Origin of the sequence: Aeromonas sp. 61P (assembly GCF_051919545.1) — a bacterium.
Lineage (GTDB): Bacteria > Pseudomonadota > Gammaproteobacteria > Enterobacterales > Aeromonadaceae > Aeromonas > Aeromonas veronii.
This window is the reverse complement of the sequence record NZ_JBQBEL010000001.1, coordinates 4,650,205-4,706,663: the sequence shown is the minus strand read 5'-3', so window position 1 is coordinate 4,706,663 and position 56,459 is coordinate 4,650,205. Positions and strand designations below refer to the sequence as shown.

The 56,459-nt window shown below is 58.9% G+C and carries 49 protein-coding genes and 3 pseudogenes (2 of these 52 only partly in view); 27 read left to right on the top strand and 25 right to left on the bottom strand.

All coding sequences use genetic code 11. From position 1 onward, the window contains the following. From leuC to leuA, 3 genes are all read right to left on the bottom strand, one after another. Positions 1 to 1,113: the 5' portion of a 3-isopropylmalate dehydratase large subunit gene (gene leuC / locus ACTG2O_RS21795; protein WP_201983859.1), read on the bottom strand. Its footprint begins 285 nt before the window's first position; only the first 1,113 of its 1,398 coding nucleotides appear in the window; its start codon is at positions 1,111 to 1,113; the stop codon falls past the left edge of the window. Positions 1,114 to 1,146: 33 nt separating this feature from the next. After that, positions 1,147 to 2,232 (bottom strand): 3-isopropylmalate dehydrogenase, encoded by a 1,086-nt coding sequence (gene leuB / locus ACTG2O_RS21790; RefSeq protein ID WP_019445009.1) that lies wholly within the window; start codon positions 2,230 to 2,232, stop codon positions 1,147 to 1,149. Between the two features lie 132 nt (positions 2,233 to 2,364). After that, positions 2,365 to 3,927, bottom strand: a complete 1,563-nt coding sequence (gene leuA, locus ACTG2O_RS21785) for a 2-isopropylmalate synthase (RefSeq protein ID WP_439976634.1) — start codon at positions 3,925 to 3,927, stop codon at positions 2,365 to 2,367. Positions 3,928 to 4,335: 408 nt separating this feature from the next. On the opposite strand from leuA, the gene ACTG2O_RS21780 reads away from it, so the two are divergent. The 7 genes from ACTG2O_RS21780 (at position 4,336) to ACTG2O_RS21750 (ending at position 10,222) form a co-directional block, all read left to right on the top strand. After that, the gene (locus ACTG2O_RS21780) at positions 4,336 to 4,956 is read left to right on the top strand and encodes a TetR/AcrR family transcriptional regulator (protein WP_005349170.1); all 621 of its coding nucleotides are present in this window, start codon (positions 4,336 to 4,338) and stop codon (positions 4,954 to 4,956) included. A 126-nt stretch (positions 4,957 to 5,082) separates the two neighbouring features. After that, complete coding sequence (locus ACTG2O_RS21775; RefSeq protein WP_005358196.1) at positions 5,083 to 5,586, top strand: phosphatase PAP2 family protein; 504 nt, start codon at positions 5,083 to 5,085, stop codon at positions 5,584 to 5,586. Next, positions 5,583 to 6,692, top strand: a complete 1,110-nt coding sequence (locus ACTG2O_RS21770; RefSeq protein ID WP_439976633.1) for an MJ1255/VC2487 family glycosyltransferase — start codon at positions 5,583 to 5,585, stop codon at positions 6,690 to 6,692. Before ACTG2O_RS21775 ends, ACTG2O_RS21770 begins: the two co-directional genes overlap by 4 nt. Before the next feature lie 37 nt (positions 6,693 to 6,729). Then, complete coding sequence (locus tag ACTG2O_RS21765; RefSeq protein ID WP_005339147.1) at positions 6,730 to 6,882, top strand: hypothetical protein; 153 nt, start codon at positions 6,730 to 6,732, stop codon at positions 6,880 to 6,882. A gap of 390 nt (positions 6,883 to 7,272) precedes the next feature. Next, positions 7,273 to 8,991 carry an acetolactate synthase 3 large subunit gene (locus ACTG2O_RS21760; protein WP_005339146.1) on the top strand — a complete coding sequence of 573 codons (1,719 nt, stop codon included), beginning with the start codon at positions 7,273 to 7,275 and terminating at the stop codon, positions 8,989 to 8,991. Beyond that, positions 8,991 to 9,485 carry an acetolactate synthase small subunit gene (gene ilvN, locus ACTG2O_RS21755; protein WP_005311605.1) on the top strand — a complete coding sequence of 165 codons (495 nt, stop codon included), beginning with the start codon at positions 8,991 to 8,993 and terminating at the stop codon, positions 9,483 to 9,485. The genes ACTG2O_RS21760 and ilvN overlap by 1 nt, the downstream gene beginning before the upstream one ends. A gap of 104 nt (positions 9,486 to 9,589) precedes the next feature. Beyond that, the gene (locus ACTG2O_RS21750) at positions 9,590 to 10,222 is read left to right on the top strand and encodes a LysE family translocator (RefSeq protein ID WP_439976632.1); all 633 of its coding nucleotides are present in this window, start codon (positions 9,590 to 9,592) and stop codon (positions 10,220 to 10,222) included. Positions 10,223 to 10,382: 160 nt separating this feature from the next. On the opposite strand, the gene ACTG2O_RS21745 is transcribed toward ACTG2O_RS21750, so the two are convergent. From ACTG2O_RS21745 to dusB, 3 genes and pseudogenes are all read right to left on the bottom strand, one after another. Continuing rightward, positions 10,383 to 11,264, bottom strand: coding sequence for a DMT family transporter (locus tag ACTG2O_RS21745; protein WP_439976631.1), 882 nt, complete (start codon positions 11,262 to 11,264; stop codon positions 10,383 to 10,385). A gap of 112 nt (positions 11,265 to 11,376) precedes the next feature. Further along, positions 11,377 to 11,673, bottom strand: a complete 297-nt coding sequence (fis, locus tag ACTG2O_RS21740; RefSeq protein WP_005309538.1) for a DNA-binding transcriptional regulator Fis — start codon at positions 11,671 to 11,673, stop codon at positions 11,377 to 11,379. A gap of 26 nt (positions 11,674 to 11,699) precedes the next feature. Next, positions 11,700 to 12,661: pseudogene (gene dusB / locus ACTG2O_RS21735) on the bottom strand (tRNA dihydrouridine synthase DusB). A gap of 292 nt (positions 12,662 to 12,953) precedes the next feature. Between dusB and ACTG2O_RS21730 the strand changes: the two are divergent. The 4 genes and pseudogenes from ACTG2O_RS21730 (at position 12,954) to ACTG2O_RS21715 (ending at position 17,778) form a co-directional block, all read left to right on the top strand. Further along, a complete protein-coding gene (locus ACTG2O_RS21730; protein ID WP_042656819.1) occupies positions 12,954 to 14,351 on the top strand; it encodes a TolC family protein in 1,398 nt (465 codons plus the stop codon). A 73-nt stretch (positions 14,352 to 14,424) separates the two neighbouring features. Further along, positions 14,425 to 15,429 carry an HlyD family secretion protein gene (locus tag ACTG2O_RS21725; protein WP_439976630.1) on the top strand — a complete coding sequence of 335 codons (1,005 nt, stop codon included), beginning with the start codon at positions 14,425 to 14,427 and terminating at the stop codon, positions 15,427 to 15,429. Next, complete coding sequence (locus ACTG2O_RS21720) at positions 15,429 to 16,583, top strand: ABC transporter permease (RefSeq protein WP_236382433.1); 1,155 nt, start codon at positions 15,429 to 15,431, stop codon at positions 16,581 to 16,583. The genes ACTG2O_RS21725 and ACTG2O_RS21720 overlap by 1 nt, the downstream gene beginning before the upstream one ends. Next, positions 16,583 to 17,778 (top strand): annotated as a pseudogene (locus tag ACTG2O_RS21715) (ABC transporter permease). Before ACTG2O_RS21720 ends, ACTG2O_RS21715 begins: the two are co-directional and overlap by 1 nt. A 109-nt stretch (positions 17,779 to 17,887) precedes the next feature. Here the strand turns inward: ACTG2O_RS21715 and ACTG2O_RS21710 are convergent. The 3 genes from ACTG2O_RS21710 to ACTG2O_RS21700 form a co-directional block, all read right to left on the bottom strand. Continuing rightward, a complete protein-coding gene (locus ACTG2O_RS21710) occupies positions 17,888 to 18,523 on the bottom strand; it encodes an SDR family oxidoreductase (protein WP_439976629.1) in 636 nt (211 codons plus the stop codon). 133 nt (positions 18,524 to 18,656) lie between these two features. Then, entirely contained in the window at positions 18,657 to 19,511 is an 855-nt protein-coding gene (locus ACTG2O_RS21705) for a DnaA ATPase domain-containing protein (protein ID WP_005341142.1), read from the bottom strand. A 71-nt stretch (positions 19,512 to 19,582) separates the two neighbouring features. Further along, positions 19,583 to 20,281: a DnaT-like ssDNA-binding domain-containing protein gene (locus ACTG2O_RS21700; RefSeq protein ID WP_439976628.1), complete on the bottom strand. Its 699-nt coding sequence runs from the start codon at positions 20,279 to 20,281 to the stop codon at positions 19,583 to 19,585. A 239-nt stretch (positions 20,282 to 20,520) separates the two neighbouring features. On the opposite strand from ACTG2O_RS21700, the gene ACTG2O_RS21695 reads away from it, so the two are divergent. Next, positions 20,521 to 21,492 (top strand): response regulator, encoded by a 972-nt coding sequence (locus ACTG2O_RS21695; RefSeq protein WP_026034889.1) that lies wholly within the window; start codon positions 20,521 to 20,523, stop codon positions 21,490 to 21,492. Positions 21,493 to 21,566: 74 nt separating this feature from the next. Here the strand turns inward: ACTG2O_RS21695 and ACTG2O_RS21690 are convergent, their stop codons facing one another. The 5 genes from ACTG2O_RS21690 to ACTG2O_RS21670 all read right to left on the bottom strand — a co-directional run bounded on the left by ACTG2O_RS21690 (position 21,567) and on the right by ACTG2O_RS21670 (position 28,319). Then, a complete protein-coding gene (locus tag ACTG2O_RS21690) occupies positions 21,567 to 22,964 on the bottom strand; it encodes a peptide MFS transporter (RefSeq protein ID WP_019445025.1) in 1,398 nt (465 codons plus the stop codon). A 213-nt stretch (positions 22,965 to 23,177) separates the two neighbouring features. After that, on the bottom strand, positions 23,178 to 24,089 hold the full coding sequence (gene galU / locus ACTG2O_RS21685; RefSeq protein ID WP_005339121.1) for a UTP--glucose-1-phosphate uridylyltransferase GalU: 912 nt from the start codon (positions 24,087 to 24,089) through the stop codon (positions 23,178 to 23,180). Positions 24,090 to 24,185: 96 nt separating this feature from the next. Continuing rightward, entirely contained in the window at positions 24,186 to 24,506 is a 321-nt protein-coding gene (locus tag ACTG2O_RS21680) for a ComEA family DNA-binding protein (protein ID WP_019445026.1), read from the bottom strand. A gap of 375 nt (positions 24,507 to 24,881) precedes the next feature. Next, positions 24,882 to 27,062 (bottom strand): phosphate acetyltransferase, encoded by a 2,181-nt coding sequence (gene pta, locus ACTG2O_RS21675; RefSeq protein WP_019445027.1) that lies wholly within the window; start codon positions 27,060 to 27,062, stop codon positions 24,882 to 24,884. A gap of 54 nt (positions 27,063 to 27,116) precedes the next feature. Then, positions 27,117 to 28,319 (bottom strand): acetate kinase, encoded by a 1,203-nt coding sequence (locus ACTG2O_RS21670; protein WP_005349210.1) that lies wholly within the window; start codon positions 28,317 to 28,319, stop codon positions 27,117 to 27,119. Between the two features lie 304 nt (positions 28,320 to 28,623). Here ACTG2O_RS21670 and yfbV point away from each other — a divergent pair, with 304 nt between their 5' ends. Beyond that, a complete protein-coding gene (gene yfbV, locus ACTG2O_RS21665; protein WP_005339116.1) occupies positions 28,624 to 29,064 on the top strand; it encodes a terminus macrodomain insulation protein YfbV in 441 nt (146 codons plus the stop codon). 59 nt (positions 29,065 to 29,123) lie between these two features. Here yfbV and ACTG2O_RS21660 read toward each other — a convergent pair whose 3' ends face one another. The 3 genes from ACTG2O_RS21660 to ACTG2O_RS21650 form a co-directional block, all read right to left on the bottom strand. Beyond that, a complete protein-coding gene (locus tag ACTG2O_RS21660; RefSeq protein WP_019446223.1) occupies positions 29,124 to 29,624 on the bottom strand; it encodes a YfbU family protein in 501 nt (166 codons plus the stop codon). 163 nt (positions 29,625 to 29,787) lie between these two features. Then, complete coding sequence (bcp, locus tag ACTG2O_RS21655; RefSeq protein ID WP_005358255.1) at positions 29,788 to 30,252, bottom strand: thioredoxin-dependent thiol peroxidase; 465 nt, start codon at positions 30,250 to 30,252, stop codon at positions 29,788 to 29,790. 24 nt (positions 30,253 to 30,276) lie between these two features. Beyond that, positions 30,277 to 30,810 (bottom strand): glycine cleavage system protein R, encoded by a 534-nt coding sequence (locus tag ACTG2O_RS21650; protein WP_005349229.1) that lies wholly within the window; start codon positions 30,808 to 30,810, stop codon positions 30,277 to 30,279. A 205-nt stretch (positions 30,811 to 31,015) separates the two neighbouring features. On the opposite strand from ACTG2O_RS21650, the gene dapA reads away from it, so the two are divergent. From dapA to ACTG2O_RS21635, 3 genes are all read left to right on the top strand, one after another. Next, the gene (dapA, locus tag ACTG2O_RS21645; protein WP_113740504.1) at positions 31,016 to 31,903 is read left to right on the top strand and encodes a 4-hydroxy-tetrahydrodipicolinate synthase; all 888 of its coding nucleotides are present in this window, start codon (positions 31,016 to 31,018) and stop codon (positions 31,901 to 31,903) included. Beyond that, a complete protein-coding gene (bamC, locus tag ACTG2O_RS21640; protein WP_031227977.1) occupies positions 31,896 to 33,023 on the top strand; it encodes an outer membrane protein assembly factor BamC in 1,128 nt (375 codons plus the stop codon). The genes dapA and bamC overlap by 8 nt, the downstream gene beginning before the upstream one ends. Positions 33,024 to 33,190: 167 nt before the next feature. Further along, the gene (locus ACTG2O_RS21635; protein WP_040065098.1) at positions 33,191 to 34,294 is read left to right on the top strand and encodes a phosphoribosylaminoimidazolesuccinocarboxamide synthase; all 1,104 of its coding nucleotides are present in this window, start codon (positions 33,191 to 33,193) and stop codon (positions 34,292 to 34,294) included. Positions 34,295 to 34,422: 128 nt separating this feature from the next. Here ACTG2O_RS21635 and ACTG2O_RS21630 read toward each other — a convergent pair whose 3' ends face one another. Next, entirely contained in the window at positions 34,423 to 35,025 is a 603-nt protein-coding gene (locus ACTG2O_RS21630; protein WP_021231956.1) for a short chain dehydrogenase, read from the bottom strand. 97 nt (positions 35,026 to 35,122) lie between these two features. Between ACTG2O_RS21630 and ACTG2O_RS21625 the strand changes: the two genes are divergently transcribed. From ACTG2O_RS21625 to ACTG2O_RS21610, 4 genes are all read left to right on the top strand, one after another. Continuing rightward, entirely contained in the window at positions 35,123 to 36,022 is a 900-nt protein-coding gene (locus tag ACTG2O_RS21625; protein ID WP_439976627.1) for a LysR family transcriptional regulator, read from the top strand. Between the two features lie 71 nt (positions 36,023 to 36,093). Further along, positions 36,094 to 36,735, top strand: coding sequence for a DUF2057 domain-containing protein (locus ACTG2O_RS21620; RefSeq protein WP_439976626.1), 642 nt, complete (start codon positions 36,094 to 36,096; stop codon positions 36,733 to 36,735). A 73-nt stretch (positions 36,736 to 36,808) separates the two neighbouring features. After that, the gene (locus tag ACTG2O_RS21615) at positions 36,809 to 37,255 is read left to right on the top strand and encodes an HIT domain-containing protein (protein WP_439976625.1); all 447 of its coding nucleotides are present in this window, start codon (positions 36,809 to 36,811) and stop codon (positions 37,253 to 37,255) included. An 89-nt stretch (positions 37,256 to 37,344) separates the two neighbouring features. Then, positions 37,345 to 38,043, top strand: a complete 699-nt coding sequence (locus ACTG2O_RS21610; RefSeq protein WP_005339098.1) for a DUF3334 family protein — start codon at positions 37,345 to 37,347, stop codon at positions 38,041 to 38,043. Between the two features lie 67 nt (positions 38,044 to 38,110). Here ACTG2O_RS21610 and ACTG2O_RS21605 read toward each other — a convergent pair whose 3' ends face one another. Next, the gene (locus ACTG2O_RS21605; RefSeq protein WP_439976624.1) at positions 38,111 to 39,109 is read right to left on the bottom strand and encodes a DUF2860 family protein; all 999 of its coding nucleotides are present in this window, start codon (positions 39,107 to 39,109) and stop codon (positions 38,111 to 38,113) included. Positions 39,110 to 39,315: 206 nt separating this feature from the next. Between ACTG2O_RS21605 and arcB the strand changes: the two genes are divergently transcribed. The 6 genes from arcB to ACTG2O_RS21575 all read left to right on the top strand — a co-directional run bounded on the left by arcB (position 39,316) and on the right by ACTG2O_RS21575 (position 51,236). Beyond that, positions 39,316 to 41,628 (top strand): aerobic respiration two-component sensor histidine kinase ArcB, encoded by a 2,313-nt coding sequence (arcB, locus tag ACTG2O_RS21600; RefSeq protein WP_439976623.1) that lies wholly within the window; start codon positions 39,316 to 39,318, stop codon positions 41,626 to 41,628. A 51-nt stretch (positions 41,629 to 41,679) separates the two neighbouring features. Continuing rightward, positions 41,680 to 43,044, top strand: a complete 1,365-nt coding sequence (dgt, locus tag ACTG2O_RS21595; protein WP_429187986.1) for a dGTPase — start codon at positions 41,680 to 41,682, stop codon at positions 43,042 to 43,044. Between the two features lie 315 nt (positions 43,045 to 43,359). Next, entirely contained in the window at positions 43,360 to 43,563 is a 204-nt protein-coding gene (locus ACTG2O_RS21590) for a hypothetical protein (RefSeq protein ID WP_005349248.1), read from the top strand. Between the two features lie 223 nt (positions 43,564 to 43,786). After that, a complete protein-coding gene (locus tag ACTG2O_RS21585) occupies positions 43,787 to 48,028 on the top strand; it encodes an ATP-binding protein (protein ID WP_439976622.1) in 4,242 nt (1,413 codons plus the stop codon). Then, a complete protein-coding gene (locus ACTG2O_RS21580) occupies positions 48,009 to 49,220 on the top strand; it encodes an EAL domain-containing response regulator (protein ID WP_439976621.1) in 1,212 nt (403 codons plus the stop codon). Before ACTG2O_RS21585 ends, ACTG2O_RS21580 begins: the two co-directional genes overlap by 20 nt. A gap of 39 nt (positions 49,221 to 49,259) precedes the next feature. Beyond that, positions 49,260 to 51,236 carry a HAMP domain-containing methyl-accepting chemotaxis protein gene (locus tag ACTG2O_RS21575; protein WP_236284822.1) on the top strand — a complete coding sequence of 659 codons (1,977 nt, stop codon included), beginning with the start codon at positions 49,260 to 49,262 and terminating at the stop codon, positions 51,234 to 51,236. Between the two features lie 59 nt (positions 51,237 to 51,295). On the opposite strand, the gene rfaH is transcribed toward ACTG2O_RS21575, so the two are convergent. The 4 genes from rfaH to metN all read right to left on the bottom strand — a co-directional run bounded on the left by rfaH (position 51,296) and on the right by metN (position 54,396). Continuing rightward, a complete protein-coding gene (gene rfaH, locus ACTG2O_RS21570) occupies positions 51,296 to 51,796 on the bottom strand; it encodes a transcription/translation regulatory transformer protein RfaH (RefSeq protein ID WP_236284824.1) in 501 nt (166 codons plus the stop codon). Between the two features lie 96 nt (positions 51,797 to 51,892). Next, complete coding sequence (gene metQ / locus ACTG2O_RS21565; RefSeq protein ID WP_439976620.1) at positions 51,893 to 52,693, bottom strand: methionine ABC transporter substrate-binding lipoprotein MetQ; 801 nt, start codon at positions 52,691 to 52,693, stop codon at positions 51,893 to 51,895. A gap of 25 nt (positions 52,694 to 52,718) precedes the next feature. Then, complete coding sequence (locus tag ACTG2O_RS21560) at positions 52,719 to 53,372, bottom strand: methionine ABC transporter permease (protein WP_005339070.1); 654 nt, start codon at positions 53,370 to 53,372, stop codon at positions 52,719 to 52,721. Further along, the gene (gene metN / locus ACTG2O_RS21555) at positions 53,353 to 54,396 is read right to left on the bottom strand and encodes a methionine ABC transporter ATP-binding protein MetN (protein WP_204419570.1); all 1,044 of its coding nucleotides are present in this window, start codon (positions 54,394 to 54,396) and stop codon (positions 53,353 to 53,355) included. The genes ACTG2O_RS21560 and metN overlap by 20 nt, the downstream gene beginning before the upstream one ends. 505 nt (positions 54,397 to 54,901) lie before the next feature. Between metN and ACTG2O_RS21550 the strand changes: the two genes are divergently transcribed. Beyond that, positions 54,902 to 55,357 (top strand): hypothetical protein, encoded by a 456-nt coding sequence (locus tag ACTG2O_RS21550; protein WP_439976619.1) that lies wholly within the window; start codon positions 54,902 to 54,904, stop codon positions 55,355 to 55,357. A gap of 104 nt (positions 55,358 to 55,461) precedes the next feature. Here the strand turns inward: ACTG2O_RS21550 and ppgK are convergent, their stop codons facing one another. Beyond that, positions 55,462 to 56,202, bottom strand: coding sequence for a polyphosphate--glucose phosphotransferase (gene ppgK / locus ACTG2O_RS21545; protein ID WP_005349265.1), 741 nt, complete (start codon positions 56,200 to 56,202; stop codon positions 55,462 to 55,464). Positions 56,203 to 56,313: 111 nt separating this feature from the next. Beyond that, positions 56,314 to 56,459 (bottom strand): annotated as a pseudogene (gene queG, locus ACTG2O_RS21540) (tRNA epoxyqueuosine(34) reductase QueG); it runs 1,007 nt beyond the window's last position.

Sequence of the window (56,459 nt, the reverse complement as noted above, 5' to 3'; positions counted from 1 at the left end):
CACGCCAGCGGCTACCTTGCGACCGCGAGCGATGGCGGCGGCAGCGCGCAGATCCTCGATGCGGCTGTTGGTGCATGAACCGATGAATACCTTGTCGATGGCAACGTCGGAGAGCTTCTGGCCTGGCTGCAAATCCATGTAGGCGAGCGCCTTGCGGGCGGACTGCTGCTCCATCAGATCGCTGAAGGATTCCGGTGCCGGAATCGGCTCATTGACGGCAATCACCTGGCCCGGGTTGGTACCCCAGGTGACCTGCGGGGCGATATCGGCGGCATCCAGCACTACTTCGGCATCGAAACGGGCACCTTCATCGCTCTTGAGGCTCTGCCAGTAGGCGATGGCCTGCTCCAGTACCTCGCCCTTGGGGGCAAACTCCTTGCCACGAATGTAGTCGATGGTGGTCTGGTCGGGAGCGATCATACCCGCCTTGGCGCCCAGCTCGATGGCCATGTTGCACACCGTCATCCGCCCTTCCATGGAGAGGCTCGCAATGGCATCGCCAGCGAACTCCACCACGTAGCCGGTACCACCGGCGTGGCCGACCTTGCCGATAATGGCCAGTACCACGTCCTTGGCACTGATGCCCTCGGCCAGCTTGCCGTTGACCGAAATGCGCATGGTCTTGGCGCGGCCCTGTTTCAGGGTCTGGGTCGCCATCACATGTTCCACTTCGGAAGTGCCGATGCCAAACGCCAGCGAGCCGAAGGCGCCGTGAGTGGCGGTGTGGGAGTCGCCGCAGACGATGGTGGTGCCGGGCAAGGTGATGCCGAGCTCGGGGCCCATCACATGGACGATCCCCTGATATTTGTGGTTGAGATCGTAGAGGCGAACCCCGAACTCCTTGCAGTTGTCGGCCAACGTCTCCATCTGGATGCGGGCCATCTCGCCGGAGGCGGCGATGTCCTTGGTGGTGGTGGAGACGTTGTGATCCATGGTGGCCCAGGTCAGGTCCGGGCGGCGCAGCTGGCGATTCATGGCGCGCAGGCCGTCGAATGCCTGCGGGCTGGTCACTTCATGCACCAGATGGCGGTCGATGTAGATGAGGGGGGTCTCCCCTTCCACTTCCCGTACCACGTGGGCGTCGAATACTTTCTGATAGAGGGTCTTGGCCATTGCTTCTCTCTTCCTTGTTCTCTGTTATGCGGCTCAGATCCGGGCGGCGATCTGGCTACCCATCTCGGACGTGCTCTGCACCGGGTGGCGGGCGCTGGCCTGATGCAGGTCGGCGGTGAAGTAACCCTCGGCCAGGGTCTGGGCCACGGCCTGCTCGATGGCCTGGGCGGCAGCCTCCATCCCTAAGCTGTAACGCAGCATCAGGGCGGCGGAGAGGACCTGGGCAATGGGATTCGCAATACCCTTGCCGGCGATATCCGGGGCCGAACCACCGGCCGGTTCGAACAGGCCGAAACCCGATTCGTTGAGGCTGGCAGAGGGGAGCAGGCCCATGGAGCCGGTGATCATGGCGCACTCGTCGGAGAGGATGTCACCGAACAGGTTGGAGCAAAGCAGCACGTCGAACTGGGAGGGATCCTTGATGAGCTGCATGGTGGCGTTGTCGATATACATATGGTTGAGGGTTACGTCCGGATAGGACTTGGCGACTTGCGTCACCACCTCGCGCCACAGAATGGAGGAGGCGAGCACGTTGGCCTTGTCGATGGAGGTGACCTTGCCACGGCGCACACGAGCCGACTCAAAGGCAATCTTGGCGATGCGCTCAATCTCGAAGCGATGGTATACCTCGGTATCGAACGCCTTCTCGTTCGCCCCTTCTCCCTCGCGCCCCTTGGGTTGGCCGAAGTAGATGCCACCGGTCAGCTCGCGCACGCAGGCGATGTCAAAACCGCGATCCGAGATGTCGGCACGCAGGGGCGAGAACTGCTCGAGGCCGGTGTAGATACGGGCCGGACGCAGGTTGCAGAACAGCTTGAAGTGGGCGCGCAGGGGCAGCAGGGCACCGCGCTCCGGCTGATCGTTGGGGGGCAGATGTTCCCATTTCGGGCCGCCTACCGAGCCAAACAGCACGGCATCGGCCGCTTCACAACCTTTGATCGTGCTTTGCGGCAGCGGGGTGCCGTGGTTGTCGATGGCGATGCCGCCCACGTCATGGTGATCATACTCGAAGGCGAGGCCGAACCTGGCCTGCACCTTCTCCAGCACCTTGACGGCCTCGGCCATCACTTCCGGGCCAATGCCGTCACCCGGCAATACTGCGATCCGATAACTGCTCATACACTCTCCATCCTGATATTGTCTTTGAGATCCCTCTGCCCGGTTTTACCAACGCCGCGCGCGGTTGCCGGTTCAGACGTTCCCCGTCCTGATGTTGTCATTCCATGCCGTCTGTGTGGCTGCGAGTCCTGCTCAGACGGTTTCTGATTTGATGCTGTTATTGCGTTCCATCTGCTCGGCCACCTGATCGGCGCGCCAGATGCTGTTGATCACATGGAGCAGGGCGTGGGCCGAGGATTCGATGATGTCGGTGGCCAGCCCCATGCCGTGGAATTTGCGCCCTTTGTACTCGGCGACGATATCGACCTGACCGAGGGCATCTTCCCCTTCGCCCTTGCTCTTGAGGGCATATTTATCGATGCGGATCTCATAGCCGGTGATGCGGTTGATGCACTGGTAGACAGCATCCACCGGGCCATTGCCGGTGGCCGCTTCGCAGATCAGCTCCTGCCCCACCTTCAATTTGACCGAGGCGGTGGCCAGCACCGAGCTGCCGCTCTGGACCCCGAGGTACTCCAGCTTGAAGTGCTCCGGCTCTTCGTGGATCTGGCTGAAGAAGGCCAGCGCTTCGAGGTCGTAGTCGAACACCTGCCCTTTCTTGTCGGCCAGGGTCAGGAACTTGCCGTAGAGGTGGTCGAGGTCGTAGCTACTCTCGGCATAGCCCATGGACTCCATCCGGTGCTTGATGACGTGGCGGCCGGAGCGGGAGGTCATGTTGAGGTTGTTCTGGGTCAGGCCGATGCTCTCGGGAGTGATGATTTCGTAGGTATTTTTCGCCTTGAGCACCCCATCCTGATGAATGCCGGAGCTGTGGGAGAAAGCGTTGGCACCGACGATCGCCTTGTTGGGTTGCACCGGCATGTTGCAGAGCTGGCTGACGAGGGTGCTGGTGCGATGAATTTCGCTGTGGCGGATATTGGTTTGCACTCCGAGCAGGTCGGCGCGGGTTTTGAGGATCATCGCCACCTCTTCCAGCGAGCAGTTGCCCGCCCGTTCGCCGATGCCGTTGATGGTGCACTCAATCTGGCGTGCCCCCATCTGCACCGCGCCGATGGAGTTGGCCACCGAGAGCCCCAGATCGTCGTGGCAGTGGACCGAGATGATCGCCTTGTCGATATTAGGGACCCGGTTGAACAGGGTGTGGATGATGCCGGAGAACTCGGTCGGTACCGTGTAGCCCACGGTATCAGGGATATTGATGGTGCGGGCCCCCGCCTTGATGGCGGCCTCCACCATGCGGCAGAGATTATCGATCGGCGTGCGGCCCGCATCCTCGCAGGAGAACTCCACGTCATCGGTGTAGCGCAAGGCGTGCTTGATGGCGCCGACTCCCATCTCCAGCACGTCTTCGAAGCTCTTTTTCAGCTTGCTCTCCACGTGGATGGAGGAGGTGGAGATGAAGGTATGGATGCGAAACGCCTCGGCGACCCGCAAGGCTTCGCCGGCGGCGTCGATATCCTTGGGCAGGGCGCGGGCGAGGGCGCAGACCCGGCTGCTTTTGATGTGGCGGGCGATGGTCTGCACCGATTGAAAATCGCCGGGAGAAGAGACCGGGAAGCCCACCTCCATGACGTCGACACCGAGCCGCTCCAGCGCCTGGGCGATCTGCAGCTTCTCCTTGACTGTCAAACTGGCCGCCAGGGCCTGCTCACCATCACGCAAGGTGGTGTCGAATATGATGACCCGATCTGACATGTGACTTCCCTCTTCCTAAGTTCGGTAACGTGCATCCTGCGGCGGCATAAAAAAACCCGTGCAGGGTGCACGGGTTTTTGTAAATTCCGGCTATGCCTTAGCCCGGCTACAAGGATCCCGCGCGAGTTAACGCGATTAGGGAGATTAGTAGTAGCGGGGTGGCGATACGCATGACGTTGTTATTCCTTCCAGTCGATAACGCTTTTACCAATATCGAGATTTTTATGCTGTGTCAACACGGAAGGTCAGGGGCAATCTGCTGGCGTATTTAATCGGATTGTAAAGGATTGCAAATTTCCTTGTCCCATATTCGGCCCATGACCGATTATCTGGTCATTCCTGCTGTGCTCTATTCTCTGCACAACCAGATCGACTTATCAGCATTGGCTGAATTATCTGAGGTGTTAAATGGAAAAACGTAGACCTGGTCGTCCGGTCGGACGTTCTGACATTCGTGACAAGTTGCTTGCTGCCGCCCGTGAGCGTTTTCTCAATACTCCCTATAGCAAGGTGACTACACGCGAAATCGCGGAGCTTGCTGGCTCCAATCTGGCAATGATCCACTACTACTTCGGCAGTAAAGAGGGTCTTTACAAAGCGGTGCTGGGCGATGTCGCCGAGCCCCTCGACCATGCCTGGCAAGATGAACACAGCAATCACAGCCTCAACGAGCTGCTCAACACCTACTATCAGGTGATGGCGCCCAACAGCGAGCTGACCTCTGCCATCTCCAGCGCATTGTCGACCGAGAAGAGCCCGGGCCGGGATTTTGTGCTGAACCGCCTGCTGGAACGTCAGCTGCCGCAGTTCGATGCCCTGCTGGAAACCATGAAGTCCAACGGTGAGCTGGGTGACAACCTGGATCCCGACATGCTGAAGATCTCCTTCCTCAGCATGATGTGGCAGCCGTTCGTGATGAAAGATCTCTACGAGCAGGTGTTTGGCCTGAAAGTGGATGAGCACTTCATGGCCCGTCTGGCGGACCACAATTGCCGTCTGATGGAGACCGGCCTGCGCGGCAGCCACTGATTTTGCCGCAACATCGAGATTAAAAAGGGCCATTCGGCCCTTTTTTCATAAATCTGTTATCCCTTGTTCAACGTAACGTCATCCCGCTTTCTTACTCTGCAAGCAGAATTCAGGGAAGGAGGGGATATGAACAAGATCCAGCAATGGGACCTGCAGGTGTGCCGGGTCTGCCTGCTTCACGGCTACAACCGGCAGCAGGCGAGGGTGAGTCGTCTCATTTCCCGCACCGGCGATGGCCCGCTTTACGCCGTGCTGGCCGCCCTGCTCTGGTGGCAGGGGGAGGCAGAGCGGGAGCTGGTGCGACTGGCGCTGCTAGCCTTCGCCATCGAACTGCCCCTCTATCTGCTGCTGAAAAACAGCCTGAAACGGCAACGGCCGGTCGGCTTGCCGGTCTTCATCACTCCTTCCGATCGTTACAGCCTCCCCTCCGGCCACACCGCCGCCGCTTTTCTGATGGCCACCATACTGGCCACCGGCTTTCCGCTCTGGGCGCCCCTGTTGTTTGGCTGGGCGGCGCTGGTGGGGGCATCCCGGTTGCTGCTCGGGGTACACTACCTGAGCGATCTGGTTGCCGGTGCCCTGCTGGGGGGCGGTTGCGCCGTGCTGGCGCTCAGCTGGAGCCACTCATGAGGATACTGTTTGGGGTGCAAGGCACCGGCAACGGTCATATCAGTCGCAGTCGCACTTTAGCGCGAGCGCTGCGTACGGCAGGGGTCGAGGTGGATTATCTCTTCAGCGGCCGCCCTGCCGACCGCTACTTCGACATGGAAGAGTTTGGCGCCTACCGCGCCTTTCCCGGCCTCACTTTTGTCAGTCACGAGGGGCGCGTTTCTCCGTGGCGCACCCTGCAAGCCGCCTCGCCGCTCACCTTCTGGCGGGATCTGCGGGCTCTCGATTGCAGCGAATACGATCTGGTGGTGAGCGATTTTGAGCCGTTGACCGCCCACGCCGCCCGCCGCTATAGCAAGCCGAGCCTCACCGTCAGCCATCAGGCCAGCTTCAACTGGCCCATCCCGCGTTGGGGGGAGGATGGGGTCAGCCGCCAGCTGATGCGCCACTTTGCCCCGGTGGATCAGCCGCTCGGGCTGCACTGGTTTCACTTCGGTCACCCTTTGCTGCCGCCGGTGATCGACCCCATCACCGCCGCACCGGATAACGGCGAGATCCTGGTCTATCTGCCGTTCGAGCAAACCGAGGCGATCGCTGCCCTGTTGTCGCGCTTTGGCCAGCAGCGCTTCGTCTGCTTTCACCCCGCCATTCGCACCCCCAGCCAGTGGCGCAACCTGCGCTTCGAGCCGCCGTCACGGCACGGGTTTATCGCTGTGCTGGCCGGTTGTCGCGGCGTCATCTCCAACGCGGGTTTCGAGCTGGCTTCCGAGGCACTCACCCTCGGCAAGAAGCTGCTGGTCAAGCCCCTCGGCGGCCAGTTCGAGCAGCTGACCAACGGCAAGACCCTCGAGATGATGGGACTGGCGACCCTGATGGATGTGCTCGATGCCAATCTGGTGCGCAGCTGGCTCGACAGCGCCTCGCTGGGGGCGGTCTGCTACCCCGATGTAGCGGGGGAGCTGGCCCGCTGGCTGGCGGCGGGCGCTGACGAGAGCGTGGCCTCTCTGTCACGTCGGCTCTGGGCGCGCACCCTGTTTCCGGAGGAGGTGAGTGATCGCCTGAGCGAGCTGGATGGGGGCGACTGTTTATCCAGTTGCTGGTTATCGCAAGTGAGCGTTGTTGACTAGACTGAAAGGCGATCCCACCAAGGAGAGGACGGAGCAAATGCGCTTTACCAATGAAAACGGCGAAGTCATGAACCTGGCTGACAATCTCACCCTGCACGAGTTGCTCGATATGGGTGTCAGCATTTCGGTCAGTGAAGAGACCGATCCGGATCAGCAGATCTGGTTGGCGGAGCCGGATCAGGAGAACTGAGTCATCATTCGGCATCAAGCCCATCGCTGAGCGGTGGGCTTTTTTTTGGCTGTTTTTCCCCTCTGCGGAATGATCCGCTGGCCATTCCCCGACTTCCTTCCCTTTTGTCTCATGGTCGCTACGGCAAGTCATTGAATGTTAATAGCCGGTTGAAATGTATGACTGTTCTGGTCAGATAAAGCCGTGGACAAGCGTTATGAAGCGGGTTAAGTTGGTTTTTCACCCTATTTTCGGGTGAATGACGGAAAAATCCTTTTTTTCTACTGTCGACGGGGCTGAATTGGGCCGATCTGCATTCAGATAACAACAAGAAACGGATCGGGCCGTGCCGGGAAGCACGACATCGTCGGCGGGATTCGCTAAACGGAGCAAAGCCTGGAGGGCTTTATCATGGAGATGTTATCAGGCGCCCAGATGGTGGTTAGAGCGCTGGAAGATCAGGGAGTTGAGCACGTCTTCGGCTACCCTGGTGGCTCAGTGCTCGACATCTATGACGCTCTCTTCGAAAACGGCAAGATGGAGCATGTCTTGGTGCGGCACGAGCAGGCCGCGGTTCACATGGCTGACGGTTACGCCCGTTCCACCGGCAAGGTGGGAACCGTGCTGGTAACGTCAGGCCCGGGAGCGACCAACTGCATTACCGGTATTGCCACCGCCTATATGGATTCCATTCCGCTGGTGATCCTCTCCGGCCAGGTGCCGACCAGCATGATCGGTGAGGATGCGTTCCAGGAGACCGACATGATCGGTATCTCCCGCCCAGTGGTGAAGCACAGCTTCCTGTGCAAGAAGGCGAGCGATATTCCCGAGGCCATCAAGAAGGCCTACTACATTGCCGCCAGCGGCCGCCCGGGGCCGGTGGTGGTGGATCTGCCCAAAGATGTGCAGAACCCGAAAGAAAAATTCCCCTACCAGTATCCCGAGACGGTCTCCCTGCGCTCCTACAACCCGACCAAGTCTGGCCATAAAGGGCAGATCAAGCGGGCAGCCAAGCTGCTGGTAGAAGCCCAGCGCCCGGTGATGTACGTGGGCGGTGGCGCCATCAACGCCAATGCGGACCATCTGGTGACCAAACTGGCGGAGCTGCTGAACTTGCCGGTGACCACCACCCTGATGGGGCTGGGGGCCTTCTCCGGCGTCCATCCGCAATTTATCGGCATGCTGGGGATGCACGGCACCTTCGAAGCCAACAAAACCATGCACAACGCGGATCTCATCTTCGCCGTCGGTGCCCGCTTCGATGACCGCGTCACCAACAACGTGGCCAAGTTCTGCCCCAATGCGACCGTGGTTCATATCGATATCGACCCCACCTCTATCTCCAAAACGGTGCAGGCCCATGTGCCCATCGTCGGCTCGGTGGAAACCGTGTTGGAGCAGATGCTGGAAGTGATCCGCGAGTGTGGCTTCGATAACGACAAGGAGGCGCTGGCGGACTGGTGGAGCCAGATCAACCAGTGGCGCTCCCGTCACTGTCTGGCCTACGAAAAGTCGGCTACCCAGATCAAGCCGCAACAGGTGATCGAGACCCTCTACAAGGTGACTCAGGGTCAGGCGTTCGTTGCCTCCGACGTGGGCCAGCACCAGATGTTTGCTGCCCTCTACTACCCGTTTGCCAAACCGCGCCAGTGGATTAACTCCGGTGGCCTCGGCACCATGGGCTTTGGCATTCCGGCCGCCATGGGGGCCCAGTTTGCCAACCCGGATGCGGTGGTCTGCTGCGTCACCGGCGATGGCTCGGTGCAGATGAACATTCAGGAGCTCTCGACCTGCATGCAGTACGGGGTGCCCATCAAGATCATCTCCATCAACAACCGTGCGCTGGGCATGGTCAAGCAGTGGCAGAAGATGTTCTACGGCGGTCGTCACAGCCACTCCTACATGGAGTCCCTGCCGGACTTCGTCAAACTGGCGGAAGCCTACGGCCACGTCGGTATCGCGGTGAGCGATCCGGCGGAGCTGGAGAGCGCCATGGAGAAGGCCTTCGCCATGAAGGATCGGCTGGTGTTCATGGATATCTCGGTCGACCCGGATGAGCACGTCTATCCGATGCAGATCAAGTTTGGCGCCATGGACGAGATGTGGCTGAGCAAGACGGAGAGAACCTGATGAGACACATCATTTCAGTACTGCTGGAGAACGAATCCGGCGCCCTGAGCCGGGTGGTGGGTCTCTTCTCCCAGCGCGGCTACAACATCGAGACCCTGACGGTGGCGCCGACCGAGGATCCCACCCTGTCGCGCATGACCATAGTCACCATGGGTGACGAGCGGGTGCTGGAGCAGATCCAGAAGCAGCTGCACAAACTGGTGGATGTGCTCAAGGTGTGCGACCTGAGCGAAGGGGAGCATATCGAGCGGGAGATCGCGCTGGTCAAGGCGCGCGCTGCCGGTGGGGCCCGTGACGAGCTGAAACGGCTGGCAGATATCTTCCGTGGCCAGATCGTCGACGTCACCCCCGAGCAGTACACGGTACAGCTGGTGGGCACCAGCGAGAAGCTGGATGCCTTTATCAAGACTGCCGCCCAGACCAACGAGATCATCGAAGTGGTGCGCTCAGGCGTCTGCGGTATCTCCCGGGCGGACAAGGCGTTGCGGCCCTGATGGCTGGCGGGACAGCTGATGACTCGTCAGCTGCCGCAGAGTGAAAGGAAAGAGGGCTCTGCGGAGCCCTTTTTGTTTGGTTTTGCTTTACGAGGGGAGGGATGATGTTCGGTATTCATGATCTTGCACTGTTTATGGTCTCGGGCTTGCTGCTCAATATCATGCCGGGGCCCGACTCCCTGCTGGTCATGCTGCGCAGCGGCTCGCAAGGGTGGCGTGCCGGTTCGGTCGCGACGTTGGGTATCGGCACAGGTGTCATGGTGCATGTGCTAGCGGCGGCCCTCGGTCTGTCGGCCCTGCTCAGCGCCTCGGCCGAGTTGTTTGCCCTTATCAAGCTGGCTGGTGCCATCTACCTCATCTATCTGGGGTTCTCCCTGCTGCGCCAGCAAACGACGGGTGCAATGGAGAGAGGGGCCACTCTGCCTGCACTCTCCTATGGCCAGATTTACCGGCAAGGGGTGCTGACCAATGTGCTCAATCCCAAAGTAGCGCTCTTTTTCCTCGCCTTCGTGCCCCAGTTCATCGCACCGGATGCCCCCGACAAGGCGCTCGCCTTTATCCTGCTCGGCTGCATCTTCAACCTGGGCGGCATCATCTGGTGTCACCTGCTGGTCTTTACAACCGTCTATGCCAGTCACAAAGTACGGCTGTCACTGCGTCTTGGCCGCTGGCTCAACCGGGGCATCGGCACCCTATTTGTCGGACTCGGGATCAAGCTGGCTTTTTCAAGCCGCTAACTGGCTGCCAAGGGACGTTCAAGAAGGGAGCTGGCGCACAGGGCTGAGTCGATAGCATGGCCCAAGCAGTTTGCCGTGACAATGCAACAAAAGGGGCTTGCAACTGCAGGCCCCTTTTCGTTGGTTGTTTCATCCGCATAGAGGCGTTTGCAGTGGGCAGCTAGCGTGCCGGTTTCAGCGTGCGACTGCGCAGCAGCAGGGGCAGTTGGTAGAGCACCAGGGCGCCGAGCACCAGTCCGGCACCGGCCAGTTTGGCGCCGCCGAGGGGTTCGCTATAGAAGAGGGTGCTCAGGATCAGCGTCCAGACCGGCTCCAAAAGCATCATCAGGGCGGCGTGGGCGGTGGTCATCTTGCTCAGTGCATGGGTGAGCAGCCAGTAGCGCAATGTGGTGGCGATCAAGACGCTCGCCGCAAACCAGCCCCAGATGCAGTGGCTGACTCCAGCCTCGGGCCACTGCTCGGTCAGCAGGGAGAGCAGGGTGCCGAGCAGGCCGGTCATCGCCAGCTGGATGCAGGTGAGCCAAGTGGGGGCGATGGATTGGGCAAAGTGGCGATGGACGGCAAGCTGGATACCGAGGGTAGTGGCCGCCGCCAGAAACCAGAACAGCGAGAGCGACATGCCCCAGTGGGTACTGCTGGAGAGCAGCAGCAAACCGGCGATAGCGATGGGCAGGGTGAGCCAGTAGTGGCGGCCGGGCTTGGCCCGAAAGGCTCCCCAGGCGGCCAGCGGGGCCATCAGGGTCGCGACGCTCATGATAAAGGCGCCGCTGCCGAGCGCATCGCTCTGGCTGATGGCGGTGACCCACAGCAGCAGGCTGGCACCGAGCAATGTGCCGCAACCGGCAGCGCGCACCAGTTGGGCGCGAGTCGGCGGCGGTTCACGCAACCAGGCCAAGGGGAGCAACAGCAGCGCCGCCAGCAGGAAGCGGCTGCCGATAAAGGCGGCAGGGGGCAGTTCGCGGATCGCCTCTTTCGAGAAGAGCCAGCCAGCAGCGGCCAGCAGGGTGACCAGTACCATCAGCAGCAGGGGAGTGCGGTTCATCGGGGTCGTCATGGTGAAATGGAGGGGAGAGCATAAAGGAAAGGCGCCAGGTATTGCTACCTGGCGCCTTTCGCATCTGCATTGAACCGCCGTCGCGGCTCGCGGCCAGCAATCAGTTCATGCCGTAACGCTTGAGCTTCTTGCGCAGGGTGCCACGGTTGATACCCATCATCACGGCAGCGCGAGTCTGGTTACCACGGGTGTACTGCATGATCACGTCCAGCATCGGCGCTTCGACTTCGGAGAGAACCATATCGTACAGATCAATCACTTCCTGACCGTTCAACTGGGCCAGGTAGTTACGCAGGGCCTGTTGCACAGAGTCACGCAGGGGGCGCTGGGTCGGCTCGGCAGCGTGATTGTGAGTAGTTGTTACCAATGCATCAGAAGTCAGGGTTTGTTCGAACATATTCGGTCGGCTCTTTAGTTATCTTGTTAACCTAATCCATCGAAATACGCTTCGAGTGCCTCAAGTTGCGCGTCTGCGCAATCCAGGGCATTGAAGTGCTTACGGAATTCTCGGCCCGCCTCTTCTTCATCCAGATACCAGCCCACGTGTTTACGGGCTATGCGCGCTCCCAGATATGCACCATAAACCGGTGCAGGTTGGTTACATGCTCGTTCATCAGGGTGCGAACCTCTTCCCTCTCGGGAGGCGGCAGCTTGGTGCCCGTCTCAAGAAAATGACGGATTTCCCGGAAAATCCAGGGTCGTCCTTGCGCAGCTCGGCCGATCATCACGGCGTCGACACCGGTATAGTCGAGGACATACCGGGCTTTCTCCGGGCTGTTGATGTCACCATTGGCGACAACAGGAATCGATACGGCCTGCTTAATCGCCCTGATCGTGTCGTACTCCGCTTCGCCCTTGTAGAGGCAGGCACGGGTACGACCATGCACGGCAAGGGCCGCGATACCGCAATCTTCGGCGATTCGGGCGATCTCCACGCCATTGCGGTTATCCGGATCCCATCCTGTGCGGATCTTCAAGGTGACAGGCACCTCCACTGCATCCACCACGGCCCGGCAAATTGCTTTGACCTGATCGGGGGCACGCAGCAGGGCAGAACCTGCCAACTTCTTATTCACTTTTGCCGGACATCCCATGTTGATGTCGACGATCTGTGCGCCCTGCTCCACGTTGTAGCGGGCAGCAAACGCCATCATCTCGGGGTCGGCTCCGGCAATCTGGACCGAACGCAATCCGCCTTCTGCAGAGTGATCCATCCTCATCCGGGTTTTCTGGGTATCCCAGACATCCGGGTTGGCCAGCAGCATCTCGGAAACGGCCATGCCAGCCCCCAATCGCAAACAAAGTTCACGGAATGGTCGGTCAGTTACACCGGCCATGGGAGCCACAATCAAGGGAGTTTCAAGCGTGTGGGGACCTATCTGCATTCCACGGTTACCATCGGCTTAGGGCGGCGTATATTACGCATTTTTTAGGCAGGAGAAAAGGTTAGTATTTGAGCGTCAGCCATTTTTTTCTGAAAAAAACGTCGCGCCAAGGCTTGCAAATTCTGGAGTTATTGAAAAACGGCCAGATTGCCGGAGAGTGAGTGCTGTACCATTCGGGTCGGACGCCTGCATAATTGTCAGTCCACTTGCAGGCCCGCTTTGCGTTATGATAGCGGGCTTAAGTCGAGCAAATGCTCCAAACATTTATGCAACAAAAGCGGATTGGGGATCTATGACGTCAAGGTTCATTAAATCACTCTGGCCGTGTCTGATGGGGGCCGTGCTGGGGTCGGCACAGGCACAGACCATCAGTTTCGGTGAAGCCTGGACCCGGGTCATCCAGCAGGATGAAGGGCTGGCTGCCGAACAGGCCGGGGTCGATCGGGCCAAGCAGCTGCGCGAGGCGGCCAAGGACATGTATCTGCCCAAGGTGGATCTGGGGGCTAGCTATACCCATCTTGATCAGCCGATTGAACTTGATGCCCTCGATCTCAATCCGCTGGCCAAGCAGAAAGATCTGATCCTGGCGCTCGGCAGCCTGTTCGGGGTCGGGGCCAACGCATTTGTCACCCCCCTGACCAAACAGAACGTGGTGACCAGCTCGGTCAAGATGCTCTGGCCGCTGTTTGCCGGTGGTCGCATCGATGCGGCGCAGGATATCCGCCAAGCGCAGGTGAGCGAGGCGCAGCAGCTGCTGGTGCTCAAGCAGCAATCCACCTTCGAGAGCCTCTCCCAGACCTATTTCGGCGTGGTGCTGGCTGCTCAGGTGGTGCAGACCAAACAGGAGATCGAAGAGGGGCTGGCCCACCATCTGGATCACGCCAAGAAGCTCGAAGCGCAGGGCCAGATCGCCAGGGTGGAGCGCCTCTCCGCCCAGTCGGCCTATGACAGAGCGCGCATCGATACCCAGAAGGCGCGCCGCAGCCTCGAGATCGCCGAACTGGCCCTCGGCCGCATGCTGAAGTTGCCAAATGCCCAGCCGGGCAGCGGCCTGTTCGTCAACAAGGAGCTGCCGCGCCTTGAGGGGTTGGTGAGCCAGACCCTGGAGGTGCACCCCGGTCTCAAGCTGCTCAGCGCCAAGAAGGAGCAGGCCAAGGGGCTGATCCGGGTCGAGCAGGGCAAATATGCCCCCGAGGTGTTCCTGTTCGGCAACTACAACCTCTATGAAGATGATTCTCTCGCCTCCAAGACAGCGCCGGACTGGCTGGTGGGGGTGGGGGTCAGCATGCCGCTGGTGAGTCGCGATGGCCGCTCCGAGACGGTGCAGGCCGCCAAGAGCGCCGAGCTGCAGGTCAATCTGCTGCAGGCCAAGACCCGCCAGGATCTGGAGTTGCTGGTAGAGAAGACCTGGCGCGAAGCGGCGCAGGGGCTGGAGGAGTATCAATCCCTCTCTTCCACTCAGGCGTTGGCAGAGGAGAACGTGCTACTGCGGGACAAGGCCTTCGGTCAGGGACTTTCTACCTCCCTTGATGTGGTGGATGCCCAAAACCAGCTGGCGGGGGTCAAGACCCAGCGCGCAGCTGCGGCCTATCAATATGTAGTGTCGCTGGCCCGCCTGCTGGCGCTCTCCGGCCAGATGAACAGTTTCAATCAATATCAGCATGGTCAGGTGATCGAGGTGAACTCATGATCCCGGTCCTGTCTTTTCCTTTTTTCATGTCTGTTTCGACCACCAAGGGTCGCCCGTTTGTCGAGGTGAAGTGATGAGCCATCCCCCCATCAAAAAGAAGATGAGCCAGGGTAAACCGCTGTTGTTGCCGCTGGCGCTGGTGATCCTGGTGGTCTGGCTCGGCTGGCGCTTCTGGCTCGCCTATCAGCCGGAGCCGGTGCATCTGCAAGGGCAGATTGAAGCGCAGCAGTACTCGGTCTCCTCCAAGGTGCCGGGTCGCATCGACGAGGTGCTGGTGAAAAAGGGCGATCAGCTGACCAAGGAGCAACTGGTCTTTACCCTAGCGAGCCCCGAGATCGAAGCCAAGCTGAGCCAGGCCAAGGCGGGTGAAGCTGCTGCGGGTGCGCTGGCGCAAGAGGTGGAGAAGGGTGCTCGTGCCCAGCAGATCGCCGCAGCCAAGGATCAGTGGCAAAAAGCCAAGGCTGCCGCCCAACTGCGTGGCAAGACCTATGAGCGGGTGGCCAGCCTGCACCGCGACGGCGTAATGCCGCTGCAAAAGCGTGATGAAGCCTGGACTGCCTGGCAAGCCGCCCGCTACAGCGAAGGGATGGCGTGGCAGCAGTACCAGATGGCGTTGGAAGGGGCGCGGGAAGAGACCAAGATCGCTGCCCGCGAGAAGGCCAAGATGGCGGCCGGTTCGGTGGCCGAGGTAGAGGCCTATCTGGCCGACACCCGCATCACCAGTCCCCACAATGGTGAAGTGAGTCAGGTGCTGCTGCGTAGCGGTGAGCTGGCGCCGCAAGGCTTCCCGGTTGTGACCCTGCTCGATATGAGTGATGCCTGGGCCCAGTTCCACGTGCGCGAGGATCTGCTGCCCCGCTTCCCGGTCGGTACCGAGTTCGATGCCCGCATCCCGGGCCTTGGCGATCAAATGGTGCGCTTCAAGGTGACCCATGTGGCCGTGATGGGGGATTTTGCCACCTGGCGCGCCACCGATACCCGTCAGGGTTTCGATATGAAGAGCTTCCAGGTGGAGGCTCGCCCGCTGCAACCGGTTGAGGGGCTGCGGGTTGGCATGAGTGTGCTGGTTGAACTCTGATGGGACGTGAATTTCGGCTGCTGTGGCAGGATCCCTTCAGTCGTGCCCTGATGAGCTGGGTGCCGCTGCTGCTGATGGGGATCCTCTGCTGGATCTTCTCGGCTGGATTGGCCCGCGACCTCAAGGTGGGGCTGGTGGATCTCGACCACAGCGTGCTGTCGCGCCAGCTCGCCTTCTCGCTGGATGGCTCGGCCGGGCTCAAGGTGGCGCAACAGTTTGACTCCATCGATGCCGGTGCCCGAGCCCTGCGCGGTGGCGACATCTACGCGCTGGTGGTGATCCCCAACCATCTGGAGCGGGATGCCCGTCAGGGCACCCAGCCGCAGGTGACTGTGTTCAACAACGGCCAGTTCATCCTGATCGCCAAGCTGGTCAACTCGGCGCTGGCGCAGGTGGTAGGCACCCTCAATGGTCAGGTGGGCGTGCTGGAGGCGATGGCCGATGGCAAGGCACTGCCCGGTGCGCTCGGGCAGTCGGTGCCCATCAGCAGTCAGGTGACGGCGCTCTATAACCTCAACTCCAGCTACGCCCAATTTCTGTTGAGCGCCATTCTGCCTGCGGTGTGGCAGATCCTGGTGGTGCTGTTCGGCCTCAATGCGCTGGCCCGTACCGATCGGCTGGGACTGGACTGGACCACTCGCGGTGTCTGGTTTGGCCTCTGGCGCACCCTGCTGCCCCACGTGCTGATTGGCTGGGGCTGGGGGATTGTCTGGACGCTACTGCTGTTCAAGGGCTTCTCCTACCCCATGCACGGCAGCTGGCTGGTGCTGGTGGTGGGTCTGGGGCTCGCCTCGGCCGCCTGCGTCACCATGGGGGCCTTCTTTTACGGCATCATTCGGGATCCGGCCCGCGCCCTGTCGCTGGCGGGGGCTTACACGGCGCCCGGTTTTGCCTTTATGGGGGTCACCTTTCCGGTGAGCGCCATGGGGGATTTCGCCCGCTTCTGGCGCAGCCTGTTGCCGGTCTCTCACTATGTGGAGCTGCAGATTGGCCAGAGCAACTATGGTTTGCCCCTCGCATCCGCTCTGCCGCAATTGGGGGCGCTGCTGCTGTTCCTGCTCCCCCTGCTGTTGGTGGTTCGCCGTTACAAGCAGCAGGCCGAGCTGGCCCGTCAATCAGCCGCAGTGGCGAGCGCCGAAAAGGAGCCTGAGTGATGTTGGGATTTGTCGATCTGTTGCGCCTAGAGCTGCGCACCCTGCTGGCGGATCGCGCCATCATGCTCACCCTGTTTGGCGGGGTGTTCTTCTACTCGTTTCTCTATCCCCAGCCCTATCTGCATCAGCTGCCGCGGGAAGAGGCGGTGGTGGTGGTCAACGAGGATGGCAGTCAGTTGTCCCGTCAGCTGGAGTTTATGGCCGATGCCACGCCGCAGGTGAAGCTGGTTGCGCGAGCCAATTCGCTGGCCGAGGCGCGTCAGTTGATGATGGCCGGGGAGGCGAGCGGCATCCTGCATATCCCCAACCACTTCTATCGGGATCTGATGCTGGGCAAGAGCGTCACCCTGAGCTATGCCGGTGATGCCTCCTACTTTCTGGTCTACGGCACCATTGCCGAAGGACTGGCGCAGGCCGGTGGCTCTCTCGCCGCGCAGGTGAAGGTGGCGCGGCTGTTGAGCCACGGCGAGGCACTGCCACAAGCGGCCATGGGCTGGAATGCGGTGGCCCTCAACGTGGTGCCGGTGTTCAACCCCACTATGGGCTATGTGAATTACGTGGTGCCGGCGGTGTTCGTGCTGATCCTCCATCAGGTGTTGCTGATGGGGGCGGGGATCCTGGGGGCGACCCAGAACCAGCGCAGCTGCCGCGGCGAACATGGTTACTGGCAAAGCGCGCCTGTGTTGCAGCTGCTGCTGGCCAGAACCCTGGTGCTGGCGGGGTTGTTCCTGCTGCCGGTGAGCTACTTCCTCGGCTTCTGCTTCGATCACTCAACATCGCTCGCCATGCTGACCCTGTGCAGCTTTGGCTGTTCGCCCTGCCATTCCTGCTGGCGACCTGCTGGTTTGGCGTGGTGCTCGGCGCGATATTTACCCGGCGGGATCTGCCGACTCAGGTGGTGCTGATCTCCTCCCTGCCGCTGGTTTTTCTGGCGGGCTTTATCTGGCCGCTCGAGCTGATCCCGGCGCCTCTCAACTGGCTGGCTCAGTGGGTGCCCACTATCCCCGCCATCGAGGGTTTTCTGCGCCTTAACCAGATGGGGGCCGACTTCGCGCAGGTTTCCCGTTACTGGTGGCAACTATGGGGTCTGGCGCTGCTCTACGGCGTGCTGGCCTGCCTGCTGCTGCGTTGGCGGCAGCAGTCACTGCCGGTGGCCAGTCAGCCGGTCGTACAGAGTGAGACGACCGCCGGTTAAGCGGGATAGGGCAAGCACTCGTGAGATAGCGTGTGCGGTAAAGCGAAAACGGTCAGCCCTTGGGCTGACCGTTTTGTTATGTGGTGGGGTTAAGCGGTTTACTGCTGCTTTAGCCACGCTGGAGTTCGGGATCCCCGATGGCGTAGATCTGCCCCACCGCCGCATCATCCGCCAGCAGGCGCAGCCCTTGGGCGGCCACATCGGCGCGGCGTACCAGTCCGTGCACCTCCTTGCCCTGACTCAGTTCGGCACGGCCGGTGGCGTCGCCATCCTGCAGGCCCGCAGGGCGTAGAATGGTCCACGCGAGGGCGCTGGTCTGCAGCCAACTCTCCGCCAGACTCTTGAGACGCACTTCATGACCGAAGGCGGCGCGGGCCCGCTCCGGCAGATACTGCCAGCTGTCGCCACAGCCGAGGGAGGTGACCAGCAGCAGCCGTTTCAGGTCTGCCTGCTCCATGGCATCGATTACATGGCGGTTGCCCTGATAGTCCACCGGCGCGGCCTGACGGAAGCTGCCCAGTGTAGAGACGACCTGTGCTTCTAGCCCCGCCAGAACACATGCCTGCTGTACCGCAGCCGGATCCAGCGCATCCCCCTCGATCACCTCGACTCCCAGCGCACTCAGTTCCATGGCCATCTCGGGGTTGCGCACCAGCGCAACGACCCGGTGCCCTTGGTTCAGGGCGTGATGAGTAAAGGCGCGGCCCAGCCCGCGGCTGGCTCCGAAAATCAGTGTGGTTGGCATAGATGAGCTCCCTTGGCAAAAGGGGCTAGCCTAGTGGCTTGTTCGCCTGCTGTAAATGAGAGTTGTTTCTATTTGTGAGGCGGCAAGGAGGAGAAGGTGCGAGCCGTCAGTGACTCGCACTCTTTGAGAGGGATCAGCCGTTGTAGTTGCCGATGCTGGGGCGACGGCTGGGACCACTCAGGTGAATATCCACCGGATTGAATGCCTTGATCGCCTCATAGCTGAAATCACCGATCGCCTGATGCAGGGTCTGGGGTGTGTGGTTGGTGATGATGATGACGCTTTTTGACAGGTTGCGACGACGGCGCAGCAGGTGGCCGAGGAAGCTGGACTGGCTCTCCGCCATCTTGGCGCGGTTGGCCGATACCTCGTCGATGATCAGCAGATCCACCTCTTCCAGTGCGCGGCGGTACTGGTTGCGCTCATCCTGATCGGGGATCACGTTGAAGAACAGCCGATCGACGATGGATGCCCACTGCTGGAAGATCACCGATTTCTGGTGACGGGCGATCAGCTCATGCGCTACCGCCCCCGCCAGGGTCGACTTGCCGGTGCCGTAGTCGCCGTAGATCAGCATGCAGCCGCCACCGCTCTTCTCCCAGTGCTCGAAGCCGCTGATAAAGTAACGGGCTGTTTCGATGGGGTATTGCAGCGCCGGGTCACCGGCATCCATCTTGTCAAATACCCAGTCGGGGTTGAGGTCGGCCTGGGCGATCAGCTTCTGGATCCGCTCCTGACGGGCCGCTTTCTGCAGCTCGCGCACCTCGGCGTTGGCCTTGGCGTCATACTCCTTGCGCAGGGTCTCGTAGTCATACTGGCCGCCACCGGTCTCTTGTTGCAGGCGACGAATGCGCTCCAGCAGGCCACCCACATGGCGGCTCAATTCCGGGTCGTGAATGCGGTGATCCTGCTTGGCCTTGGCGATCTTCTGGCGCTTGGCTTCGATCTCTTCCAGCTCCTGGCGCAGGGGATCTTGCGGGTCAGTCATGGAATGCTCCTTCTGCTCGATCAGGGATGGGTAGACAAGGGGTTGATTCTGCCTGCAGGCGGGGGCCGCTATCAATCATTATTCGGCTCCTGCTGCGCTGCGGGTTCTTGCGTCTGCTGTTGGGCCAGTCGCTTGGCCTCTTCAATCATCTGTTGGGCCCGTTTGCTGGGGCCCGACTCTGCCGGGGCCGGCGTCACCTGCTGGTAGCCCTGCACCTCCATCGGTTTGCGACGGGTATAGCGGCGGGTCTTGAGGGCGCGAATGAACTTGAGCATCCATTGATGCTGGGAGTCGAACACCTCGGGGCGCCCCAGCCAGTAGGCGATAAACTCCCCCAGATCTTCTTCGCTATAGCTGGCATCGATCACCCCGCACAGACGGGCGAGGGCGGGCAGCTCCTCGTCCGGGCGCCATTGCAGATGCATCTGGAAGGGGCGCTCCGGCAGCGGGCTGCGCAATTTCTGGGTCAGCAGTGGCAACTGGAACGGGCACTGATGGTAGTGCTCACTCTCGGGCTGAGCCTCGACTTGCAGCAGGCCCGCCTCCATCAGTTCATCGAACAGCTCGGTGAGCTGGCGGGCATTGACCTGAAATGAGAAGCCGCTGGGATCACCCGGATCGACCACCGCCAGCGCCCGACCCAGCTCGGGATAGTTGAGCCTTGCCGCCTGATTTTCCAGCACCAGTCGGCGCAGCTGCAGGGTATAGAGGCTGCGGGCCGGGTGGGACAATCTGGGGTGGGAGAGGGCACTGTATTCGGCTGGAGTCATGGTCTTCTTTATGCGCTTGTGTGGCGGCCATTATCCCCTATGGCAGGGGCTTGCACAATTCGCATGGAGGTAGCGACATTGTGGGGAGAGGTTGTGCTGCTATGTGGTTGTTAATAGAGCAATCTGTCGCTCAGAACCTGACCAGGGTCTATTTTTGACGCATCGTTTCCGCGGATACCTCACTTTTGAACTAGTCTTAATACCTAAATAACCAATTGACTAATAAGAGCTTTATCAAGATGTTAAGAGCCGGGCTACGGATCCTGGTGGTGGAGGACGAAGCCGTTTTTCGCCACTCGCTAGTGAGTTACCTCGCACGGGACGGGGCAACGGTCTTTCAGGCCGAAGATGGTATTGAGGGGCTATCGGCGGCGGCCCTCTACCATCCTGATGTGGTGCTCTGCGATCTCAATATGCCCAATATGGATGGCCACGAGGTGATCGCCTGCCTCTCTGCGCGCTATCCCCATATTCCGGTTATCGTTATTTCGGCCCAGAGCACTATGGAGGCGGTTGCCAGCGCCTTGCGTGCCGGTGCGCGGGACTATCTGCTCAAACCCCTTGAGGATTACGCGCTGGTAGAGCGCAGCATCGAACAGTGTCTCAACGGCAGCGGCAACCGGGCGCAGCAGTTGGAACTGATGGGTCACATCGACTATTTCAGTGCCCACGATAAGGCGGCCAGCCGCCTGCTGGCGGGGCTCAAGCCGCCGGGCTTGCAGGAGTGGGGCCCCTGGCAGGTGACGTTCAAGGGGCTGGGGCAGTTGTTTATTCCAGATACCTTCAAGGTGGAAGACAAGCTGCTGGTGCTGGTGATGGAACTGCCGATCATGGGGACGGATGCGGCATTTTGTGGGGCACTGGTGCGATCCTTGATGAACGTCCCCTACCGCCAGTTTCAGCAGAACGAGAGCCGGTTGCTGAGCCAGCCGCACCGGTTGCTCGACTACCTCAACCATCAGTTGATGGCGTCCGGGCTTCGCCACTCTTTTGCCATGGCGGCGCTGCTGTTTGATCAGCATGATGGGCTGGTGTTTGCCAACGCAGGGCTCACTTCTCCCCATTGGCTGATGCGCTCAGGCGGCTTACCCCTTGGCCTGATGCGCAGTAGCCACTACGCCCTGCACAAACGTAGCTGGCATGAACCGTTCGCCCTGCAGTTTCGCAGCGACAGCGGCGGCTCGCTGGATGTGCAGGTTCGTCATCACTGATGCCGCCTGATAAACAGGCCAAAACAAACAGGGCGCCGATGGGCGCCCTGTTTGTTGTTTACAATCCTGACCGTTTAGACGGTGGCGGAGTGCAGTTTCTTCTCTTGAACTTGCGGCTCTTTGGCCGGGCCTTCGGCACCGTGCATCCAGTAGACCAGGCGGTTGGCCATGGTCAGCAGGATCAGGGCGCTCAGTATCGCAGCCAGGGCGATGCCACCGAAGATGGCGATCGGGCCGGCTTCACCCACGAAGGAGCCGATAAAGCCCGCAGCGTAGTTGGCCAGGGCAACGAAGCCAAACCAGGCACCCATCATCAGGGAAGCCAGACGCAGCGGAGCCAGTTTGGTCACCATGGAGAGGCCGATCGGGGAGAGGCAGAGCTCGCCCAGGGTGTGGAACAGGTAAGCACCTACCAGCCAGAACATGGAGGTCTTGACGGTGTTGTCACCACCCTGCTGCAGCACGGCACCGACCATGAACAGGAAGCCGATAGCCAAGAACAGCAGACCCATGGCGAATTTCACCGGAGAGTTCGGTTCTTTCTTGCCGAGCTTGATCCAGATGGCCGCAACGACCGGTGCCAGGGTGATAATGAAGAAGGGGTTCAGGGACTGGAACCAGGCGGTCGGTACTTCGAAGCTGCCGATCATGCGGTCGGTATACTCCTGGGTGTAGAGGTTCATCAGACCACCGGCCTGCTCGAAACCGGCCCAGAAGATGATGGTGAACAGACCCAGTACCAGAATAACCTTGATGCGATCCACTTCCTGCTTGGTCAGCGGTGCTTTCTGCTCGGTAGTACGCAGGGCGGCTGCGCGCTGGGCGGCAGTGACGCGACCGATGTCACCAAGGAAACGCTGGGCCATGGTGGCCTGGATCACCAGAGAGAGCAGCATACCGATACCGGCGCCGACGAAGGCAGCTTGCCAGCCGTAGGCCGTAGCGGCAGCACCACAGATCACGCCTGCCAGCAGGGAACCCAGGTTGATACCCATGTAGAAGATGGTGAAAGCACCATCACGGCGGTGATCGCCCTCTTCATAGAGGTCACCCACCATGGTGGAGATGTTCGGTTTGAACAGGCCGTTACCCACGATCAGCAGCGCGAGGCCCGCGTAGAACATGGTGTTGACCATATCCGGGAACATGGCGTGTGGCAGTGCCAGAGTGAACTGACCTGCGGCCATCAGCACGGCACCGATCAGGATGGCGCGACGTTGACCCAGGAAGGTGTCAGCCAGCCAGCCGCCGATCAGCGGAGTGATATAAACCAGACCGGTATAGATACCGTAGAGTTTGAGGGCATCTGCCTGACTCCAGCCCAGACCGCCGTTGGCAGTCAGGTCGGTCAGATAGAGCACCAGTACGGCACGCATGCCGTAATAGGAGAATCTCTCCCACAGTTCGGTACTAAAGAGCAAAAAAAGCCCTTTAGGGTGACCTAAAAAGGTCCCTTTTGACGGGTTATTCATTGGAACTTCCACCTGTGTCTTATATTTTTTTGAGTTTTTTATGCAAGGGCGAGAAACACGCCTCAATCCTTATAGAGCATGTGTGAATAAATTACAACATTATGATTTGCTGAGAGTTTATTTACTCTTGATTGATTTTTTGTTGCAAAAATGAAAAAGGAGCATCATTTGATGCCCCTTAAATACGTCTATAAAAAACAGATTTATCAGCGATTACAACTGCTTGACGAACTGCTTCAGCCAGCCGATGAATTCACCATTCAGCTCGTGATGGCGCACACCATATTCCACATTGGCTTTCATATAACCGAGCTTGCTACCGCAATCGTGGCTCTTGCCCTTCATGAAGTAGGCGTTGACCTGCTCCTGCTCCATCAGCATGGCGATGGCGTCAGTTAGCTGGATCTCGTCACCGGCGCCGGCAGGGGTTTTTTCCAGCAGCGGCCAGATATTGGAGGAGAGGACGTAACGACCCACCACCGCCAGATTGGAGGGGGCTTCATCACGGGGCGGCTTCTCGACAATGGCCTGCATCGGCAGGGACATCCCCTCGCTCAGGGCCTCGCCCTTGATGTCGGCGATGCCGTACTTGTCCACTTCGCTCTCGGGAACCGCTTCCACCATGATCTGGCTGATCTGGTTCTCTTCGAACATGTGCACCATTTCGGCCAGGTTGTCTTTTTTCGGGTCGCTGGCCACTTCATCAATCAGTACATCAGGCAGCAGCACGGCAAACGGGTTGTCACCGATCAGCGGACGGGCACACAGCACAGCGTGGCCCAGACCTTTGGCCTCGCCCTGGCGGACGTGCATGATAGTGACGTCTTTCGGGCAGATCTGTTGCACCTCTTCCAGCAGCTGACGCTTGACTCGCTTTTCGAGGGTCGCTTCCAGTTCGAAACTCTTGTCGAAGTGGTTTTCGATGGAGTTTTTACTGGAGTGGGTGACCAGCACGATCTCTTTGATACCGGCGGCGATGGCTTCGCGCACTACGTACTGGATCAGCGGTTTGTCGACCACCGGCAACATCTCTTTCGGGATGGCCTTGGTGGCTGGCAGCATACGGGTACCCAGACCGGCTACCGGGAGCACGGCCTTGCGAACTGTCAGAGGAGTCTTTTTCATGGAAAACTATCCAGCGGGATTAAAGTGCGGCCATGATACTCCAAGAAAAATGGGGCAGCCACAGGCTACCCCATTCGTATATGCAGAGCTCGGACGTTATTTGACGATGATCATGTCACGGTTGGCTTCCAGCGTGGCCGGGCCAATGCCATTGACATCTGCCAGCTGATCGACCGAGGTGAACTTTCCCTGTTTTTCCCGATAGTCGACGATAGCTTGTGCCTTCTTGTCGCCAATCCCTTTCAGGCTGGTGAGTTCGGCAAGGGTGGCCGTATTGATGTTCAGCTTACCGGTCTCCTTGGCGACCTCGGTCGTGGTTGTTTGCTTGGGTGCTGCCTTATCTGCGGCCAGCACGGGTTGGCTGAACAGGGGCAAGCAGGCCAGCAGCATGATTGCAGAGAGCTTCTTCATCAGCATTTCCATTCCTCCATGATGTGGATATTGCCGAGTGGCACATTGATGAATAGCGTATCGAACGGGTCTTTTTCACTGCTATTTCTAACAGGTCAAATCCTCATGCCGATGGCGAAATATTTGCTATAAGCGCTTCACTATGAATGCCCTCATATATCCAACCGTATGATCTTGAATCTATTTTAGATACATCTTTAAGGTGGCGGGCACGCTTTCCCACAGCGCTACGCTCGAGACATTTCTGGCACATCACATGGCATTATTCTGCATAACACTGCACTGATGGCATGTTTCACTGGTCTTCAAAAGAGAACCAATAAAAAAGGCTGCTCACCTGGGGTGAGCAGCCTTTGATCGGTTTTTTCAGACAGGCACTGATTAGGCTTGTTCGTCAGCCTGGGCAGCCTGGATACCGGTCAGGGCGATGGTGTAGACGATGTCATCAACCAGGGCGCCACGGGAGAGGTCGTTGACCGGCTTGCGCATGCCTTGCAGCATCGGGCCGATGGAGACCAGGTCAGCGGAACGCTGCACCGCTTTGTAAGTAGTGTTACCTGTGTTCAGGTCCGGGAAGACGAACACGGTGGCTTTACCTGCAACCGGTGAGTTCGGTGCCTTGGACTTGGCCACGTTCTCCATGATGGCCGCATCGTACTGCAGCGGGCCGTCGATGATGAGGTCGGGGCGCTTGGCCTTGGCCAGCTCGGTCGCTTCACGCACTTTCTCTACATCGGCACCGGCGCCAGAGGTACCGGTGGAGTAGGAGATCATGGCGACGCGCGGCTCGATGCCGAACGCGGCAGCAGAGTCGGCGGACTGGATGGCGATCTCGGCCAGCTGCTCGGCAGTGGGATCCGGGTTGATCGCGCAGTCACCGTAGACCAGCACCTGATCAGGCAGCAGCATGAAGAAGATGGAGGAGATCAGGGAAGAGCCCGGAGCGGTCTTGATGATCTGCATCGGCGGACGGATGGTGTTGGCAGTGGTGTGCACCGCGCCGGATACCAGACCGTCAACTTCATTGCGCTCCAGCATCATGGTACCCAGTACCACGTTGTCTTCCAGCTGTTCGCGGGCAACCACTTCGGTCATGCCCTTGTTCTTGCGCAGCTCGACCAGACGCGGCACATAGCGCTCGCGCACAACGGCTGGATCGATGATTTCGACGCGATCGGTCAGAACAACACCCTGCTGCTCGGCAACGCGACGGATCTCTTCCGGATTACCCAGCAGCACCGGACGGGCAATGCCACGCTCGGCACAGATGGCGGCTGCCTTGATGGTGCGCGGCTCGTCGCCTTCCGGCAGCACGACACGCTTGTTGGCCTGACGGGCCAGCTCGGTCAGCTGATAACGGAATGCCGGCGGGCTCAGACGACGGGAACGGGAAGAGCTGACGGTCAGCGACTCGATCCAGTGCTTGTCGATGTGGCCAGCGACGTAGTCCTGTACCAGCTCGATACGCTCGCGGTCATCTTCCGGAATATCGACGTTGAAGTTCTGCAGGCTGACGGCGGTCTGCCAGGTGTTGGTACCGGTCATCATGATCGGCAGGCCGGTGGCCATGGCCTGTTGGCACAGCGCCATGACCTGCGGCTCCGGATGATAGTTACCGGTCAGCAGCAGGGCGCCTAGCTTGACGCCGTTCATGGCGGAGAGGCAAGCGGAGACGATGACGTCAGAGCGGTCGCCGGAGGTGACCAGCAGGCTGCCCGGACGGAAGTGCTCAACCATGTTATGGATGGAGCGGGCGCAGAAGGTCACGGTCTGCAGGCGGCGGCTGTCCAGCTCACCCTTGTGCAGGATCTTGGCGGCCAGATGCTTGGCAAGATCCTTGGCGCGCGGGGCGATCAGCTGGGTGTTCCAGGGGATGCAACCCAGAATGCGCAGCGGGCTCTTGCCGAACACTTGCAGCACTTCCAGGTTGTGGGCCGCGTCAGAAGCGTGGTGATGGGCTTCGAACATCTCGGTCAGGTCAGGGCGGGTTACGCCATGCTCGTCAACCGGCGCGCCCACCTTGTTGATCACGCAGCCAACGATGCGGGGGTTGTTGACACCACCGAAGTTGGAGCAGGCCAGCTCGATGCGCTCTTTCAGTTTCTGGCTGGAGTCATGGCCCGGATGGGTCACGAATACCATGTCAGCGTCCAGCGCCTTGGCCACGTCGTAGTTCAGCTTGTTGGCAAAGGGCTGCTTGTCGGTCGGCACCATACCTTCGACAACCAGCACTTCGGCACCACTGGATTTCACGTGCTCTTCGAAGCGGGCAACGATCTCTTCTAGCAGGATATCGGTGTTGCTGGAGCTGATCATGTTCTCGGCGTAGGAGAGGGTGAAGGGCTCGGGCGGGTTGATGTTGGCAGCTGCGCGGATAACGGCGGTTGAGCGCTCGGCACCGGTTTCACCCGGACGCGGCTGGGCAACCGGTTTGAAGAAGCTGACATTGACACCGTGGCGTTCCATGGCGCGAACAACGCCCAGACTCACGGAAGTTACGCCGACACCAGTGCCGACCGGGATAAGCATAATAGTGCGTGCCACTTTATACCCCTTGTTCATTTTTTGGGATCAGGAAAAGGCCGCCCTGTGGGCGGCCTCGAGTTACTGCGTCAATTAAGCGCCGACCAGTTCCAGCGCGTCGTGGGCGATAACCCACTCTTCGTTGGTCGGGATAACCAGGGCCTTGGTAGAGCCAGCCTTGGTGATCTCGCCACCCTTGCCGAAACGAGCCTTCAGGTTGGCGTCGTGATCAACGTCAAAGCCCAGCAGGCCCAGCTTGTTCAGGGTGATTTCACGGATCGGGGCGGAGTTTTCACCGATACCACCGGTGAAAACAACGGCGTCCAGACGACCGTCCATGGCGGCAGCGTAGGCGCCGATGTACTTGGCCAGGCGATAGCAGTAAACGTCCATAGCACGCTTGGCTTCTTCTTTGCTGTCGTAGTTGTCTTCAACGAAACGGCAGTCGGAGGTCACTTCAGTCAGACCCTGCAGGCCGGACTCTTTGGTCAGCATGGTGTTGATATCGGCCACGCTCATGCCCAGCTTGTCGTGCAGGAAGAAGATGATGGCCGGGTCCAGATCGCCGGAGCGGGTACCCATCACCAGACCTTCCAGCGGGGTCAGACCCATGGAGGTATCAACAGATTTGCCGTTCTTGATGGCGCAGACGGAACCGCCGTTGCCCAAGTGGCAGTTGATGATGTTCAGCTCTTCAACCGGCTTGTTCAGCTGCTTGGCAGCTTCCAGGCTGATGTAGTAGTGGCTGGTGCCGTGAGCGCCATAGCGACGGATGCCGTTCTCTTTGTAGAGCTTGTACGGCAGGGCGTACAGGAAGGCTTCTTCCGGCATGGTCTGGTGGAACGCGGTATCGAATACGGCCACGTTCTTGTCAGCCAGTGCCGGGAATACGCGGCGAGCTTCACGGATACCGATCAGGTGAGCCGGGTTGTGCAGCGGAGCGTACGGAACAGCAGCTTCGATGCCGGCGATCACGTCTTCGCAGATGACAACGGAAGAGGTGAAGCGCTCGCCACCGTGAACAACACGGTGACCGATGGCGATCAGGTTCTTGGACAGTTCCGGATTGAGCGGCAGGATCTTGTTGACGATGAAGTCCAGCGCTTCCTGGTGAGCGGCACCCGCGCCCAGATCGGCACTGCCTTTCTCGCCATTCAGTTTCCACTTGATGCGGGCGTCGTCGAGGTTGAAGCACTCGGCCAGGCCGGACAGCAGGTCATCACCGGTGGTTGCGTCAATGACGGCAAACTTCAGGGAAGAGCTGCCACAGTTAAGAACAAGAACCAGCTTACTCATGAATAAATCCTATCGCAGATTGGGTTGTGTAGGCGGATGCGTTGGACGCGGTGCGGCCAAAAACTTTCAACTTATCCTTATGAGGGTTGGCAATCTGTTGCTTGCCCCTTGTATAGTGATACAAGACCCGAAATCCAGACGTCCCTGACAGGTCAATAGCAAGAAGCTTTTGACGCAAAAATGGGCGTACAAAGGATAACCCGATTGTTGAAAAATAACAAAGTCATCCTCAACCTTTGTTACTTTGCATCAAATTTTGTCGAGGTTTTGCCGTTAGTACGTTCAAAAAGCGCTCGGAGGTAGTATGAGCATGAACATTTTTGGAACTAAGTTACAGCAAGGGCGCCATTATATGACGCTTTGGCCGCGCCGTCCCGAGCTCAATTCGATGTTTCCTGAAAATCGGGTGATCAAGGCGACCGAGTTCGCCCTCAAGGTGATCCCCGCGTTGGCAGTGCTGAGCGTGATGCTGCAGTTCCAGTTTGGGGAGCTGCACTACTGGCCCTCCGTCATCACTTCCGTGCTGTTTCTGCTCAGTTTGCCGCTGCAGGGTTACTACTGGCTCGGTCAGCGGGCCGACACCCGGTTGCCCCCGTCGCTGGCGAGCTGGTATCGGGAGATCAACGGCAAGATGAACGAGCAGGGCGGCCGCCGTCAGCTGGTCTCCCAGCCCCGCTATGAAGAGCTGGCTGATACCCTCAAGGCGGCCTTCCAGCAGCTCGATAAATCCTTTCTCTACGAATAACCCGTTTCAGATGCAAAAAGGCGCCAGTGGCGCCTTTTTTGTGGCGGTCGGTGTGCGGATCACGCTGCCAGTACCTTGCGGATCTCCTGGATGGAGAGCTTGTACTGACGAGGGCACTGACGCCATACAGTCAGCATCCGCTGGTACTTGTCGCGCATGGCGATGTCGCTGGAGAGCTCGTCGCACGGGCATTTGAGCTCGGGGAAGCGCTTGTCCACCTCCAGCAGGAAGCAGACATAGTCGGCCAGTTCACGCTCCTGGCTGCGGCTGTAGCCATTGAACTCCAGCCGACTGGCATTGATCTCGCCCTGATCGGCGGCATCCAGATTACCCCATGAGATGGCCAGTGCGTGGTGCAGCTCCAGTGTGTCGATTACCTCCTGGCAGGTCGCCAGATCCAGATGGCCGAAGCTCTTCTCCAACTCGAGGATCTGCAGGCAGTAGCCGCGTTCGATGATGGTACTGGCGCGCTGGTAGACGTCCGCTTTCTCCGGATTGAGTTTCGCCAGAATTTCGTACTGGTTGCTCAGGATCAAACGTTCAGTGTTGCTCATGTTCATGGGATATCTCGCTGGAAGATGATTCTGGGGTCACGTTAACCCATATATAAAATGAATTTTTTGATCTGGGCGGGGGAGTTGGTGAGAAAAATCCGTTGGCAAGGGGCGGCTGACCAGACAAAAAAGGCCTGCATGGCAGGCCTTTCAATGACGCAGGGGAGGGTTACCCCTTGAGGAAATCCAGTACCACCTGATGGTGATCGCTGGTTTTGAACTTGTCGAAGTGGTGGGCAATCTTGCCCTCTTCGTCGATCAGGAAGCTCTGACGGTGAATGCCGTCATACTCTTTGCCCATGAACTTCTTCGGGCCCCAGACGCCAAAGGCATCCGCGACGGCGTGGTCTTCATCAGCCAGCAGGGTGAAGTTGAGCTGGTCCCTCTCTTCAAACTTTTTCAGCCGTTTGGCCGGATCCGGGCTGATGCCAAGTACCACCACATTGAGGGCGGCCAGCTCGGCGTTCACATCGCGCAGGCTGCAGGCCTGGGTGGTGCAGCCGGGGGTCATCGCCTTGGGGTAGAAATAGACCAGCACCTTCTTGCCGCGCAGGCCAGCGAGGCTGACCTGATTGCCATTCTGATCGGGCAGGGAGAAATCGGGGGCAGGGCTGCCAGCTTGTAGTGGTTGCATGAGGTCTCCTCGGGTAAAACGCCCTCAGGCGTGTTTGCGATTGACGATAAACTCGAACGATTCGGCACCCAGTTGACGACAGAATTCGGCGAAGGCGGTTTGCGAACCTTCCACTTCACCTTCTCTGGCCAGATTGAGCTGAAAACTGATCTTCAGCAGGTTGAACGGCTGCTGCTCCAGGGTCATGGATTGCATTGCCTGAATGTTCCAGCCATGTTCGCTGAAGAACTGGGTGCACTGGCTTACGATGCCGGGCTCGTCGCGGATCAACAGGTCGGCACTGGCGCGGACGTCATACTGCAGGGACTGGTGGCGTTCGGTGCGTTTCATCATGGTGATGAGATCCCACTCCTGGCTACGCAGGGGCAGGCTGATTTCGAGTTGCATCATGCTGTTCCAGTCGCCCGAGAGCAGCATGATAAAGGTAAATTCATTGCCGAAGATGCCAAGGCGGCTGTCCACAATGTTGCAACCACAGCCACTGACGTGGCGGGTGACTTCATTGACGATGCCAGGCCTGTCCGTGCCGATGGCCGTTACGACCAGGTAGTGAGTCATAAATCTTCTCTCGTCCGTTATTTCGTTGCGAAAGCCGCGCTGGCAAGTCAACCCTCCGGCCCTGATGACCACTCCCTGAGGGACGTTGCCGACTTTCGTCCATTGCTTTTTGTTCCGGATGGTATCACGGCTTGCCCCCTCTCTCCCTTGTTTTTCAAAGGGGCCAGCTTTACCATTACGCCCCTGAAAATCGGGAGAAAAGTCCATGTTACGCGGTAGTATTGTTGCGCTCGTTACCCCCATGCTGGCTTCAGGTGAAGTCGATTGGGCCAGTCTGGCCAAACTGGTCGACTATCATGTCAGCGCCGGGACCAGCGCCATTGTTGCGGTGGGGACCACAGGGGAATCGGTGACCCTGAGCGAGCAGGAGCATATCGCCGTCGTTGAAAAGACCGTTGAGTATGCCGCCGGACGCATTCCCGTCATCGCCGGTTGCGGCTCCAACAATACCGCCCATGCCATTGAATTGACCAAGCGACTGGCCAAAACCGGCGTGGTGGCGGGTCTTTCGGTGACTCCTTACTACAACAAGCCCACTCAGGAAGGTCTCTATCGCCACTATTGTGCGATCGCCGAGGCTAGTGGTCTGCCCCAAATTCTTTATAATGTGCCCGGTCGCACCTGTTGCGATCTCAAACCGGAGACCGTGGCCCGTCTGGCCAAGGTTCCCGGCATTATCGGTTTGAAAGAGGCAACTGGCGATTTGAGCCGCACCCCGCTGCTGCGCGAGCTGTGCGGGCCGGAGTTTGCTCTCTACAGTGGCGACGATGCCACTGGTTGTGATTTTATGCTGCAAGGTGGCGATGGCGTGATTTCGGTCACCACCAATATTGCAGCGGCCCAGATGGCCGACATGTGTCGTGCTGCGCTGGCCGGTGATGCCGGGCAGGCGCATGACATCAACAATCTCTTGATGCCGTTGCACAAGACTCTGTTCTGCGAACCGAGCCCCACCCCGGTGAAATGGGCCTGTGCCCAACTGGGGTTGATTGCAACAGCCACCTTGCGCCTGCCGCTGGTTGACCTCACCCCCGAGGGCGAGCAGCTGATGGCGCGAGCACTGACCACAGCGGAGTTGATGGCGAGTGTTTAAATCTAATGGAAAGGGAAATAGAGCCCGTCTGGTGCTGAGCGTTGCGACTGTGGCCGTCTTGGCCGGTTGCAGCACCCCCCAGGATCGCAAAATGGCCAACCGCGACTTCGGTTATGAAGATGCCCGCCTCGAGGGCCGCGCGTTCTTGATCCCCGCAGGATTGAGTGCCCCCACCTTCAACAGCCAGTACGACATCCCGCCGCTTCCCGAGAGCAGCCGTGAAGGTGCCCTCGGCGCCCAGGTCGATGTGCGTCCACCCGCCCAGCTGCTGACCGTGGTACCGGGCAGTCAGGTCGTGCAGAGTGCAACCGAACCGACCGTTGCCTTCTATGCCCTGAGCACCAGCCAGAGCGTGGAGCGCGATACCTGGTCGTTCCTGATGAACTTCCTGGCCAAATACAAGGTCACCACCGAGAAGCTGGATCAGCAGGATGGCGTATTGCAGACCGGCTGGTTTGACAACACAGTCGCCCTCGATGGCTGGGGTGAAGATGACGAAGACTTCAAAATCCGTCAGCGTTACCAGTTCACCGTACGCAACGACGCCCAGCGCCACGCCGTCAACATGTCGGTCCGGGTGCTGGATCACGAAGAGACCATCGACGGCGAGACCAGCAACAAGCTGACCCCTGCCGATGCCCAGCGCTATGCCGCGCGAGTGCTGAACCAGTTCTCGCTCTATTACGACAGCCAGCTGAAAGCCCGCGAGCAGCACAAGTCCAACGATGGCATGGGTCTGCAACTGGGTCTGGACAACAACGAACTGAGCGCCTGGATTGCCGAAGGCTCCTTTGATCAGGTGTGGCGTCGCCTCAACCAGGTACTGCCCGCTTACGGTTTCACCATCAAGGATACCCAGCAGTCTCTGGGCTGGATCGACGTCGAGTACGAAGAGCCGAGTGCCGAGTTCTGGAAGGCGAAAGGGAGCGAGCCGTTCAAACTGGAGGAGGAGAAATACCGCTTCCAGCTTGGCGAAATGGCGGGAGGCAAGACCTCCATCACCCTGTTTGACAAGGACAAGAAGCCGGTATCGTCCGGGGTTATCTCCCAGATGTATATCAGCCTGTCCGAGGCGTTCGCCAAGGGGCTGGCCGATCAGGCAGCAGCAAAAGCAGAATAAATACAGGGGCCTTGTGCCCCTGTTTTGTTATCAGAATCCCCCTGAAAACGCGGGGATTCAGAGTGGTTTTCGATGATGCGAGCCCCCTTGCCAGCCCGTTGCAAACAGAGCGCGCAGGTGAGGAACTCGCGATGTTTACCCCCCACAAACAGGAAGTGTTATTAGCCATGAGTCTTGCAGATCAAGTATTGGCGGTGAATGACGATTTGCCGATCCGTACCGATAAACCTGTCCATTCCGGCAAAGTGCGCAGCGTCTACTGGTTGACCCCCGAAGACAGTGCCCGGCTCATAAAAGAGAAAGGCTATGATGTGCCGGCCGATGCGCCCCTCGCCCTCATGGTGATCAGCGATCGCATCTCGGCTTTCGATTGCATCTGGCAAGGTGTGGATGGCCTGAACGGCGTACCGGGCAAAGGGGCGGCGCTCAACGCCATCTCCAGCCACTGGTTCAAGCTGTTCAAGGAGAAGGGACTGGCTGACAGCCACATTCTGGATATTCCGCACCCCTTCGTCTGGATCGTGCAAAAAGCCCGTCCGGTGATGATCGAGGCGATTGCCCGCCAGTACATCACCGGCTCCATGTGGCGTGCCTACAAGGATGGCGAGCGCGAGTTCTGCGGCATCACCCTGCCGGAAGGGCTGAAAAAGGATCAGAAACTGCCGGAGATCCTCATCACTCCCTCCACCAAGGGCGTGCTGAAAGGGCTGGATGGCGTGCCGGAAGCCGATGACGTCAACGTCTCCCGTGCCGATATCGAGCGCCACTACAAGGGCTTCAACTTCAGCAAACCGGCCGACATCGACCGCTACGAAGTGCTGCTCAAAGAGGGCTTCAACGTTATCAGCGACGCGCTGGCCGGGCTGGATCAGATCTTCGTTGATACCAAGTTCGAGTTTGGTTACGTCCACGATGCGGCGGGCAATGAAAAGCTGATCTACATGGATGAAGTGGGCACCCCCGACAGCTCCCGTATCTGGGATGGCGCGGCCCTGCGCGACGGTCAGATTGTCGAGAAGTCGAAAGAGGGTTTCCGTCAGTGGCTGCTCAACCACTTCCCGGATCCGGACATCCTGCTCAACAAGAACCGTATGCCGGAACGTTTTGCCCTGGCCCGCGACAACAAGCTGCCTACCGAAGTGATGATGGATATCTCCAACACCTATGTCGGGATCGCCGAGAAGATCATCGGCCACAAGCTGGCGCGTTCTGCCAATCCCAAGCAGGAGATCATCGAGGTGCTGCGCGATCAGTACGGTCTGATCGACTAAGGGTTGCGCTCTTTTTTTGTCGTCAACAAACAAACGTTTGCTGATAGCGAAGGAGATAGGCAGAGAAACAGACGGGCCCCGCTACGGGGCCCGTTTTTATTGCTGGTCTGGCGGCAAGCGAGCGGCGATCAGCCGTTGACCCTGAACACCTGACCTGTCTGAATGCCCAACACCGACTTCTTGTAAGCCTGCGCCACCTTGGCGGCTGGCACCGGCACGAACCCCGGGAAGAAGTCGGCGTATTTGTCCATCGACTCCGCCAGCACGGTGGGGCTCACCACGTTGATGCGAAGGCCCCTTGGCAGCTCGCAGGCGGCCGCTTTCACAAAGTGATCGATGGCGCCGTTGACTGTGCTGGCGCTCACGCCCCAGTTGATCGGCTCCTCGCTCAGAATACCGCTGATCAAAGTGATGGAACCCTTGTCAGTCAGATAGGGAATGGCGGCTCGGGTCAGGTTGATCTGGCCCATCAGCTTGCTCTCCAGTCCCACCTGCCACTGTTCGTCGGTCATCTCGGTCAGGCCGTTGAAGGCCACACTGCCGCTGGCGACAACCAGTGCATCAAACTGGCCTACCTGGGCAAACAGCGCCTTGATGGAGGCGGGGTCGCGCATGTCGACTGTGGCATCGCCACGGCTGTGGCCGACCCGGATCACCTGATGATCTTTGGCAAGCAGTTCACTGACCGCGGAGCCGACGGTGCCGGAGGCACCCACAATCACAATTTTCATCTGCATCACTCCTGGTTGGGATGTGTTGATTCTAGCGCAACAGAAAATGCGAAAAAGCGCGTAAAATAAACCCATTGTTTCCATATTGGAGCTAATGATGGATATCGCCCATCTGGCCAGCTTTTACGAAGTGGTGCTGCGCGGCAGTTTCTCGGCTGCTGCCGATACGCTGGGGGTCAGCAAGGGGATGCTGAGCCGCCATGTCAGCGCGCTGGAGACCTCCCTCAATGCACAACTGTTGCAGCGCACCACCCGCCGCCTCAGTCTGACCGAGGCGGGCAAGACCCTCTATCAGCAGGCGGGGGAGATCTTCGCGCTGGCGCGGCAAGCGGAGCAAGATATTCAGGCGCTGACCGAAGAGGATTGTGGCCGCCTGCGTTTTACCTGCCCGGTCAGCACCGGCGATCGGATGGTGAGCGAGCTGCTGACCAGCTTTGCCGCGCTCTGCCCGGGAGTGGAGGTGGAGCTCAACTTCACCAACCAGATGGTCGACATGAGCCAGGGAGAGAACGACATCGCCCTGCGCGCCATGAGCGAAGTGCCGGACAATCTGGTGGCCCTGCCGCTGGGGCGGCTCAAGGATGTGGTGGTGGCGAGCCCCGGACTGGTGGCGCGGGAGGGGCGTCCTGCCACCCCCTATGAGCTGAGCGGGCGCAGCTGCCTGTTGCAGGGGCACAATCCGGCCTGGGAGCAGTGGCACTTTATCCGTGAGGGGGAGGAGGCCCACATTCTGGTGCAGGGCAAGGTGCGGGCCAACCATTACAGTACCGTGTTGCAACTGGCGCGTGCCGGTATGGGCTATGCCAAGTGTCCGCTGATGCTGGTGGAGGCGCAGCTGATGGCAGGAGAGCTGGTGACCGTGCTCGATGAGTGGCAGAGCGGCCTGCATCAGCTTCATGTGCTGCATGCCCAGCAGCGGCGGGTGCCACGCAAGATCCGGCTGTTCAAGCAGGTGCTGGCCCAGTGGTTTGCCGAGCGACCCCACTACCTGCTCTGAGCGGCGTTATTTTTCTGTCATCTTCGGCTGCTACCCTGCGCCCATCATTGGCATCAGGAAGATCAGCGGGAATGAAGAGTAATAGAGGGTTGACCGGATTTGTGCTGCTCTGTGCAGTGTTGGGGGCTGGCAGTGTGCAGGCCATGGTGGACGTGAAGGTGCCGGAGAATTTCCGCATCCTCGCGGTGAGCAACGGCACCTTGCAGGATGACCAGAATGCCACTCTGGCGGATGGCGAGCAGCAACTGCTGGTGCGCTTCGAGGGGGTGATCCCCAGTCGCAGCAGCAGCGAGAATGATCGGCAGGTACGCTCCGAGCCACAGGTGGTGCGCTATCAGGGCAGCAATCAGCATTTGCAGCTGACGGCCAGCGTACCGGGAGACGAGCGGGGGATGCAGGCCTATGCCAAGGATCCGGTGGTGGCGTTGCAGGAGAATGGCCGCGCGCTTGCCATCCAGCAGGATGTGCTGGTGACCAGCGGCATGCTGCTTGGGGTGGACTGGAACGGCAAACTGGCTGAATACAACCGCAGCGGCGGCAAGGCGGCGCTGACGGCCGTCGCTGTGACTACACAACCAACCGCTACGCTCTCCGGTGGGACGCAACCCGTTGTGGCTGCCAGCGAGCTGGAAGGGCAGTTGCAGCAGTTGTTCCTCCAGGCCGACCCGGCCCTGCGCAAGCGCTTTATCGGTTGGGCCGTGCCGCAGCTTTAAGTTTTCTGCCCGTTGCAGTAACGTGGACACTCCTTTTTCAGGCGCTCTGTTCATCGTACTCAACGAGGTTTTCATGTTTGAATTGCATTCCCGCCTGCAGGCCGATACCTGCTGGCTTGGCGATCTGCCGCTCAGCCGCGTCCTGCTGGCCAAAGACAGCCAGTATCCCTGGCTGATCCTGGTACCGCGAGTAGCCAACCTGCGGGAAATTCACCATCTGGCTCCGGAGCAGCAGCAACAGCTGATGCAGGAGTCCTGCGCTGTCGCCAACCTGATGGAACAGGCCCTCAGCCCGGACAAGATCAACATCGGAGCGCTGGGCAATCTGGTGCCGCAACTCCACCTTCACCATGTCGCCCGCTTTGCGACGGATCGCGCCTGGCCAGGCCCCATCTGGGGGGCTCATCCGGTCGTGCCTTATGAGCCACCAGTTTTGGTCCAGCAGGCCGATATATGGCGTGCCCGGCTCGCCAAGCTGAGCGGTTTCACCCCAGTGGCTGCTGATAACGTAGTCAACTGAGAGGCGTGTCGCTATTTCAGTCTCCGGGCCGCGCCATCTGTTAGAGTTATGGTATAGATAAGCCCATTTTCGATGTTCAGGAAGGTCCCATGATAGTGACAAGATCCGATGACGATGCCGTATTGACCACAGAGGATGTGCTGCTCAGCCTGTGCAACTCGGTGACGGACGTTTTGAGTGCCGCGACCATGAGTCAGGTGCGGTTTTCCGGCATGGTGCAGCGGATCAGCAAGACCTGCCTCAAGCCGGATATCGGCTGCTTCGTGCTGTTCGATGGCGGTTTTTCCGGTCTGGTGGTGATCAACTTCTCCGCCGCCGCCGCCATGGAGCTGTATGAGAGCTACATGCTGAGCATGGGGCTCTCCAAGGAGGATCTCGCCATCTCCCACACCTCTGACGAGGTGAGCAACGTGATGGGCGAGCTGATGAACCAGATCGTCGGCAGCTTTACCGTCAAGGTGGGCCGGGATCTGCAGACCCACATCACCCAGAACCAGCCGAAGATGCTGGCCCTCAACAAGCAGGTGATGCTGAGTGTCGATACCAATCTCGACAGCCCGGAATCCCGCCGCGTCACCTTCTTCACCGCCCGCAACAACATCTTCTATCTGGAGCTGGCGATGGACAAAACCGAGTTCATCCGCATCCACAATGAGGGGATGGAGCACGAGGAGCTGGATCCCGATGCGCTGATCGCCCAGGCCAAGCAGGATGCCGCCAAGCCGGCTCAGGCTGCGGCCCCGGTTGCCAACGATCACGATGATCTGCTCGACTCCCTGGGTATTTAAGTCAAACGCCGGATAGCAACAAGGCCACCTTCGGGTGGCCTTGTTGTATACGTGCGCACAACCGTTGTTAGAAGTTGTAGAGCAGGCCGGTGTTGAACATCACCGATTCAGAATCGTAGAAGTTGATGTCGGAATCGGACTTGGCATAGCCAGCGGTAAAGGTTGCCGAGAGCGGCGCGATACCAAACAGGCGGTGCCAGAAGAAGGTGCCGGTCAGGGCAAACTCGTCGGAGTCGGCGTTTTGGCCAAAGATCGGGTTGGCCTCATCATATTTGGTCTGGCCCAGATAGGCGTTGCTGACGAAAGACCACTGGGAAGCGCGCATGCCGTAGGTCAACTGGAGGCCGTTGCTCTTGTAGCTCTGGGCGCTGCCATCCAGATCGGCTTGACGGTAGATAAAGGCTGGCTCCAGCATCTGACCGGGGGCCAGTTGCCATTTGTAGGAGAGGTCGAGGGCGTGGATCTTGCCGTTGCGATCCAGCTTGGCTGCATAGTTTGTCTGGTTATCCTTATCGTATTGCTGGCCGCTGCGCTCCTCATCCACCTCGATGTTGCGGGTGGTCAGGCTACCATTGAAGTTGCTTCCCCAGATGCTGTCCCAGGCGAAGCGCACCCCTTTTGACTTGATATCGGTCGACTGGCGATCAACGCCTACGGCGAAGGGATCGCTCCACTGCTCGGTCGGCATGGCATTAAAGACCACGGAGCCAGCTACGATGCCCTTGTCGCTCATCTCCTGACGGATACCGAGCTGCTGGGTGAAGTCGAAACGGATGGCATCCTGGATCAGGTTACCGAGGAAGACCTGGGTGCGGGTATCGGCAAAGGTGTAGCGGATATCGGCGTTGAGCAGCGGGGCAACGGCGGAGCTGCTCTCGGCACTGCCCAGCCCGCTCAGGCGGCGGTTTTCATCATCACCACTATAAAAATTCGATTCGTAATTGATGACATTGACCCCGCCAAGCAGGAAACCGGACCAGCCAGACTCCTTGGGAATTTCACCCAAATCAGCATAAGCACTATTTGCGACCAGCAGGCCCAAGCCCAGCAAGGTGGTGTTGCGCATCGGATAACTCCTAAATTAAATGGTGGTGAATTTTTTCGGCCGGTGAGTATAAAGAAAAAACCTTAATGGCAACTGACTCAATATTGCCAATTATCCTAACCCACTCATTTCATTCGGCGAATCGTTAATTAATTGTGCGAGATTAAGAAGAGTTCACTCGGTTGTGCTGGTATTCTGTACCGCGAATATCGGGGGAAAACAATAAGATGAAACAGATTAAATCCTGGGCGCAATATTATGTCGATCTGATGACCAAGCTGGGACTGGTGCGCTTCAGTATGTTCCTGGCGGCGGGCATTATCGTGCTGGCGGTCGCCATCCAGATGGGGGTGACCCTGTTCCTGCGCGGCAATATCGATGTGATCGACTTCGTTCGCTCGGTGTTTTTTGGCCTGCTGGTGACCCCCTGGGCGGTCTATTTTCTCTCCATCGTGGTGGATCAGCTGGAGGATTCCCGTCAGCGACTGAGCCGGATGGTGCGCAAGCTGCAAGATATGCGCGAGCGGGATCTGGAGCTCAATACCCAGCTGCAGGAGAACATCAGCCGCCTCAACGCCCAGATTGCCGAGACCAACCGGGCCGAGAGCCTGCGTCTGCAGGCCATCGAGGATCTCGAGAACGAGGTGTTCCAGCGGGAGAAAGCCCAGCTCCATCTGGGGGAGCGCACCGCGCTGCTGCGCTCCTTTATCGACTGCTCCCCGGATCTGGTCTACTACCGCAACGAGGATGAGCAGTTCTCCGGCTGCAACCGCGCCATGGAAGAGCTGACCGGCAAGGTGGAGGCCGAGCTGATCGGTCTGACCCCGTTCGATGTCTACAAGCAGGAGATCGCCAACAAGGTGGTGGAGACCGACAAGCAGGTCTTTGCCAGCAACGAGCCGCTCACCTACGAGCAGTGGCTGGAGTATCCCGATGGCCGCAAGGCTTACTTCGAGCTACGCAAGGTGCCCTTCTTCGACCGCTTCGGCAAGCGACTCGGCCTGCTCGGTTTTGGCCGCGACATCACCGAGCGCAAGCAGTATCAGGACAAGCTGGAGAAGGCGAGTCGCGACAAGACCACCTTTATCTCCACCATCAGCCACGAGTTGCGCACCCCGCTCAACGGCATTGTGGGCTTAAGCCGGATGCTGATGGATACCCCCCTCGATCCCAAACAGCATCAGCAGCTCAAGACCATTCACCTGAGTGCGGTGACCCTTGGCAATATCTTCAACGACATCATCGACTTGGACAAACTGGATCGCCGTCGCCTCGAAATTGCGCCAACCCGTATCGACCTGCCTGCCTTCCTCGACGAGCTGGAGACCCTGTCGCGCATTCAGGCGGAGCAGAAGGGGCTCTATCTCCATTTCGATCGCGATGGCGACATGCCGCAATTTGTGATGGCTGACGGTACCCGCCTGCGTCAGGTGCTGTGGAATCTGGTGGGCAACGCGGTCAAGTTTACCGATGAGGGGGGCGTCACCGTGCGTTGCCTATCCCATCCCGCCGACGAGCCGGGCAAGCTGGCCCTGCACTTCGAGGTGGAGGATACCGGTATCGGTATCCCGCGCGCTCAGCAGGAGAAGATCTTCGCCATGTACTATCAGGTGCAGGGCAAGAAGCACGCCACCGGCACCGGCATTGGGTTGGCGGTCTCCCGTCAGCTGGTGCAGGCGATGGGCGGCCAGCTCTATGTGGACAGCGATCCGGGCGAAGGCTCCTGCTTTACCGCCGAGCTGGAGGTAGCATGCGCCGAGCCAGTGTTGCCAGAGCAGGAGGAGGAGATGCCCTCCCTCGATATCCTGCTGGTGGAGGATGTGGAGCTTAACGTGACGGTGGCCTGCGCCCTGCTGGGCAAGCTGGGTCATCAGGTGCAGGTGGCACGGGACGGCACCCATGCGTTGGCGATGGCCAACCCAGATGATTTCGACCTCATTTTGCTCGATATCCAGCTGCCGGACATGACCGGCTTTGATGTGGCGAAAACCCTGCTGGAGCGTTATGGCGACAGCCTGCCACCCATGGTGGCGCTCACCGCCAACTCTACCGGCGATCGCCAGTACTACCGGGATCACGGCATGCAGGATGTGATCAACAAGCCGCTTGGCTCCAAAGCGGTGCGGGAGGTGATTGGTCACCTGTTTGCCGATCTGGCCGAGGATGAAGCGGACGAGCAGGCGGATGCGGGCAATCAGGATGTCCTGCTGGATATCCCCTTCCTCACCGATTACGCCGATACCGTGGGCAAGCCGGTGCTGCTCTCCAGCGTCGATCTGTTCGAGAAGATGATGCCGGACTACATGGCAGTGCTCGACTCCAACATGATTGCCAAGGATCAAGCTGGGGTGGTGGAAGAGGCACACAAGATAAAAGGGGCGGCAGGCTCCATCGGCCTGCGCCGTCTGCAGCAGACGGCCCAGCTGATCCAGAGCCCGGATCATCCCGCCTGGTGGGAAAACGTGGAAGACTGGATTGAGACGCTGCGCCGGGAATATCCGGGCGATATCGCCCGTCTGCGGCGCTGGTTGCTGTCTTGATGCTGGAGGTTGTCTTGAGTCTGATGGAAGTTGCTGGCAAGGAGCTGCGAGATGTATAGCCGTTTGATTACCCCCGCGCGCATCCACCCCTGGGGGGACGAGGATCTGCTGGAGGCGACCGAGCAGGATCGCGCCCGTATCGTGCAGGCCGCGCCGGTGCGCCGGTTGCAGCAGAAGACCCAGGTCTTTCCGCTCGATGTGAAGGCCTCGGTGCGCAGTCGCCTCACCCACTCGCTGGAGGTGCAGGAGACCGGTCGCCAGATCAGCCGTCGTATTCTGGCCGCCTTGCCAGTCGGGATGGTCTGCGAAGGGGCTTTTATCAATCTGGTGGAGATGTCCTGCCTGCTTCATGACGTGGGCAACCCGCCATTTGGCCACTTTGGCGAGCAGGTGATGAGCCAGTGGCTCGGCGAGATGCTCGATCCCCTCTATCAGCAGGCGCTGGCGCAGCCACCTTCGGCCCAGTGGGCTGAATTGCGTCAGGATCTGCAACTGTTTGATGGCAACGCCCAGAGTCTGCGGCTGGTGCACAGCCTGCACGAGCTCAACCTGACGCTCGGACAACTGGCGGCGCTCTGCAAATACCCGCAGCAGCCGCAACCCGGGGTGAGCTATGGCCAGCATCATGGCTGGAGCAGCAAACGAGGCATCTTCTTTAGCGAGCAGCCGCTCTACAGTGCCCTCGGCCAGAGTCTGGGATTAGCCCCCGGCTGTCGCCATCCGCTGGTCTACATCATGGAGGCGGCCGATGATATCTCCTACTGCATCGCCGACCTGGAAGATGCGGTAGATCGGAGGATCCTGACTCAGGGTGAACTGCTGGCGGCACTGCGAGCTGCTGACCAGAGTGACTACATGGGCACCTTGCTGGATGAGGCGCTTGCCAGTGGTCGGGGCTTTTTCCCCCATTTTCGCCAGCTGTTGACCCGGGATCTGGTGGCGTTGGCGGCGCAGAGCTATGTCAGCGAACATCAGGCCATTTTGCAGGGCTCCTATCCGCAAGCGCTGTTGCATGGCCAGGCGCCGGCGGCGCGGGTGCTCGATATCCTCAAACGGGTGGCCCGCGAGCAGGTCTTTATGCGCCCCGAAGTCGAGGCTCTCGAACTGGAAGGGTATGCGGCGCTGCGCGGGGTGCTGACCAGTTATGCCTGCCTGTTGTCGCTGCCAGCGCCACAGTTTGCCCGCCTGCTGGCCGGGGAGGGGAGCCAGGCGCTGTTCTTTGCGCGCCGCCTCTATCACCGCCTCTCGGCCCGCCATCTCAAGGCCTATCGATTGGCGATCGCCACCCCGGATCCGCGTTTTGCCTGCCAGAACGAGCAGGAGTGGTATTACCGGGTGCGGTTGCTGCTCGATTATGTCAGCGGCATGACGGATACCTATGTACTGGAAGAGTACCGGCTACTCTCGGGGATCTGATGCCCCAAGCTCCCTGTCGGGCAGCATAAAATGCCGTAAAAACGTTTAAAAAGGAGTCGCAAGAGGCTTGTTTTAAATTCGGATATTTTTTAGACTTCTGCAACCTGTTCAACTTTTATCCGGTAAGGAGACGAAAATGCAACATCTGATGCTCAATATTGCATTCTCTCGCGGCACTGCGTGCGGCGTGAAATCTCGTGCTCTTTTACCGCGTGGCGTAAACAGGTAACCCCTGTCTTTTTATCACCCGCGGTTCGTCCCGCAGGGTGATATCCACTTTCTCCGGGAGAACCGCATGTTCAACTGGAGAATGTCATGTCTATCGAACTGGTTTTACTGCGCAGTGTTGAATCCCTGGTCCAGAGAAGAATTGCCCGGGTCGAGCGTCGTCTCGTGCAGGTCAATTTGTCACCCGCCCTGCTCAGGGATATCGGGCTGGAAGGATATCAGGGTCAAATCGCCCTCGTTCGCGAGCGGGAGTATCAAACCGGCTTCCGCCTCGGGAATCGAATAACCTGATCGCGAGGGGGAGAATAAGATCCCCCTCGCTAGTGAAATGGCAGGCTGCATGCCTGCCATTTTTCCATCTTATGGTTGATTCCAGGTTCACATGTTGGTGACTCAGTATTATCCTCTCCGCCCTCTTTGTAACAGCTGCGATTGTTTTCTCGCCTTGCGTCGTCAGGATCTGCAAGATTAGAGGTGGCAGCCCTATCTGTTTTACTCATCAGGACAAGACCTTATGCCGCTCTTTCGTCAGCTTTTTCTTCCTATTTTGCTGTTGTTTACGGGCATGTTGGCTGTTGCGGCTCCCCAACCGCAAGATGAGAGCACAAGTAACGAAATTACTGCACAAAAGGAGCTGCTGGTCGGGGTTCCCCGTGGCGGCTATCTCCCTTTCATCTATCAACTCCCCAACCAGCGTTATGCCGGTCCGCTCAAGGAGCTGGCCTCGCGCATTGCAGCCGAAATGGGCGTGTCATTGCGTTATATCCCCTACAACTCCTACGTGGATGCCCAGATTGCTCTCCAAGGCGGCCAGATTGATGCATTAATCGGGGTCGAACGTAATGCTCTTGAATTGAAGGGGATAAACCCTATTGGCAGTATCGGTTCTTATACTCGCTCCATTTTAATGCATACCCCGGATCAGCGATTGACCCTGGAGCAGGCGCGCAAGTTACGCTGGGTCTGTATTCGCGGGTTTGGCAGTTGCAATGAGTTGGATCGTTTGGGGATCTCTGATGTAACTGAGCTGGAGAGCCGTGACGAGGCGACCTATATGGTCAAGCTGGGCGCTGTCGATGCATATCTTGATTTGGAACCCATTGTTTCCCTCAAGATGGAGAGAATGCCTGCATCAATGGGGGTTGTCGCTCCTGGGTGGCTTTCTGGCAGCACGCTGACGATGGCGACCAGCTCCCGCCAGCCAGAGCTGAGCGAGAAGCTTTGGCAGGCATATCAACGGATACCCGTTGCAGACTCACGATTACGGTTGCATCAGAAAAATGAACGCGCCAACGCAGGTCTGTTGCTGGAACCAGATGAGGCTAGTTGGCTGAAGCAGAGAAACAAGGTCATCAAGTTCGCCGTTGCCCCCGGATTTGCCGGCATCAGCGAAATCGATGACGAAGGTGAATTGCATGGCTATACGGCAGACCTGATGAAGTTATTGAGTCTGCGCTCCGGGATCCGCTTTGAGCTGGTGTCGACAAATACCTGGCAGGAGTCACTTAAAATGCTGAAAGAGCATAAAGTGGACCTTATTCCCTTGATGACACCGCTCAAGGATCGTCAGTCCTTTGCCTCTTTTACCTCCTCCTATCTGAAGTTCGACAGCTATGTCGTAGCCAGACACGGTGCTCGCCCGCTGAAGTCGTTGGTCGAGCTGAAAGGGCGTCTGATTGGTGGTGTGACGGGCTCTTACGAAGCCTCTCTCATTCACGCGCTGGGCGCCGATATTATCGAAGTAGGCAAAGATGCCGATTTACTGACCTTGCTTGATACTGGGCGAGCCGAATATGTGCTGTTGACCATGACCAATCTGGGACAGCAGGCAATGAAGGGTTTCAATGATAAGTATCAGGTAGTGCTGAGCTCCCCCGAATTTTCCGTACCTATCAGTATGGCCGTCGATAATGCTCAGCCCGAGTTGCTCCGCATCATGGACAAGTTGCTGCTGACCATCACGGATGAGGAATGGCAACTGCTGGAACGACGCTGGCTCAATGTGTCGGTCAATATCGAGTCTGATTACACCCTGATTTACAAATGGTTGGCCATAGGGGGGGGCGCCTTGCTCGTCAGCGGTTTGCTGGTGATGTTCTGGGCTCGCAGTTTGCGTCGCCAGATTGCGCAGCGGAAAATCGCAGAGGACAAGCTGAACGAACAGTTGCTGTTTGTGCAGACCTTGCTCAACTCACTGCCAACCATGGTGGCGCTACGTGATAGCGAACAGCGGATCACCTTGTGCAATCAGGCCTATCGCGATGCTTTCCTCGGTGCTGGCAGTAGCAGTGAGGAGCTCCAAAACATGCCCGAGACACTCAGAAACAGTGTGTTGGAAGAAGAGCGCCGGGTGTGGCAGACCGGACAGGATCTGGAGGGGGCAGGGAGCAACCTGCGAGCTGATGGTACGCCCTGCCATGTTATCTATGCCAAACGTCCTTATCGCGATCCCGATGGCAATATGCTGGGGGTGTTGACAGTACTGACCGATGTCAGCCGGATCAAAGAGGCGGAGGAGCGCGCCCGTCAGGCTGAAAATCGCCTTACCCAGATTACCGACAGCATGCCTGGGGTGGTCTATCAGTATTTGTGGCAAGGACCCGGCAAGGGGCGGTTTTTGTATGCTTCTCAGGGGGCCAGCGAGATCCTCGGGGCTTCCCGGCAGGACCTGTTCAATGCCGAATCGGGTGGTGAGGTGTTCGGCTTTACCGAAGAGGCGCTGCAGGATTTTGTCAGCAAGGTGGCCAATCATGCCGAGACCCTGGCGCCCCTCGACCTGGAGGTCAAGGTGGAGCGACCTGATGGAGATCGCTATCTGCAAGTGCGTGGCAACTTTGTCAGACAGGAGCAGCAGGCACTGATCCTCAATGGGGTCATTCAGGACATTACGGCCCTCAAGCAACAGGAATACGAGCTGCGCGAAGCTCGCGCCTATGCCGAGCAGGCGATGCAGGCTCGCAGCCGCTTTTTGGCAACCATGAGCCATGAGCTGCGCACTCCCATTTCAGGCATGCATGGCATGCTCGAATTGCTGCAAATGAGCGAGCTCAACGACGACCAGCGTTTTATGGTGCGCAATGTGGTCACCTCGACCAACAACCTGCTCTATCTGGTCAATGACATCCTCGATTTTTCCAAGATAGAAGCGGGTCAGTTGCAGTTGAATTACCAGAGCAGCCGGTTGCAAACGGTGATCTGCGATGCCATTCGTGGCCATGCGGCACTGGCTCATAACAAGGGGCTCCACGTGGTGCTGGAGTGGGAGCATCATGTGCCGGATTGGGCCGACATCGATGGGGTGCGTATTGGTCAGGTCATCTCCAACCTGCTCAACAATGCGGTGAAGTTTACCGAACAAGGGGGGATTACGATTCGGGTCAGCTATCTGAGTGAGCAACTGACCATCAGTGTCAGTGACACCGGTATCGGGATTGCCGAAGAGAAGCAGTCGCTGCTGTTCACGCCTTTTGAGCAGGTGGAGTCAGATATCAACCGTCGTTTTGGTGGCACCGGCTTGGGGTTGGCAATCTGTGAGCAGCTGGTGTGCAAAATGGGGGGGGCACTGACACTGACCAGCAAGGCAGGAGAGGGCTCCAGCTTCCGCTTTACCGTGCCGCTAACCAATCCGCAGTGGGATTCCCCTGCTTTGGCTGATACAGAATGGTGGTTTTTCAGCGATGACACCAACCTCGAAGCGGCCATGGTACGGCAGGGGGCCAAGCTCAGGTACTTGGGGGCCAATGAGCTCAGTCGCTCACTGGAAGGGTTGCTGTTGGCCGATCAACGGTGGCTTGAGCAAGCGCTGGGGGGGGAATGGCAAAGCTGGCTGCAACACTCTGCGCTGAAGGGGATCATAGCGTCACCCGATGAGGCGTTACGGGGTCGGATTGGTGAACAGAAATGGTGGCGCCTGGGTCTATCTCCTCTCTATCCGGATCTTCTGCTGGAGAGCTGCCACGAATTGCTACAGGAGTGGGTCACACCGCACCTCCCTGCGCTTGCAGATAAGCTGGGTGGCAAAGTATTGGTGGCCGATGATCATCCGGTCAATCGTGCCTTGTTGGCACGGCAGTTAGCCATTCTTGGTATCGAGGCTCAGGTTGTGGAAGATGGCGAGAAGGCTCTGCGGGCTTGGCAGGGACAGCAATTCTCTCTGCTGCTGACTGATTGCCATATGCCGGTGATGGATGGTTATGCTCTGACCAAGGCGTTGCGGGCTGCGGGAGTGACGGCCCCCATCATTGGGGTAACGGCAGATACGTCGGAAGAGGCGAGTGCTCGTATGGTAGAGGCTGGCATGAGTGACATGTTACTGAAGCCCTACCCGCTGGATATCTTGCGCCAGATGCTGGCCCATTGGCTGGCTGAGAGGACGCCAACCAGAAACGCGGTTGCGCCCGTTGTTGGGGTTACAGGCATTCAGGCTGAGCGCTGGTTGGCGCTCTTTGGTAACGAGCTGACCGCGCGAGCCATGGCGGTGGAGTATCTCGATTCCAACCGGCAGGATGGCGAGGCCATGATGGCAGCACTGATTTGTCATGATGCCAGCGCCTTGGTAGAGACCGCCCACCGGATCAAGGGGGCTGCCCGAATGGTCGGGTTGGAGGAGCTTGCCAGCCAGGCTGCCATGCTGGAATCGGCAGCGCGATTGAAGAGGCTCGACGAGCTCGACGAGCTGGTCAGCACTGTGCAGAGGTTGATGACGGCGATTGCCCACGACATTGGATTATGGCTCGATGAAAAAAGCACAACATGAGTTGGTCATCATGGTCGTGGAAGACCATGGATTTCAGCGCAAGGCGCTGCTGCACCAGATCCGCAGCCTGGGTTACCAGAATCTGCTGGAAGCGGTTGATGGTGTCGAGGCATTGGCGCTTAGCCAGCAACACAACGTCGATATCCTGTTTTGTGATCTGCGAATGCCCGGAATGGATGGCATGGCGCTGTTGCGCCGCCTGTCGCTGGGTGGTTTTCAGGGCGGCATTATCCTCTCCAGCGCGCTTGAGGGGGATGTGGTCGAAGCCGTATTGCGTATGAGTACCGCTTATGGCTTGCAGGTGCTTGGTCGCATAGAGAAACCCTCAACGCCGCAGCAGCTCCAGCGGCTTATCCAGGCTTGGTCACCCCGGCAGGAACCCGTCAGGGAGGAAGAGGGGCACAGAATAGGACTCGATGAGTTGCGTCGGGCGATCGAGCAAGATCAACTGCTGCCCTGGTATCAGCCCAAGGTGAGTTTTGCATCCGGCGAGTGGGTCGGGATGGAGGCGTTGGCCCGCTGGCAACACCCCGAGTTTGGCCTGATCCCTCCCGGGCGTTTTATTTCACTGGCGGAGAGCAACGGGCTTATCGATCCGTTGACCGAGGTGATCATCAGCAAATCTCTGAGTGATGGTCATTTATGGGAGGAAACTGGGTTGTCACTCAATCTGTCGATGAACCTCTTCACCACCTCACTCATTGAAGGGGACCTCTGCAACTTATTGATTGATCAGTGCAAGCGCTGGAGTATCAATCCTGAGCTCATCACCCTCGAGGTGACCGAGAGCGCATTCGTGCAGGATCTGGGCAAGTCTCTGGAGGTGCTGACCCGGCTAAGGATGCATGGTTTTGGCCTCTCCATCGATGATTTTGGTACCGGCTACTCCTCGATGCAGCAGCTGGCACTGTTGCCGTTCACCGAACTCAAGCTGGATCGCTCTTTCGTCGATCGCTGCCATGCCGATCCGTCACGTTTGGCTATCATCGAGTCCAGTATCGAGTTGGCCCGCAAGCTGGGGCTGAAGTCGGTGGCGGAAGGGGTAGAGGATGAGGCGACCTGGCGAGTGCTGGCCCAACTCGGTTGCGACCTCTGTCAGGGATTTTTCTCTGCCCGCCCGATGCCGCGCAGTGAATTGGCTAATTGGCACCGGACTTGGCAAGATAGATTGCCTACACTGATATCTATCTGATTCTGTTGGCTGGATCCCTCCGTTTGAACAAGGATGTTCATGAAAATCTCAAGCAAGTTGCTGCTCAGCTTCGGTTTTATCAACCTGCTGATCCTGCTCTCCTCCACGCTGGTCTATTACCGGCTGACCCAGATCCATCAGGCCCAACACACCCTGCTGGAGCAGGCGCTGCCCGCCCTGCAGCGGGATGAAACGAGCCAGAAGGCGCTGGTTGCCACCGTTTCCGCCTTGCGTGGCTATCTTATCCTCGGCAAGGATCCGGCTCAGGCTTCCCGCCTCAAGCAGGAGTGGGAGTCGGCCTGGCAGGCCATTGCCCATCAGGCCTTCAGTCCGGCGCTCGCCAAGTCTCTCGAGACCTTCAAAAGCCATCAGGAGAAGGTGTGGACCATCGCCCAGAGTGAAGAGAATCTGCCCGCTCACACCCTGATGCTGCAGGAGGCGGGGCCGCTGGCGGAGGCTGCGCTCGATCAGCTGCAATCCTTTGCCAATGAAGAAGTTGGCACTCCGCAGGATCAACTCTCCGGCGATCGCCGCATGCTGCTCAAACAGGTGGGGGATGCCTACAACAGCCTCGCCAACGCCCTCTCAGCCCTGCGGGATTTTCTTATCTCAGGCGACCCCGAATACCGCAGCAAGTATCAGGATTACTACCAGTTTCATCAGCAGCGTGTGGCTGAGGTTAAACAGCAAGCCGCGCTCTTTACCGACACCCAGCAGAGCCTCTGGCAGCTGTTTGAAGAGATGGCGACCCCTTTCTCCGAGCTGGTGGGACAGGTGATCGAGAAGCGCCAGGCACCGGATTGGGATCAGGCAAACTACCTGATGGCCACCGACATCGAGCCGATGCAGTCCAGCCTCAGCGAGCAGCTAGTCCAGCAGGTGGGGAAAACCCGTGCCGAGGTGGATCAGATTTCGGCGCAGATGACCGGAGCCGGGAGGGCTATCAACCAGACACTGCTGTTGGCTACCGGCAGCGCCATCGTGCTTGGCATGGTGGTCGCCTGGTTCTTTAGTCGCCGTCTGACCCGTGACATTGCCTGTCTGGTGACCCGGGCGGGGCAGGTTGCGGATGGTCGGCTGGCGGCCGAGCCCTTGCCAATCACAGGGCAGGATGAGTTGGGAGAATTGACCGGCTCCATCAACCGGATGTCTGCCCAGTTACATCATCTGGTCGGGGAGTTGCAGGGCGCAGTGGGGCAGGTCGAGGTGGCCTGTCTCGATGTGGGCAGCACCACCAGAGCCATAGTGGCGGATCTGACGGAGCAGGATCAGCGGGTCGATGCGGTGGCGGCGGCTATCGATCAGATGTCAGTGAGTGCTCGTGATGTGGCTGGCAACATTGCCGGTGTGGCGGATGGTGCCCATCAGGTGCGGCAGCAGACCCGTCAGGGAGAGGCCGCGCTGGCACGAATGAGCGATACCATGCAGCAGATTGCCGCCATGATTGGACAGGCCAACGAAGCCATGGGGCTGTTGGAGCATCAGAGTGAACAGGTGGGGCAGATCACCGAGGTGATCGCCACTATAGCCGAGCAGACCAATCTGCTGGCACTCAATGCGGCGATAGAAGCGGCGCGGGCAGGCGAGCAGGGGCGTGGTTTTGCGGTGGTGGCCGATGAGGTTCGCCAGCTGGCAACCCGCACCCATCAATCCACCGCCGAGATCAGCCAGACTATTGCGGCCATCTCCCAGCAGACTCGCCAGACGGTGAGTACCGTCAGCAGCGGCACCCGGTTGGTGGAGCAAGGGCGGGATGCAGTTGGATTGGTGACCGATACCCTGAGTGCCATGAACCAGCTGGTGCAGTCGCTGTCGGGCCAGCTGGAGGCCATTTCGGTGGCAACCGAGCAGCAGTCGCGGGTGGCCGCCGAGGTATCCGGGACGGTCGACGACATTGCCGCGCTCAGTCGGCAATCCTGTCAGCGTAGTCAGCAGGGGGAGGAGATCGTAGCCAGACTGGCTGGCGATACCGGCAAGCTGCAGGCGGTCATCGCCCGCTTTGATCTTGATGCGTGAGATGGCGGGATTATCCCGCCATTGCTATTGCCATTCACCGGGCCGTCTGGCCCGTGGGTTTAGTCCAGACGCCTGAAGGTGTGGTTGTCGAAGCTGCTGGTGGTCTCCCGGTTGAGCAGGCTGACCAGCAAAATCGCCCGTTTCTCTCCATCCGGCTCTATATAGATGGCTTCGAAGCCGGCAAACGGCCCCTCTTCAATCAGCACCTTGTCGCCCGAGCAGGGCAGGTTAGCGTAGCTGGCTCTCGCCTCATCGCTGTCATCGCGACTCATCAGCTGATAGACCAGCTTGCTGCTGATGGGGGTCCATTCACTGCCAAAGTGGATGATCCGGCTGATGCCGCGGGTCGATTTCAGGGTGACCGGTGTCACCTCTTCCAAATCAACGAAGATAAACAGATAGTTGGGGAACATGGGTTCCCGTACCGGAACTCGCTTGCCCCGGCGCAGCTTCTCGATCTCCACCATGGGGTAATAGGATTCGATACCCTGGGCATCGAGGTGGGCGCGGGCGCGGGCCTCTTCTTTTGGCTTGCAGTAGGCCAGATACCATTTTTTCATGTTATGAGTATGTTCGTGTTGCCGTGCTCGCGGATATGATAGCGGCGCCAATAAAAAAGGCCACGCATTGCGTGGCCTTTTTTGCCGAGTGAGCAATTACCAACCTTTTACCAGGCCGCCTTTGAACAGCTCGAGACCTTTCTTGTAGACATCATCGGTCTGGAAAGCTTGTACGAACTGTTTGACCTTCTCGTCATCCTTGTTGTTGTCGCGGGCGACGATCAGGTTGACGTAGGGGGACTCTTTGTCCTCAACAAACAGGCCGTTCTCGGTCGGGGTCAGACCAATCTGACCGGCGAAGGTGTTGTTGATGATAGCCAGATCCACATCTTCCAGCGAGCGCGGCAGTTGGGCTGCTTCCAGTTCCACAATCTTGAAGTTGCGCGGGTTGCTGGCGATATCCAGCACGGTTGCTTCCAGACCGGCACCATCCTTCAGGGTGAGCAGACCCTGCTTGGCCAGCAGGATCAGGGAACGACCCAGGTTGGTCGGATCGTTCGGTACCGCGATCTGGGCGCCATCTTGCAGCTCGCTCAGCGCCTTGATCTTCTTGGAGTAACCGGCGATCGGGTAGACGAAGGTGTTGCCAACCGGAACCAGCTTGAAGCCGCGATCACGCACTTGTGCATCCAGATAGGGTTTGTGCTGGAAAGCGTTGACGTCGATGCTGCCATCGTTCAGCGCCACGTTCGGGGTGACATAGTCGGAGAAGTTGACCACCTCGACGGTCAGACCGTATTTCTCTTTGGCGACCTTGGCAGCCACTTCAACCAGTTCGGTCTCGGGGCCGGCAATAGCGCCCACTTTCAGAACCTTGCTCTCTTCTTTTTGACCGCAACCGGCCAGAACCAGACCAGCCAGCAGGGCAGCCGCAACGGATTTGATGCCAAATTTCATAAAACCTCCTGTCAGAAATCGACGATTAACGATGATCACATTTGTTGACCAGGCGCTCACCCGCGCTCTGGATAAGTTGAACCAGTACTACCAGGATAACCACGGTCACCAGCATGACGGTCGGGTCAAAGCGCTGATAACCATAACGAATACCCACATCCCCCAGACCACCGCCACCGATGGCCCCGGCCATGGCCGAGTAGTTCACCAGCGTGACGAGGGTAATGGTGACGCTGTTGAGGATGCCGGGCAGAGCCTCGGGCAGCAGCACCTTGGTGATGATTTGCAGCGGTTTGGCGCCCATCGCCTTGGCCGCTTCCAGCAGGCCGTCCGGCACTTCCATCAGGGCCCCTTCCACCAGACGGGCAATGAAAGGGATGCAACCGACAGTCAGCGGCACGATGGCAGCGATGGTGCCGATACTGGTGCCGACAATCAGTCGGGTCAGCGGAATGATGGCGACCAGCAGGATGATAAAGGGCACCGAGCGACCCACGTTGACCACCATGCCCAGAGTACGGTTGAGCAAGGGGTTGGCCAGGATCTGGCCCGCCTTGGTCACATGCAGTGCCACGCCGAGTGGCAGGCCAAGCAGGCAGCCGAACAGGGCGGAGGCAAACACCATGATCAGGGTGTCGCCCAGGGCCGTGATGAGCAGATTAATCATGGCTTCGGACATAACCCATTACCTCCAGCTGAATGTGGTTGTCGATAAGGAACTGCTGGGTCGCCTCGCACTGGGCCTCATCCCCGAACAGCTCGGCCAGCAGGAAACCGAATTTGACGCCACCGGCGTACTCGATGTCCGCGCTCAGAATGCTGATGTCGATATTGAAACGGCGACTTGCCTCGGAGATCAGCGGCGTATCGACCGTGCTGCCGGTAAAGCCAAGCTTCACCAGCGGATAGCTGCCCGGCACCCGCTCACTGCTCATCCGATCCTGATACTCCTGCGGTACCTCCAGATGGATGGTGGAGTGGATGAAGTCACGGGCCAGCTGGGTTTTGGCGTTGCTGAAGAACCAGGCCACTTCGCCCTGCTCGATCAGACGGCCGTCGCTGATGATGGCCACTTCGTCACAGATCCCCTTCACCACGTCCATCTCGTGGGTGATGAGCAGGATGGTGAGCCCCAGCTTGACGTTGATCTCCTTGAGCAGGGTCAGGATCGAGCGGGTGGTCTGCGGGTCGAGAGCAGAGGTGGCCTCGTCACAGAGCAGTACCTTGGGGGCCGGTGCCAGTGCGCGAGCAATGGCGACGCGCTGTTTCTGACCGCCGGAAAGCTCGGACGGATAGGCCTGGGCACGGGCTTCCAGCCCGACCAGTGCCAGCAGCTCGGCAACCCGTTGCTGGATCTTCTCTTTGCTCCAGCCCGCCAGCTCCAGCGGAAAGGCGATGTTGGCGGAGACGGTGCGGGAGGCAAGCAGGTTGAAGTGCTGGAAAATCATCCCGATCTGGCGGCGAGCCTGGGTCAGATCCCGTTCGCTCAGGGCGACCAGATCCTGGCCATCAACGATGACTTGACCCTCTGTCGGGCGCTCCAGCAGGTTGACACAACGAATGAGGGTACTCTTGCCGGCACCGGAGGCACCGATCACCCCGAAAATTTTGCCTTGGGGTACATGCAGACTCACATCACGCAGGGCGTGCACGGCATCACTGCCTGTACCGTAGACTTTGTTGAGACCGATCAACTTAATCATGGATTCTTCCGTGCTAACAGCCTTAAAGCACAGGGCGCTACAGGCGGGGAAATTGGGCAGAGGTTCCACTGGGTTACTCTGTCATCATGGAGGATGATGCTAAGATGTCTGGATGGCCATGTCAACGCATGTTTTTACGTCTAGACGTCTAAAAAAGTGATAAGAATTTCTGTCAGGCGGATAACGATCAGAATGGTATTGTTGCTCTTCCAGATCCTGTTTCGTCCTTGCAGTACATAACCGAATTAAAGATGGTTTATATCGGGTAAAGGCTGGTTTTATTAGTGTGTCAGCTCGTTTCTGTTCACATCTGCTGTCGAGCTTAATGCTCCACCATCGTTACACAAATTGCTGCACAAATCGTTCCCTATTCGTGACCGGACCACCTGATCGCCACTTTGTCGGCGTCAACCTTGATGCAGCGCAAGGGGGGCTCGGATAGGGATTGGGTCGGTGGCGCCGGTTTTTTATACTGATGATGTTGACAAGCATGGAGGGCAGTGCGATGGGATTCCAACAGATCAAAGAGTTGCTGCACTATCTTGAGCAGGTTCATCACCAGCTCGGACTCTGTTACGGGCGTTTGACCAGTCAGGTGGACAGCGAACGCAGCCGGATGTTGCTGGTCTATCTGCAAGGGCGTGAGGATGCGGCCAGTGCCCATCTACACGAATATGCTGCTCAACTGGGAGAGGCGGTCAGGGAGACCTGGCTGAACCAGAGTTTCAGCGAGGATATGCTGCCTGCCATTACCCGCTTCGAGCTGCCGGCATCAGTCCAGACTCAGGATATCGTCACTCAGGTATGCCGCTGGGAAGAGCAGCTGGTGGGCGAGCTGAGTCATCTGGCCCGGGAGTGCCCGACACCGGCCACCACCGCCTTGCTCGAGAATCTGGCCAGGCTGGAGCAGACCCGCCTGACCCGACTGGTGCACGGAGTGCACCGACTCGACGACATGTAACGGGTGATAAGCACCAAACACGCAAGATGACCGCAAAACAAAAGGGCCCAGCAGCAGTGCCGGGCCCTTTCCATTGGTATCTGCTGACTTGCAGTGAGCGTCGGTCAGCCCTGCTGCTCGGCCGCGTAGAGAGCGGCCCCGATAATGCCCGCCTGATTGAGGCTGGCCGCCGGAATAAGCGGCGCCCGGGTCTCGATGCGATCGACAAACTTATCCAGCTTGGCTGCGCTGCCGCCCCCCAGAATGAAGAGGTCGGGGGAGAAGAGAAACTCGAGGCGTGCCAGATACTTGTTGAAACGCTTGCCCCAGCGGTTCCAGGATAGATCCTCCCGTTTGCGCGCCGCATCGGAGCAGTAGTGCTCGGCGACCATTCCTTCCAGCATCAGATGGCCCAGCTCGGTGTTGGGCAGCAGATGGCCGTTGACGAAGATGGCGGTGCCGATGCCGGTGCCGACCGTGATGAGGATGATGACCCCCTTGCGATCCTTGCCAGCGCCAAAGCGCATCTCGGCCAGACCGGCGGCATCGGCATCATTCAGCACATAGCAGGGCTTGCCGGTGACATCGGCAAACAGATGCTCGGCATCGGTTTCGATCCAGCTCTTGTCGATATTGGCAGCACTCTTGGCAATCCCGTTGTGGATGGTGGCGGGAAAGCCGCAGCCCACCGGTCCTTTCCAGTCGAAGTGTTCGACCAGCGCCTTGAGGGTATGGGCGATGGCGGCCGGGGTGGCCGGTTGCGGTGTGGCAATGCGATGGCGCTCGCCAATCAATTCGCCGGTTTTGGTATCGACCAGACAGCCCTTGATCCCTGAGCCTCCAATATCCACTCCCAACATATGCATCTGTGTTGTCCTTGTTGTGTGCCGACCAGTTTGCAGTGACCACGCTGTTATGGGCACTGCAGGTCGGCAGAGCATGAAAAAAGTGCTGCAATCCGGCAAGTGGCAGATCATTTATGCGTGATCCGACAGACCTTTTTCGATGCAGCGGATCAGCAAACGGGTCTTCTTGTTCTCTTCATCCTGACGCCGAGCAAGGGTGGCCAGCGCCCATTCGATATGTTCGGCCACCATGAGATCGGCGGTGGTCAGCCCCAGTT

Coding starts and splice junctions, on each gene's coding strand:
- leuB (WP_019445009.1), bottom strand. CDS start 2,232: ATGAGCAGTTATCGGATCGCAGTATTGCCGGGTGACGGCATTGGCCCG.
- leuA (WP_439976634.1), bottom strand. CDS start 3,927: ATGTCAGATCGGGTCATCATATTCGACACCACCTTGCGTGATGGTGAG.
- ACTG2O_RS21780 (WP_005349170.1), top strand. CDS start 4,336: ATGGAAAAACGTAGACCTGGTCGTCCGGTCGGACGTTCTGACATTCGT.
- ACTG2O_RS21775 (WP_005358196.1), top strand. CDS start 5,083: ATGAACAAGATCCAGCAATGGGACCTGCAGGTGTGCCGGGTCTGCCTG.
- ACTG2O_RS21770 (WP_439976633.1), top strand. CDS start 5,583: ATGAGGATACTGTTTGGGGTGCAAGGCACCGGCAACGGTCATATCAGT.
- ACTG2O_RS21765 (WP_005339147.1), top strand. CDS start 6,730: ATGCGCTTTACCAATGAAAACGGCGAAGTCATGAACCTGGCTGACAAT.
- ACTG2O_RS21760 (WP_005339146.1), top strand. CDS start 7,273: ATGGAGATGTTATCAGGCGCCCAGATGGTGGTTAGAGCGCTGGAAGAT.
- ilvN (WP_005311605.1), top strand. CDS start 8,991: ATGAGACACATCATTTCAGTACTGCTGGAGAACGAATCCGGCGCCCTG.
- ACTG2O_RS21750 (WP_439976632.1), top strand. CDS start 9,590: ATGTTCGGTATTCATGATCTTGCACTGTTTATGGTCTCGGGCTTGCTG.
- ACTG2O_RS21745 (WP_439976631.1), bottom strand. CDS start 11,264: ATGAACCGCACTCCCCTGCTGCTGATGGTACTGGTCACCCTGCTGGCC.
- fis (WP_005309538.1), bottom strand. CDS start 11,673: ATGTTCGAACAAACCCTGACTTCTGATGCATTGGTAACAACTACTCAC.
- ACTG2O_RS21730 (WP_042656819.1), top strand. CDS start 12,954: ATGACGTCAAGGTTCATTAAATCACTCTGGCCGTGTCTGATGGGGGCC.
- ACTG2O_RS21725 (WP_439976630.1), top strand. CDS start 14,425: ATGAGCCATCCCCCCATCAAAAAGAAGATGAGCCAGGGTAAACCGCTG.
- ACTG2O_RS21720 (WP_236382433.1), top strand. CDS start 15,429: ATGGGACGTGAATTTCGGCTGCTGTGGCAGGATCCCTTCAGTCGTGCC.
- ACTG2O_RS21710 (WP_439976629.1), bottom strand. CDS start 18,523: ATGCCAACCACACTGATTTTCGGAGCCAGCCGCGGGCTGGGCCGCGCC.
- ACTG2O_RS21705 (WP_005341142.1), bottom strand. CDS start 19,511: ATGACTGACCCGCAAGATCCCCTGCGCCAGGAGCTGGAAGAGATCGAA.
- ACTG2O_RS21700 (WP_439976628.1), bottom strand. CDS start 20,281: ATGACTCCAGCCGAATACAGTGCCCTCTCCCACCCCAGATTGTCCCAC.
- ACTG2O_RS21695 (WP_026034889.1), top strand. CDS start 20,521: ATGTTAAGAGCCGGGCTACGGATCCTGGTGGTGGAGGACGAAGCCGTT.
- ACTG2O_RS21690 (WP_019445025.1), bottom strand. CDS start 22,964: ATGAATAACCCGTCAAAAGGGACCTTTTTAGGTCACCCTAAAGGGCTT.
- galU (WP_005339121.1), bottom strand. CDS start 24,089: ATGAAAAAGACTCCTCTGACAGTTCGCAAGGCCGTGCTCCCGGTAGCC.
- ACTG2O_RS21680 (WP_019445026.1), bottom strand. CDS start 24,506: ATGCTGATGAAGAAGCTCTCTGCAATCATGCTGCTGGCCTGCTTGCCC.
- pta (WP_019445027.1), bottom strand. CDS start 27,062: ATGAACAAGGGGTATAAAGTGGCACGCACTATTATGCTTATCCCGGTC.
- ACTG2O_RS21670 (WP_005349210.1), bottom strand. CDS start 28,319: ATGAGTAAGCTGGTTCTTGTTCTTAACTGTGGCAGCTCTTCCCTGAAG.
- yfbV (WP_005339116.1), top strand. CDS start 28,624: ATGAGCATGAACATTTTTGGAACTAAGTTACAGCAAGGGCGCCATTAT.
- ACTG2O_RS21660 (WP_019446223.1), bottom strand. CDS start 29,624: ATGAACATGAGCAACACTGAACGTTTGATCCTGAGCAACCAGTACGAA.
- bcp (WP_005358255.1), bottom strand. CDS start 30,252: ATGCAACCACTACAAGCTGGCAGCCCTGCCCCCGATTTCTCCCTGCCC.
- ACTG2O_RS21650 (WP_005349229.1), bottom strand. CDS start 30,810: ATGACTCACTACCTGGTCGTAACGGCCATCGGCACGGACAGGCCTGGC.
- dapA (WP_113740504.1), top strand. CDS start 31,016: ATGTTACGCGGTAGTATTGTTGCGCTCGTTACCCCCATGCTGGCTTCA.
- ACTG2O_RS21635 (WP_040065098.1), top strand. CDS start 33,191: ATGAGTCTTGCAGATCAAGTATTGGCGGTGAATGACGATTTGCCGATC.
- ACTG2O_RS21630 (WP_021231956.1), bottom strand. CDS start 35,025: ATGAAAATTGTGATTGTGGGTGCCTCCGGCACCGTCGGCTCCGCGGTC.
- ACTG2O_RS21625 (WP_439976627.1), top strand. CDS start 35,123: ATGGATATCGCCCATCTGGCCAGCTTTTACGAAGTGGTGCTGCGCGGC.
- ACTG2O_RS21620 (WP_439976626.1), top strand. CDS start 36,094: ATGAAGAGTAATAGAGGGTTGACCGGATTTGTGCTGCTCTGTGCAGTG.
- ACTG2O_RS21615 (WP_439976625.1), top strand. CDS start 36,809: ATGTTTGAATTGCATTCCCGCCTGCAGGCCGATACCTGCTGGCTTGGC.
- ACTG2O_RS21610 (WP_005339098.1), top strand. CDS start 37,345: ATGATAGTGACAAGATCCGATGACGATGCCGTATTGACCACAGAGGAT.
- ACTG2O_RS21605 (WP_439976624.1), bottom strand. CDS start 39,109: ATGCGCAACACCACCTTGCTGGGCTTGGGCCTGCTGGTCGCAAATAGT.
- arcB (WP_439976623.1), top strand. CDS start 39,316: ATGAAACAGATTAAATCCTGGGCGCAATATTATGTCGATCTGATGACC.
- dgt (WP_429187986.1), top strand. CDS start 41,680: ATGTATAGCCGTTTGATTACCCCCGCGCGCATCCACCCCTGGGGGGAC.
- ACTG2O_RS21590 (WP_005349248.1), top strand. CDS start 43,360: ATGTCTATCGAACTGGTTTTACTGCGCAGTGTTGAATCCCTGGTCCAG.
- ACTG2O_RS21585 (WP_439976622.1), top strand. CDS start 43,787: ATGCCGCTCTTTCGTCAGCTTTTTCTTCCTATTTTGCTGTTGTTTACG.
- ACTG2O_RS21580 (WP_439976621.1), top strand. CDS start 48,009: ATGAAAAAAGCACAACATGAGTTGGTCATCATGGTCGTGGAAGACCAT.
- ACTG2O_RS21575 (WP_236284822.1), top strand. CDS start 49,260: ATGAAAATCTCAAGCAAGTTGCTGCTCAGCTTCGGTTTTATCAACCTG.
- rfaH (WP_236284824.1), bottom strand. CDS start 51,796: ATGAAAAAATGGTATCTGGCCTACTGCAAGCCAAAAGAAGAGGCCCGC.
- metQ (WP_439976620.1), bottom strand. CDS start 52,693: ATGAAATTTGGCATCAAATCCGTTGCGGCTGCCCTGCTGGCTGGTCTG.
- ACTG2O_RS21560 (WP_005339070.1), bottom strand. CDS start 53,372: ATGTCCGAAGCCATGATTAATCTGCTCATCACGGCCCTGGGCGACACC.
- metN (WP_204419570.1), bottom strand. CDS start 54,396: ATGATTAAGTTGATCGGTCTCAACAAAGTCTACGGTACAGGCAGTGAT.
- ACTG2O_RS21550 (WP_439976619.1), top strand. CDS start 54,902: ATGGGATTCCAACAGATCAAAGAGTTGCTGCACTATCTTGAGCAGGTT.
- ppgK (WP_005349265.1), bottom strand. CDS start 56,202: ATGCATATGTTGGGAGTGGATATTGGAGGCTCAGGGATCAAGGGCTGT.